Origin of the sequence: Segatella copri, assembly GCF_009495355.1 — a bacterium.
Taxonomy (GTDB): domain Bacteria; phylum Bacteroidota; class Bacteroidia; order Bacteroidales; family Bacteroidaceae; genus Prevotella.
This window is the reverse complement of sequence record NZ_VZAD01000091.1, coordinates 1-57,671: the sequence shown is the minus strand read 5'-3', so window position 1 is coordinate 57,671 and position 57,671 is coordinate 1. Positions and strand designations below refer to the sequence as shown.

Genomic DNA, 57,671 nt, shown 5'->3' with positions numbered 1-57,671 from the left:
CTGAAAGGGATAGCTAGAGATAATCAGATAGATACTTTTTTCTTAGGGGAAAACAAAAACCAGTCTATTCGGTTTACTGCTAAAGTATTCTCTCATTTAGGATATAAAATCGCATATTATGAGGAGGGATTGGCGCATTATATCAAGGAAGACTATAGGTCAAACAACTCTTTGGCTTTCAAACTGAAAGTGCTGTTGCGAGATTTGACATATTATCTTCCTTTGTATCATGTTAGTTTTGCCAAATGGCGTTATCAACCAGGGAAAGCACTTGATGAGAATTTTCCTATGGATGCAAGATATAGCATGTTGCCTGTCTTTCATGGTGAGAAAGAGCATATAGTCAAACCTCATATTGAATTTTCGGATAAGCTAAAGCGGTATATAGATTCATGTGTGGGTGATGCAAATGGATTGCACCAAGTGTTATTGTTGACTCAGCCTTTGGATGAGGCTTATTGGGAAATCGAAAATTTCGAGGAGATTTATATAAACGTTATAACCAATGCCTTAGAAGCACTACCTTCTGATGTGACAGTGTATGTGAAGTTTCATCCAAGAGATAACGCCGTGTTTAGGAAAAATCTGTTGGAAAAACTTAAAGCAACGAAAATCAAAACTGTCGTATTGTCGGAAGACATAAATTTACCAGTTGAGATTTATCTTCAATATATGACGTTTGAAAAGATATATTTCTTCTTCTCATCGACTTATGCTTACAATGGATATTTGTTCCCTAAGCAAGAGTTTGTCAGTCTTCTTCCTCTGTTGAATGAAGAATGTGTAAAAGCAGTTGGTCATGAATTTGATTTTTATAAGCGAATCATTTCACTTTTTGATTTAATCTCTAATCTTTCAGCAAACAAAGCATGAAAAGGATATTATTTATCATACAGGAATATACTCAGGGAGGCATAACAAAATGTTTGGAAAATTTGTTGGGCTTTTTTCCTCAGACCAATTATGAGATATTCATATATAGCTTATATGAGGATGGAGGAGATTATTACAAGAAAGTTTTTGCCGACCGTATCGTGAAAAAGAGCAAGTTGTACTGTCTTCTACATGACAATGTTTATACAAGAAAAATAATGGGTGCCTATAACAAACTGACGAATGCTTACAATTTCGGCTTCTTGTATCGTTATGAGGTTGCATATCTCCAAAAAAAATATAACTTTGATGTGGTGGTGGCTTATCATGAAGGGATGACTGTAGAGTTTGCTTCATATTTTTCTAATGCTAAAAGGATAACATGGTTTCATTGTGACCCAAAGATTTTGGGACGTGATATGATAAAAACATACGGTCGCTATTATGAGATGATGGATGTTGTGGTTGGCGTATCTTCTATCGTAAAGAAATCATTTTTGGAATTGATGCCACACTTTTCAGGTAAAGTGAAGGTCATCCATAATTTCCTTGATATGGATTTCATCAAAAAACAAGCAGGAAATGAAGTCTCTGATTACCCACAAACAAAAGAGAACATTTTTAGGATTATATCAATAGGGCGTTCCACAAAAGTAAAACAATTTGATAAGATACCAGAAATCATGCGTCAAGTTGTAGAACAAGGAGTGAAAAATGTATGTTGGTATATAATAGCTTCGGGTGCAGAATGCAATGATGAAATAAATAAAGCCATTATAGATAATGGGATGGAAAATTACGTGAAAATGTTGGGGGAAAAGGATAATCCTTATCCCTACATTAAACAATCTGATTTGTTAGTTTCAACATCTTATTCCGAGGCATATCCTACGGTTATTAACGAAGCACAGACTTTAGGTATTCCTGTGATGGCAAATGACTATCCTTCTGCAAGCGAGATTATTTCTGAGGGGTGTGGCTTTGTATGTCCTTTGGAGGATATGCCTTTGTTGATATGTAAATTAGCAAATGATGAAGAAGGGGTGTATGCTTCTGCAAAACAGTATGTGGCAAGGTTTGTCTATGATAATCAAGGAATAATTGCTCAATTAAATAATTTGTTCGACTAATGTTCTATAATATGAACCCATTGATTAGTGTTATAATACCAGTTTATAATGCAGAAAAAACTATCAAAAAGACCTTGGATAGCATACGAGAACAGACTTTCTTGAATTTTGAGGTCATAATGATTGATGATGGTAGTACAGATGCGAGTGGGGATATTTGTGATGAATACACTCGCTACGATAAACGATTTAAGGTAAAGCATAAGCAGAACCAGGGTGTTAGTGCCGCCCGTCAGGATGGAATTGATATGTCGAAAGGTGAATATACTATCCACATTGATCCTGATGATTGGGTTGAACAGCCAATGCTTAAAGAACTATATCTTAAAGCAGTGGAAAGTAATGCTGATATGGTAATATGTGATTTTTTTGAGAACATAGGTCAGCAACAAATATACCATAAACAACAACCGGGTAATATTGACTCTGCAACAGTTCTGCGAGAACTGTTCCAACAACTGCATGGCAGTTGTTGTAACAAACTCGTTAGACGCGTTTGTTACAACAACTTTGACATTTCATTTCCTTCTGGAATCTATTATTGTGAAGATTTGTATGTAAATGCAAAGATATTAATGCATTCTATTAAGGTAGCTTATCTTCCAAAAGCTTATTATCATTATGTTCAATATAATAATAAGGCAACATTAGTTAGATATTATGATGATAATACTTATAATCATGATATAAAATTGAAGGCACTATTCTTAAATTTGCTTAGTAAAAGTAATATTGTACAAGAAGAACAAATAATAGAGTTTTTTGATAAGACTATCATTTTTCGTGCTTTTGAAAATGGTTATAATTATTATTCATCAAGATTATTTAAGAAGCGATTCTCTGCTTTCTTGCCTCTTGTTCAGAAAAACTTTAATGGAAAAGAAAAGTTCTTTCTTATTCTTTCAATAAAGGGTTTTTATAGGCAGGCAAGATATATAAAAATGTTGTTGCAAAAAGTTAAAGAACTTATTAGGTGATAATTAAAAATTTTAAATCAGATGCTCATATCACTCTGATTAATAATCCAAATAACATAATATAAATATGTTCAATCTTAATAAATTCATAGGTCAGTATGTGACCCGGCGTGAAAAGAGTATGTTTGCTCAGGATATTGAGGCAAACAAGGAAAAACTTTCAGCTGAAATAAAAGGCAAGAAAGTTTGTGTGATTGGAGGTGCTGGTTCTATCGGTTCTTCATTCATCAAGGCAGTTCTTCGCTTTGAACCACAGAGCGTAGTTGTTGTAGACTTGAATGAGAACGGATTGGCAGAATTGGTTCGTGATGTGCGAAGCACAGAAGGACTTTATGTACCTGATGAGTTCCGTTGCTACACCCTCAATTTTGCAGATCCAATCTTCGAACGTATTTTCCGTGAGGAGAAGGGCTTTGACATTGTAGCCAATTTCTCTGCCCACAAGCATGTACGTTCAGAGAAAGATAAGTATAGTGTTCAAGCACTCATCGAAAACAACGACATCAAGGCAAAGAAACTGATGGATTTGCTTTGCGTGTACCCACCAAAGCATTTCTTCTGCGTATCTACAGATAAGGCTGCTAACCCAGTCAACATCATGGGAGCCAGCAAGCGCATTATGGAAGACTTGGTAATGGCTTATAATGAGCATTTCAAAGTAACAACAGCTCGTTTTGCCAATGTTGCTTTCTCTAATGGTTCTTTGCCAGATGGATGGATCCATCGTTTGCAGAAGAAGCAGCCTTTGGCAGCCCCATCAGATGTGAAGCGATACTTTGTATCTCCTGAGGAGTCTGGTCAGATTTGTATGTTGGCTTGTATCCTTGGTAATGGCGGTGAGGTGTTCTTCCCTAAGTTGGGTGAAGAGCAGATGCTTACCTTCTCATCTATCTGTGATGACTTCGTAAAGGCAGAAGGTTTTAAGAAGGTGGAGTGTAAGAACGATCCTGAGGCAAAGAAGTATGCTGCAGATATGGATTATGAGAGTGACAACTATCCTGTTGTTTACTTCAAGAGTGATACTACAGGCGAGAAAGCTTACGAGGAATTCTATGTTCCTGGTGAAAAAATCAACATGACTCGTTTCTCTGCACTCGGTGTAGTAGAGGAAACAACCCGTCGTCCGATGCCAGAGATTAACCAGTTCTTTGATGAGTTGGAAGGTATCTTTGCTGAACCAGGCTTCACCAAGGCAGAAATCGTGACATCAATCAAGAAGTTTATACCTAATTTCGAGCATGAGGAAAAAGGTAAGAATTTGGATCAAAAAATGTAATTCTCAATAAAATGGCAGATTTTAAGAAAACGATAGACTTTATCAAGTCTGTTTATGGCAACCAGGAGTTTACTCCTTTGGCTGTTCCTGTTTTTGCAGGTAATGAAAAGAAATACCTCAACGAGTGTATCGACACAACCTTCGTTTCATCCGTAGGTAAGTTTGTTGATCGCTTTGAGGAGGATATGGCAAAATACACAGGTGCCAAGAAGGCGGTGGTATGTGTAAGTGGTACCAATGCCCTTCACATGAGCTTGTTGCTTGTTGGTGTTAAGCAAGAAGATGAGGTTTTGACTCAGGCTCTTACTTTCATTGCAACCTGTAATGCGTTGAGTTATATTGGAGCTCATGCGGTATTCATTGATGTTGATCGTTCAACAATGGGTCTTTCTCCTGATTCTTTGAAGGCATGGCTTCAGAAAAATGCCGAGATACGCAAGAATACTCGTAAGGGAGAACTTCCAAAGAGTAGAGATTTTGCTTTTGAAGAGGATGACTTGGCTTGTTATAACAAGAATACTGGTCGCCGTGTTAAGGCTTGTGTTCCTATGCACTCATTCGGTCACCCTGTCCGCATTGATGAGATTGCTGCTATCTGTAAAGAGTGGCATATCGAACTTGTAGAGGATGCTGCAGAGAGTATTGGTTCAACTTTCAAGGGACAGCATACAGGTACATTTGGTAAGATTGGTGCAATAAGCTTCAATGGCAACAAGACCATCACTACTGGTGGTGGCGGTATGATGCTCTTCAATGATGAGGAGTTGGGAGCATACGCAAAGCATATCACCACACAGGCGAAGATTCCACATCGTTGGGAGTTCCGTCACGACCATGTAGGTTACAACTACCGTATGCCAAATATCAATGCTGCTATGGGATGCGCTCAGTTGGAGAACATTGATAAGTATGTAGCAAGCAAGCGTAAGGTTGCTGCAGAGTATGAGGAGTTCTTCAAGAATGTACCAGAAATAGAGTTCTTTGTGGATTCTCCAAATACAGTTTCTAACTATTGGCTCAATGCTGTTATCTTGAAAGATAAGGAGGCTCAGATTGATTTCCTTACCCAGACCAATGATAATGGCGTAATGACTCGCCCTATCTGGGAGTTGATGAATCGTTTGCCGATGTTTGAGAATTGTGAGAACGATGGTTTGGAGAACACTATCTGGTTTGCAGATAGAGTAGTGAATATTCCAAGTAGTGTAAGATTATGGCAAAAGTAGAATTAAACAAAACATTATATTCCGTAATGAGAGGGAATATATCAATTAAAACAAATACAATACAAAAAATGTCATTTTGTTCTATAAATAAATATAAAACAGAATCAATAACACAAGCGAAGGATTATGGCAAATTGGAGTGATATACTTGATGACGTGAACACGTATCAAGATTCAATCGGAAGATTGAATTCTATAAGACAGGAGAATTTAGACAAGATAAGCACCTTAACAGGCAGAAATGTTATATCATATTATTCAGGCTGGTTGAAAAATCCAGAAGCTCCAAATATACAAATTAATGATAATGACATTAATGCATTAATGAATGCTGTTTATAAGTTGGATTCTTCTAAAGGATTAGATATAATATTACATACGCCTGGAGGTGATATTGCTGCAACAGAGAGCATTGTAAATTATCTTCAAAGTGTCTTCCCTAATAATATAAGAGCAATAATACCGCAATTATCTATGTCTGCAGGAACAATGATAGCATTGTCTTGTAATTCTATTATTATGGGAAAACAATCATCGTTAGGTCCAATAGATCCTCAATTTGGTGGTATTGCATGTCAAGGAATACTTGATGAATATCAAAGAGCGATAACTGCAATATCTGCAAATCCTAATGTTTTAGGATTGTGGCAAACTATTATTTCGAAGTATCATCCTACTTTAATAGGAGATTGCGAAAATGCGGTTAAATGGTCTAAGGAATTAGCTACAAAATGGTTGCAGCATGTTAATGGCTCTATAGATATGAGAAATGTTGAAGATTTGTTTATAAGCCATGCAAATAGTTATTCTCATAGTAGACATATTTCAAGAGAAGAATGTAAAAATGTAGGATTAAAAATTGAAGATTTAGAATCTTCTCAAGATTTACAAGATGCTATTTTGAGCCTTCATCATTGTTATATGATATTGTTTGATAAGTGGCGTTATTCAAAAGTCATAGAAAATCATATCGGAGGGCATTATTTGCAAACATATGCAGAATCGTAAATTAATTCTCATCGGTGGCGGTGGTCATTGTAAATCAGTGATTGAAGTTGCTGAAAGTGCAGGCTATGAAATCAAGGGAATCCTTGATATGCCTGATGAAGTTGGCAAGGAGGTTCTACCTGGTCATAAGGTTATAGGAACCGATGATGAGATTCCTCAATATGTTGAGGAGTGTGATTTCGTTATAACTGTAGGCTTCATCAAAAATCCAACCCTCCGAATCAAACTATATAATAAGGTGAAGGCGGCTGGAGGCAGATTGGCAACAATCATTGCCTCTACCGCTCACGTTAGTAAATATTCAGAACTAGGCGAAGGTACTGTCATTATGCATCATGCTTTTGTCAATGCAGGTGCAAAGATTGGTGATAATTGCATCATCAATACTTTCGTAAATATAGAACATGACGCAGAGGTTGGTAATCAATGCCACATCTCGACAGGAACCATGGTAAATGGTGAATGTAAGATAGGAGAGAATTGTTTTATAGGTTCTCAATCCGTTTGTGCCAACTGTATCGGAATAGCTTCTGATATTATTATCGGTGCAGGTTCTGTAGTTCGTAAGTCTATATGTGTGAAGGGAATTTATGCAGGAAATCCTGTTATCCTTAAAATTAAAGCAAAATAGCATGATTAATCATACATTAATAATTGCAGAAGCTGGTGTCAATCATAATGGTTCCTTGGATATAGCCAAGCAACTTATAGATGCAGCAGTTGATGCAGGTGTTGATATAATTAAGTTTCAAACCTTCAAGGCTGATAAACTGGTATCAAAAGATGCCAAGAAAGCAGAATATCAGAAGGAAAATATAGGTGATGGTGATGATTCTCAGTATCAGATGCTCAAGAAATTAGAGCTGTCTGATGCTGATCATCAAGAACTTGTTGCCTATTGTCATCAAAAAGGTATCCGTTTTTGGTCAACAGCTTTTGATTTGGAAAGTATTGATTTCTTGCATTCTCTTGGTTTGGGACTTTGGAAAATTCCTTCTGGTGAAATTACTAACTATCCATTCATCAAGAAAATAGCTCTTCTTCATGAGCCGGTCATCATGTCCACCGGAATGTGCGATGAAGAAGATATCAGGAATGCGATGGAAGTATTGTTGAAGAACGGCTTGACTAAAAAGCAAATTACAATCTTGCATTGCAATACCCAATATCCTACACCAATGAAGGATGTCAACTTGAAGGCAATGCTAACCATCAAACAGGATTTTGGGACTATTGTTGGTTATTCAGATCATACCCAAGGGATAGAAGTACCTATAGCAGCTGTAGCTCTTGGCGCACAGGTCATTGAAAAGCATTTCACTCTTGATAGAAATATGGTTGGTCCTGATCATAAAGCCTCTTTGGAGCCACAAGAACTTAAGGCTATGGTTCAAGCCATCCGTAATATTGAGCAGGCTCTGGGAACCGGTATAAAACAGGTTTCTGATTCAGAACGTGCCAATATTGCTGTAGCTCGCAAGAGTATTGTAGCAAGTACCTCTATAAAAAAAGGTGAGACATTGTCTGATGACAACTTAGCTGTTAAGCGCCCTGGTACTGGCATAACACCTATGCGTTGGGAAGAAGTTGTAGGAACCAAAGCGATTAAAGATTATCAACCAGACGAACAAATACAATTATGAGAAAGATTTGTTTTGTAACAGGCACTCGTGCAGAATATGGTTTGTTAAGTCGTTTGATGAGATTAGTCAAAGAGGATAGAGATTTGCGTCTCCAAGTCATAGCCACCAATATGCATCTGATGCCCGAATATGGAGAAACCTATAAAGAAATAGAGAAAGATGGTTTTATTATAGATAAAAAGGTCTATATGCATAAACCTTCTGATGATGCTCATGGCATTATTTCATCAATGGTAGAAGAAATGCAAGGTATGAATGATGCCTTGTCAGAGCTAAAACCTGATATTCTAGTACTCTTGGGTGATAGATATGAGATACTTGTTGCTGCTCAGGTAGCGTTGATTCATCGTATTCCTATTGCTCATATTCATGGTGGGGAAGTTACTGAAGGCGCATTCGATGATGCCATCCGTCATTCCGTGACAAAGATGTCGTCTTTGCATTTTACATCTTGTGAAGAATATCGCCATCGAGTTATCCAGATGGGAGAACAACCATCTAGAGTTTTTGATGTAGGTTCTTTAGGGGTAGAAAATATCAAGGCGGTTCCTTTGATGACGAAGGATGAACTTGAAGCATCCTTGGATTTCAAGATTGATACACAAACAATTCTTGTTACTTATCATCCTGTGACCCTTGGTGGTGATCCTGCCAAAGACATTCGTGAGTTTTTGGAAGCTTTAGACCAGTTCAAAGATCTCAAAGTAATCTTCACTATGCCAAACTCAGATACAGGAAGGGATGCTATAGCTTTGGCTGTAGAGAAGTATGTACAGAATCATTCTAATCGTGCAAAGGCTTATACATCATTGGGATTAAAGCGTTATCTTTCAGCCCTTCAGTTTGTAAAGGCAGCAGTAGGCAACTCCTCTAGTGGAATCATTGAAGTTCCTTCATTTGGTATTCCAACCTTAAATATTGGAGATAGACAAAAGGGAAGACTTGCCTCTAAGAGTGTTGTTAATTGTGGTACTTCAAAGGATGAGGTAATAGCTGGACTTAAGCTTTGTTTATCCGAAGAGATGCAAAAGGCTGCAAAGACTTATGAAAATCCGTATGCCAAATCAAATACAGCTAACTTGATATATCAGGAACTTAAAAATGTTGAGTTGACAGGTTTGAATTTGAAAACTTTTTATGACTTATAGATATGGAAGATATTTTAGTAGTTATACCAGCTCGAGGTGGCAGTAAAGGACTTCCTGGTAAAAATATTAAGAATCTTTGTGGTAAGCCCCTAATAGCATATTCAATAGATGTTGCGCGAGCCATCACAATAGACGATAATATTTGTGTGTCAACTGACGATCAAAAGATTATTGATGTAGTAGAAAAATATGGCTTACATGTGCCATTTGTACGCCCGATAGAACTTGCTTCCGATACAGCGTCTACAAATGATGTCCTTTTGCATGCTGTCAAGTTTTATGAAGAAAAAGGCAAGAAGTTTAATAAGATTCTTCTTTTGCAGCCAACTTCACCTTTGCGTACTATAGAACAAGTAAAGGATGCAATTACTTTATATAGAGATGATATTGATATGGTCGTCTCTGTAACGAAGTCACATGCTCCTGCTGTGTTATGTAATGATAATGATGATGGCTTCGTTAATCTTATATATAATAAACATGCAGGTGGTCGGCAGTCCCTTCCTTCATTTTATGAGTTCAATGGCGCCATCTATGTCATTAATGTCGAAGCTCTTAAACAAAAAGGATTAGGTGGCTTTGATAAACGAATAAAATATGTAATGTCAAAAGAAACATCAATCGATATTGATGATATTTATGACTTCTTGTTTGTTGAGTCGATTATAAACAAAACTCAAAAGTAAATCACATTATAAAAATAAATAATATGTTTTCAAAATATTTGATTAAGTCGGATGTAACTTTGTTAAAAGCCTTAGAAGCCATTAATTCAATAGGCGGTATGGATGCATTGACCCTGTTTGTGGTAGATGAGAAAAATAGTGTAATCGGTTCTCTTACTGATGGTGATATTCGCCGCGGACTGATAAAGGGTGAAAGTTTGGAAAGTAACGTTATTAAAATTGCTAATAAATTATTTACATATATAAGAACTACAGAATGTGACGTTAAAACTATACACATTGCAAAAGAAAAAGGAATAGAACTTCTTCCTGTGCTTGATAACGATATGAAAATAGTTGATGTTGTTAATCTAAGGAAACAAAGAACCCGACTTCCTATTGATGCTGTACTTATGGCTGGAGGAAAGGGAGTCCGCCTTCGTCCTTTAACAGAAACTACTCCTAAACCATTGCTTCCTGTAGGGGGTAAACCTATTATTGATTATAATATAGACAGTTTGATGGAGAATGGTATTAAGCATATTTCTGTAACAGTCAATTATCTGCATGAACAATTGGAGGAGCATTTTGCTACCCCTGTAAATGGGGTACAAGTTGATTGTATAAAAGAACCACAGTTCTTAGGAACAATGGGTGCAACACAATTCGTTGCAAAGTTCTATAATGATGTGGTACTTGTGATGAATTCAGACCTCTTTACTAATATAGATTATGAGGATTTCTATCTTCATTTTATGGAGCATAATGCAGATATGTCTGTTGCTGCTGTTCCATATTCTATTTCTGTTCCTTATGGAATTTTTGAATTAGAAGGTAGAAATATAAAGGGAGTAAAAGAAAAGCCTGTCTACAATTATTTTGCCAATGCAGGCATCTATCTCATCAAACGTGAGCTATTAGAGAATATGCCAAAGAATACATTCTATAATGCTACCGACCTGATGAATGATGCTGTAGCAGCAGGTAAAACAGTTATTCGTTATCCGATAACTGGTTATTGGCTTGATATTGGCAGCCATGAAGAATATAAGAAAGCCAATGAATTAGTAAAACATATTAAAAAATAATTATATAAAATGGCATTATCTTTACGAGCTGAGCAAAAGAGTATAACTAATCTCTTTAATAGTGGGGAAGATATCTATGTTATCCCTGAATATCAACGTCCATATTCCTGGAATAAGGATACGTGTTATCAATTTTATTCTGACATTACAAATGCTTTCTTGAATGACAAAGATTACTTTGTAGGTAATATTATTATGGCACGGAGTAATATGGAAACGAGCAGACCTAATGTGGTAGATGGACAACAACGTTTAATTACATTATGGTTATTTACAAAAGTGTTGACTATCTTACATCCAGATAAATCGCGTCTTGTTCGATTGTTAGAGGTAGAGTCTGTGTTGTCTGATAATTCTTTACCTCGAATAGATTCAAAAGTATACGAACATGATGACCAAAAAAATATAGAATCTGTGTTAAGTTATTCTCTTGAAACATTTGAAAATTTGTGGTTAGAAATATCAAATGTAAAACACAAATTGGAGAATGAGAAAAAATATAGTAGTATAGAGATAAATGCACTTTATTTGTATAAGTGGATGTCTGAATTTTATGATAATTTACAACATCCAGAAAAGAAAACAGAGTTTTTGGTCTATTTCTTGGAACGTGTATACCTACTTCCGATTGAACTTGATGGAAAGGATATGGAAGAGGCAAGTGATAGAGCATTAACAATTTTTGAAACGATCAATAATCGTGGTCAAATATTGGAAGATTCTGATATATTTAAAGCTCGTTTATATAAAAGTGCAAAGGCGGAAGGAAGAGGAGATGAATTTATAGAGCAATGGCTTGAGTTTAATGCCATTTGTGCAGACTTAAAAATAAGTGTTGACGATTTGTTCCGTTATTATTACCATATATTGCGTGGAAAAGAAGGTGTTACAACTAATGAAGGTAGCTTACGTGAATATTTGACACGTGACAATAATTCGGCTCTTAGTGCAAAACCATATAAAGAGGTGATAGAGGACTTGTCGACTATAACTAATATTTTGCAATGGCTAAATGCGCCAGAAAAAATGTCAATTAAAGTTGCTCAAATGCTTCAACTGATATCTCAATATTCTAACCAATATCCAAGATACGCTCTGGTGAACTATTTATTTACTGAAGGTATAGAGCAAGATGAAAAACTGAAAAACTTCTTAAGAACGATAGTTAAGTATTATTATTATCGTGGTGCAACTATACAGGTAAAATATGAAACATATCGTATTAACAAATTTATTGCGAAGCATCAAAAAATAGAACCTTACGATTGCAGCGATATAGATGAAGATTATTTTGATCATTTGGGGTTGTTAAGAAATGGCTATGCTCTTTTAGCTCATTATCTCATGTTCCCGGATAAATATGAGAGTAATATATATTTTGATAAAATCATTTATAGACGTGATTTTGAAATGTTGCCTATAGAGTGGCATACAAAGAATTTCGATGAGATTAATAATAATATAGCAAATTTTGTCGTGTTAGACATCCCAAAGAAATCGTTGAGCTTAAAAGCTAAAATGCAGTATTATTTAACATCCAAACTCGATGATGTCTGCGATATTTTTAGCACTTCTAAAACTTTGTCTTTAGATTGTTTTATGAGACGTGAAAAAAAACTCAAGTCGGTTCTTTTGGATTATTTTAAAAAGTAGTTATAATGGATTCTCTTCTTCTGCATAACTTTAAGGCATTTAAAGATAATTTTACATTGAATCCCAATGGTGATAATGTTCTGATTTATGGTGAAAATGGATCAGGAAAATCGTCTTTGTTTGAAGGGATTAAATTATTTTATTTCAGAGAACGTTTATTGAGAGAAAGTATTGCTCCAAATATTGTTGGACAAGCAAGAATTGATGAAGAACGGCAGGTGCTTGATGAATATAAATATGATGATAATGAAAGTATTACGTTAAATGTAGATGGAGTTAATTTTGATTCTCATAGTATCGTAAGCGATAATGTTTTCTTGATTAATTATAAAAATATCGCTCAATTAGATGTTGTTTGTATAGAAGATTTGATAAATAACGCTTATTTTTCTCATATAGATAATTATGCAAATTGGATAAGTGAAGACTTTATAAATTTGATAATAGATTGCGTTAATGAGGATTTAGTAGAGTGCTTTTGGATGGCGGATGTTAAAGTTCATTCTGTTGACATTCATGGAAAATGTTCTGTTGAAAATTCTCAAAATAAGATACCGAAGTCAATAGAACTTTATAAGTTCTTCAATGAATCTATAATTCATGTCATTAAGTTTATTATCTTGATAGAGTCTATTGGCTATTTTCAGGAGTCGAATCACAATACAATATTGGTGTTAGATGATTGCTTTAATAGCTTAGATATGCCGAATAGGATATTTATGATGAAATTCTTGTTGAAAAAAACGAGTGGAATCCAAAAAATAGTACTCACGCATAACATTGGTTTTTATAATCTCTTTATCCATATCATTCAAAATGTAGCAAAGCAAGAAAATGATTGGAAGTTTTATCAATTAGCAAAAATTGTTGATGAAAGAAAGTTGCTGGATGGATCTGAAGAAACAACGAGTGATATAAAGCAAAACATTGGAAATGATTCTGCGGCAACTATTGGAAATAAATTGCGTAGGCGCTTTGAAATACTTGTTTATAAGTTGAGTAGTATGAATAATATTGGCGAATTACAGGAAACTAAGGATTTATTAGATAAAATGTGTTCACCAAATGCACATATACATTTATCTAAACAAGGTGATGTTGTGAAAGATATTTATACTTTAGTGGATGAAATATATTCTAACGTAACGAATGGCAATGAATTTAAGTTAGCTAAGAGACTAAAAGAGAAAATAGAAAATTTTAGAAATCATGACTTCTTGAGTCAACTTAAGCCTTCACTTGAGGAATTGAGATTGTTACAGAAAGTAGCTTTGCATCCTACATCACATGGATATCAAGGTTTGCCTCCAATTGCAGAAAATGAAATTGACATATCATTGGTTTTATTGGAAAAGTTGGAAAATGCAATAAAGTCAGTATCTTCGAGAGAGGATGTTAGTTCTATTTGAAAATTAAAAATAATGTTGAACAAGTTTATTTTATAGTATATGATACAACGTATAGATTATATTGATCGAATGAAAGGATTGGCTATATTTTTAGTAGTCTTAGGTCATGTCTATTATTATGCTTTTGAACGTTCAAATAGCATATTGTCTGCTTTTGTAGGTAGTTTTCATATGCCTTTATTTATGTTTTTATCTGGGCTTGTCGCTTGTTCTGGAGTTATCCCTCCATATTGGAGCTTGTCTAAAATAATAAGAAAAACAAGAGCTTTACTTTTACCCATGCTTGTGTTTGGTTTATTATTCTCAAATGTTTTTTCTTCAGATTTTTTTCAAAGAATTATTGGATTCCTTGAATCTCCAAGTAAATATGGATATTGGTATTTAATGACTTTAACTATCTTTTACCTATCCTTAAGTCTTTATCGATTTAATGTTAAGCAAAAATGGTATTTTGATGTAGTCTTAGCCATGTTCGTATGGGGGGGTATGTTTTTACTATGGAAATATACAGCACGAAATGCAGATTATTTTTGTCTGCTTAATTGTGGTAATTTTTATCCTTTTTTTATGTTAGGTGTTTTTACTACTAAATATAAATTATTGGATAAAGTTAAAAGATCAAATTGGTTGTTCTCTGTTTGTTTATTTAGCTATATAGTTTTGTTTAATATAGAGATACCATTTCATGCTTTTTTGAGTTTGAATAGGCATATTATTCTACCTTTCTGTATGCTATATGTTATTGTTACCTTATTTCTTGCACGAAATGGGAAAAACTCTCCTTTAGAAAAAATATTGGAATACGTAGGTAAAAGGACTTTAGATATTTATGTGATTCATTATTTTATTATTTGCCATCTCCATTTTGGTTTTTTAGACAAATGGATGGAAACTACTGATAATATATTGCTTTCATTATTTTTGTCTATCTTTATTGCAGTAATTGTCTTATGTCTATCTATGTTTGTTGGATCTGTTTTACATAAAGGCGTATTGATAGAAAAAATAGCTTTTGGAAAGTAAAAAAGTGTTTTATAGAAAATAATTTAGATATATGATACCGAAAATAATACATTATTGTTGGTTTGGACGAGGAGCATTGTCTGAACTTGCACAGAAGTGCATTGCTTCATGGAAGAAGTATTTACCAGATTATGAAATTAAGGAGTGGAATGAGGATAATTTTGATGTGAATATCATTCCTTATACTGCTGAGGCATATAAAGCAAAGAAATATGCCTTTGTGAGTGATTATGCTCGTTTCTGGATACTGTATCAATATGGTGGAATATACTTTGATACAGATGTCGAGGTGATTCGACCTATTGATGACATTATTTATAAGGGAAACTTTATGGGATTTGAAACTGATCCTAAGCCGCAGTTAAAGGCTGACGCGAGCGAAGCGAGCGTCAACCCAGGCCTCGGCATGGGGGTGGCCCCAGGCCTCGGCATTATCAAAAAAATGCTTGATTTTTATGAGGGTAAGCATTTTGTGCATGAGGCTGTGATGAAAAATCAAATAACCGTGGTGCATATCGCTACGCAGGTGTTTCGTGAAAATGGATTGAAGAATGTGGCTGGTATACAGGAAGTGGCCGGCTGCTTTATATATCCTTCAGAGTATTTTTGTCCGATCAATGTGACAACTGGTCGTATTCATGTGGAAAAGAATACTCGAACGATACACCATTATGCAGGAACTTGGGTTGACAAGAAGTTTTCTATGAAAGAAATTTTAAAACGATTTTTACCGGAATTTTTAGTTCTTGCTTTAATTAATATAAAGAATAAAATATAATATAATAAAATGAAAGGTATAGCAAAATTTTATACTTGGTTCTGGATTATTTATTTCCCAGTATGTATTGCATTTACTGTTACAATAAATTTTGATTGGAGTGATGAAATCCTAACAGTATTACTCCTGGGTTATGCCTTTGTTAAGTTGCGGTTTTTGGTTAAAGACAAAAGCAGAACGACAGAAATCAATATTTATATAGGGTTGATGATATTCTATTTGGTTTATTCACTCTTAATTCAAGTGACTACGTTCCGAGGAATATATCTTGATTTTTTGCAGCAGTTACGGCCTTATGCAGTGTTCTATTTGACATGGATGTTGGCTCCGCAATTTAACGATAGACAGAAAATGCAAATCAAAAAAGTTATGTTATTATCATTCTTTGGATATTTAATAGCTTTCAAGTTTAAACCCTCTCTTGTAACACCATATGGTGGAGAAGAGTCTGCTGCTTTAGGACAAATTGCTCTTTGCTGCGCTATGGTTTACTATCTTTTCTCTAAACAGACCAAACGGAATCGGAATATTGCTATTTTGATTATGCTCTTAGGATTGATATCAGGCAAGTCTAAGTATTTCGGTGAGTGCGTGGTGTTTATTGCCTTGGTGATATTCGTGAAAAGTAAAATCAATTTTACTTCGGTTTCTACTTTGTTGAAAGTTGCAGCTTTAGGTTGTGTCGTTATATTCTTCACGTGGACGAAGTTTAATGCTTACTATGTCGAGGGATTTCAAACCGATGCTGCAGAAATGGCGCGTCCGCTTACCTATGAAACGGGAGTAAAGATAATGTTTCAAGATTATATCCCCTTTGGTAGCGGATTAGGCTCTTTTGGAACGGCTGCAGCAGCTAAGGAGTATTCTCCTTTGTATTTTAAATATCAACTAAATAATATATGGGGATTGGATCCTTCTAATCCAATGTTCTTGGCGGATGCGTTCTATCCTACCTTGGCAGAGTTTGGTATTGTGGGACTCTTTTTCTTCCTTTGGTTCTGGAAGAGACGCTTATGGGAATGTAATAAGATTCCTAATATCGTATATTATCGAATGGCGCTGATGGCAATTTTGGCATTGGCTTTGGAAAGTACTGCTGATTCTTCTTATCTTTCGGGTAAGGGTATGGGGTACTTTATGGTTCTTGCCTTGTGTCTGAATTCTGGAAGGCAACAAATGAATTGCAGCAAAAGATCTCTAAGATAGAAAAATAATGATGAACATAATCATAACTTCTCCTTCGTTGAATCCGAAGGTGAATGTGAGTGGCATTTCTTCTGTAACGCAATTTATTATCAGTAATAATCGGAAGCAAAACTACTTGCATTTTGAACTTGGTAAGAAGGATAGGGAAAAGGGGGGATGGCATCGCATTCCTTCCTTGATAAAGAAATATAGGGAGTGGAAGAATGTGCTTGCTCTGCATCCTGATGCGATTGTGCACTATAACTTCCCGCTGTCAAAAGCTTCTTTGTTGCGTGACCCATGGTTTATGAGATATGCCTGGAAGAATGGCAGAAAGATGGTGGTACATGTGCATGGAGGTCTGTTCCTGACGGCTCCTCATATACCTGGTATTCTCATGCGTATCATGAAATGGGTGTTTGGGCAGGATCTGCCTTTCATCGTATTGAGTGATATGGAAAAGGATATCCTGACTGAGAGATTTGGGGCTAAGAAGGTTGCCGTGTTGCCTAACTGTGTGGATCTGAGTGATGCTGCTGCTTTTGAAAAAGAACAGGTCCTTCATGATGAATCAAAACCGCTACGTATCGGTTATCTGGGGCGTATAGAACCTAATAAGGGAATGACGGAACTCTTGGTGGCTTGCCAAAGACTGAAAAAGGAAAAATATCCTTTTAAACTCGTTATCGCTGGCAAGGAACAAACGGAAGGGGAGTATCTTCCGCAATTTGACCAGTGCTTGGGGGACAGCTTTGAATATGCTGGTTTGGTTTCGGGTAAATCAAAGTGTGATTTTCTCAGAAGTCTGGATGCTTTCATCCTTCCTACTTACTTTGAAGGATTGCCGATGTCGCTTTTGGAAACCATGAGCTATGGTGTGACTCCTGTTGTGACTCCTGTAGGCAGTATTCCGCAAGTGGTGAAAGATGGTGTGAATGGTATGTTTATCACTGACCATGACAGCGATTCTATTGTTTCTGCCATCAAACGACTGGATGAGGACAGAAGTATTTTGAGAAAGTTGGGCGTGGCTGCCAGAGAAACGATTTTCAATCAGTTCTGTCCGGAAAAGTATGTTGAGAAATTGAATTCGATTTATCATCTTGCCAATTAGGCTCTTTATTTCATTTTAGAAATCATGAACATTTTTCAGATATTACAAAAGATAAGTCTTGTCCCTTCTTATCTGTGGGACAAGATGTGGACTCCTGTATGGAAGCGGTGCATGAAGCAATGTGGTAAAGGGGTATATATTCGTCCGATGTCTTCGGATTTCAAGGGATTGTGGAACCTGTCGGTAGGGGATGGTACTTCGATTCCTAAAGGGAGTACTATCTATTGTACGGATGCACCGTGTACTATTGGCCAGAAGGTACTCTTCGGTCCTAAACCTACAATTATCACCGGTGATCATCGTATTGACCTCTTGGGCAAATATATCGCGGATGTTACCGTGGAGGATAAGTTTGTGGATGGTGTGAATGTATATGACCAGCCGGTCGTCATCGAGGATGATGTGTGGTGTGGTGCGAATGTGACTATCCTGAAAGGTGTGACTATCGGTCATGGCTCGGTAGTGGCTGCTGGTGCTGTGGTCACGAAGTCCTTTCCTCCATACAGTATCATCGGTGGTATTCCTGCCAAACTGCTCAAAATGAGATTCACGGAAGAGGAGATCAAGGAGCATGAAAGAATGTTGGATGTGAAATGACTTGGATATTTCGAAAACCCACCAGTCCTTCCTTTATTGATAAAGCGGGCTGCACTCGGCAATATGAAAGCGAGCTTGACTCTGCACTCATTTGCACAGCTCTCCCGTAAGGGGGCTGCGGATTTACACTCCGTAGTATAATAAGGTTCGACCTTATTTGCTGGGATTAGTTATGGAGGTATTGGCTTATGCGTCACCATGATACCGATTAATAAATACTGTTACATACAATAAATAACAAAAATGATGACTATGTATATTAAAATTTGGGTATTTGTATTATCAACATTGGCTGCCATGCTAGTGGGTGGATTGATAGGTTATCTATGTCATTTAGGCATTGGTAATCTGTGGAAATGTTTGAAATCTCTTGGAGTGAGCATTCGTAACCGCTTAGTGGATTACTGGTATGTCTTGGTCTTCCTTGTAACCACGATATATGTCTTGTCGAATTTCAAAGTTTGCATAGATTTGTCGTTTACAGAGGATTTTAATGGCAATAATCTGATTTTTCTATTCTGGCTGGTATTAATCATATTTCCAATGTTTGAGAGTTTCGAGGGCTTTGGTATCAGTATCAAGAAAAGAAAACAAAAGAAAACGGAGGACTTGTTGACCATGGAATACCACAATAGTCTGGTAGGTGCTCAAGAGAAAGGAGGTAATGATGAATAATGGTATATATAGGGTTATCAATGAGGGGACTTCTCTTATGGGTAACCCGAATCTGAATGAGGCTATGTTTAGAACATGGCTTGAATACTCATTGAAAATGCTCGATTTGCTTTGTGACAGTTCTTTTGTAAAATACCAATATTCTTCGTTTGCATTTCAAGTAAAGAATTCGACAAATACACCATTTGAGAAATTGAGCAAGTGTGTGGAATTCTTGATTAAATTAGCTTCAATGATTTAATCTTGTTCAATGTTGCAGCTCAATTACAAATAGAATCTTTAGTAAACTATTTTTTGAAAAATCATATTTATGGCAAATATAATTCCTTTTAAAGTTTCTGCACGTACTGCTCGTCTTATTGGTCGCGAGAACGTTGCTACATCCAAAGGTGCAATTATAGAACTTGTGAAAAATGGGTATGATGCAGATAGTCCGTTCTGTGTCGTACTTGTAGATAATAAGTATGGAGTATATCATAAGGAACTTAGTAAATTAGACTATAAAAAACTTCTGGAACTAGGGTGTGACCCTAACTTGCTTAGTTCTATATACCAATTAGATAAAGATATATATATCGAGAAATCTGACGTCAATATAGAGCAAATTGGAATCTTGAAACAACAGTTGCAAAAGAACTCTGTTCTTTATATTATTGACGCTGGAGAAGGTATGACAGGTGACATAATACGTAATTATTGGATGACAATTGGTACAGATAATAAGTCTAGTAATTTTTTATCTCATGGGGGAAGGGTAAAAGCTGGAGCTAAAGGTATTGGGCGTTTTGCTCTTGATAAGTTAGGTGAACACTGTGAAATGTTTACTTTCTTTAATTCTGAAGTTCATGTTGACAAAGATGAAGAAGGTAAGCTAACTCCGTATAAAGGTTATTATTGGAGTGTAAATTGGAATGATTTTGAGAAAGACGAAGTTACTATAGATAAGATAGGTGCAGAATTAGTAGGTATTAAAGGGAAAACTTATATGGATTGTTTTAACAATTTAGCCTTATCTGCTTCACTCAAGCAATTAGTCGCTTCCAATCTTATATGCCATGGTACAATATTAAAAATTTCGCAGTTAAGAGATATATGGGATGATGAGAATATTAGTCGTGTGTTCGATGATTTGGGAGTTTTGGTGCCACCGTCTGAAGGACAAGATTTCTCGATTTATCTTCAGTCTATAGATAATCCTGAAAAGTATGGAAAAGTTGAAAGTCTGTTCTGTGATGATTTTGATTATAAGGTAGTAGCACATGCAGATGGTAATCAAAATGTAAATATACGAATATATCGTCATGAATATAATATAGAAGCTATACCTCCTTCTTTCTTCGAACGTGAAAATCAGAAAAGATATCAATATTGTAGAGAAACTTTTTTACGTGGTTACTGGGATGTTACTCGTACTTTTTCACAATTGATTCCAGGTTTTCGTGATACAGATACAGATGGAATATTGGCAAGAATTGGTGCTTTTGATTTTTCTTTTTATTACTTGAAACGTTCTTCTTCAAAAAAAGAAGATGCTCGCTTCTTTTATCGCCAATGTCCATATAATCTTAGGAAAAGTTGGTTGGACAAATATGGTGGTATAAAAATATTTCGTGATAGTTTCAGGGTTCGACCTTATGGCGAGAAGGGTGATTCGGCATTCGATTGGTTAGGGCTTGGTATGCGCAAGAATAATAGTCCTGCTGGTATAGCAAAAAAGTCAGGTGGCTACCGAGTGGAAGCTGAGAATATAGCTGGCTCTATCCTTATATCACGAGTTTCGAATATTGATTTCGAGGATAAGTCAAGTCGAGAAGGTTTACAAGAGAATAAGACTTTTTCTATTTTCAAACAGTTGCTTGTTAGCATTATAAAGATATTTGAAGATGACCGTTCTTTGATAGCTCGTGAACTCGTGGCCGATGATGAGTTTCGTAATGGTGCTGCAAGGGATAGAGAACGTGCAGAAGAACTTGTTAACAAGATAATTGAAGATAGCAAAAGAGACCAAGGATATCAATCGGATGAAAATTCTACAGACTATAAACTACATCTGTTAGCTGTTGTTAACGAGCAGAAAACCGAGGAAATAAATAACTTGCGTGAAGAGCAAAAAATACTACGTGCCTTAGCAAGTAGTGGTTTAATGCTAGCTTCGTTTGCCCATGATTTAAGTAAACTCAACGATTCTCTCGATTATCGATATGATAAAATTATAAAACTTTTAAATGCCAAGGTTTGTAAAAAAGATTTTTCGCAGGAAAGAAGAAAGAATCCATTTATTTTGCTTGAACAAGCAAAGGAAAACGATATAAAGATGCAACGTTGGCTCAATTTCTCTACCGATATAGTCAAAAAGGATAAGCGTAGAAGAAAAACTGTTAGTTTTGCGCCTTATTTTAATAAACTTGATGATGTTTGGTCAGGACTCCTTGCTGAACGTAAAATTCGATTTGTTCATTCTAATGTAGATGATGCTTGTATGAGAGCTTTTGAAATAGATTTTGATAGTATATTCTATAATCTAATTTCTAATTCAATTGAGGCTTTTATTCGTTTGAGGGAAGAGCGTGAACGTGTTATCGAAATTTCGGTTAAAACAACAGAAAATAATATTGTATGTACTTATCGTGATAGTGGTCCTGGTCTTTCAGCAGATATTACCAATCCTTATGATATATTTCAGCCTTTTTTCACGACGAAACGCAGTGCTATTACTGGGGAAGAGATAGGTACAGGCTTAGGAATGTGGCTGGTAAAACTAATTGCAGAGGATAATGATGCTCGTGTGGTATTACTTACCCCAACGATAGGATTTGGTCTTCAAATTATATTTCCAATTAAATATAGAAAATAATTATGAGCTATAAAGTTTTGTTTATTGACGAAGAGTCTATTCAGCATGATGATTTCAAAGAACATTTTGAGGAGAATTGGCCCGAAGCCGAATGTGAATGTGTGTTTCCTGCTCGAACAATTGAGGAAATGTTGGAGTTGCTAGAAAAAACACATCCAGATGCGGTTATCGTAGATTATCAGCTAAATGATAAAAAAGTAGATATAAGTTACAACGTAGGTTATAATGGCGTTGAACTATTGAATGCTATACATAATCAATTGGCCGATTTTCCTTGTTTTGTTATCACATCGTACGATGGTGAAGCCGTCGTAGATTCGGATGATGTAAACTTGATATATGTTAAAAAGGTTTTGCGATTCTCTTCGGCCGATGGAGAAAAAGTTTCATTTGCACAAAGAGTTAAAAGTCAAATTGATAAATATCGTATGAGAATTGATAATGCACGTAAAGAGTTGTCAATTCTAATAGAAAAAAGGGAAAAAGGTAATGCTACAGTTCAAGATGAAGAACGAATAGTTGAATTGGATACTTTCTTAGAGAAAACTTATGGAAAGGAAGATGCAGTTCCCTCTGAGTTAAAGCATATGTCTAATCTTGAAAAATTGAATACGTTGATAGATAAAGTGGATTGCTTAATAAATAAATTGAGTTAGTATGACACAGCCCTTTCGACATATAGCCCCAAAACGTACATGTACAAAGAAAAGAGCTAATTATAATGCATATAAGACTTTTCTTGCAGAAGATTTTAATCATAGATGTGGTTATACAGATTGTTCTGATTATTGGTTTGGTGGTAAACGTTGCTTTCAAATAGATCACTTTAAGCCGGAAAGTAAATATCCAGAGTTGAAAAACGAATATAGTAACTTGGTATATTGTTGCTCTTATGTAAATAGAGCAAAATGGGATGATGATAATCCTAATTATTTGGATCCATGTGATGTGGATTTCAATTTACATTTTGAACGTGATGACTTGGGATTTATAAAGGCAAAGACGCCACAAGGTCAATATATGGTTGAGCACATGAATCTTGGCTTGACACGATATGCAATTTGTTGGAATCTTGATAGATTGGAAGAAAAAATAAAAATATTAGAAAGAAAAGTTGATCAGAACATAGCAACAATAGATGAAAAAGGACTACTCTTAAATGTTAATAAGGAATTTTATAAGTATTTAAGGTATCTTCGGTCTGAATTATAGTTCTTTTGTTGTTGAGAAAATGTGAAATAGAATTATGTTAAAACGTATATTCCCGTTTTTGAAACGAAATCTTACACAAGATCCATTATTGATTAATCGGATATTTGTGACACTCTATATTACATATAATAATGTTTCAACCTACAATAGTTTTGTTAGCAGATATATTATAAATAATGGTGATGAAGATTATAAGGTGCTGAGGCAAGTTCTGGATTTTTTAGAAAAGCAGAGCGTAAGTAAATTAGACTTGGAAGATATGATAAAACTTTTTGAGTTTGTTATATCTCCATTTGATAGAATTGTTACTGGTGCAATCTACACACCAAGTAAAATTCGAAAAAAGATCCTAGAAAATTGTTTAAGTAAGCAGCAAAATTTATCTTCTATCCGGGTTGCAGACATTGCTTGTGGATGTGGTGGATTCCTGATGGATGTAGCAAAATACATACATAAGAAAACAGGAAAAAGCTATCTTCTTGTTTACCAAGAAAATATATTTGGAATAGATATACAATCCTATTCCATTGAAAGATGCAAAATCTTGTTGAATCTGTTGGCAATATCTGAGGGAGAATGTTCTGAATTTGAGTTTAACTTACTGAATGCAGACACCTTAGATTTTCATTCGGAAGGATGGAATACTGCGTTTGATGACTTTGATGTAATTGTTGGTAATCCTCCTTATGTTTGTGGAAGAAATATGGAGGATGAAACCAAGGAAAAAACGAAAATGTATGAAGTCTGCAATGCTGGTTCCACGGATTTGTACATTCCTTTTTTTCAGATAGCTATTGAGATGATAAAGGAAAATGGCATGTTGGGTTACATCACGATGAATACTTTTCTCAAAAGTTTGAATGCCCGTGAACTCAGAAAGTATTTTATGGAAGGTAGCTATAATATCAGTATTGTTGATTTTCGTGGACATCAAGTTTTTTCGGGCAAAAGTACTTACACTTGCTTGTTTTTCTTGAAAAAAGAAAAGAGTGAGATGTTACATTACTATTGTGACGAGAATGCAGAACTAAGCAAATGCTTCGGTTATACGGATATTCCTTATTCTATACTTGATGCAGAAAAGGGGTGGAATTTGAATGAACATAAAGTCGCCTCTAAATTGGAGAGTGTAGGCATTCCCTTGGCAAAGTTTTGCCAATCTCGGCATGGTATAGCAACATTGAGTAATAAGACTTACATTTTCACACCTATAGATGAAAATGATAAGTTCTATTATTTGGAAAAGGAAACCCATATATATCAGGTAGAAAAAGATATATGTAAGGATATCGTAAATTCAAACAAGTTAAATTCTGATATTAGCTTGGATAAAATCAAGCATAAAGTGATTTTCCCTTATCAATTATGTGATGGAAAAGCGTTTTTGATAGATGAAAATGTCATGACGCATAAGTATCCTATGACATATAAATATTTAGAATCTCAAAGAGATGAATTAGCCAGACGTGACAAAGGTAAGGGGAAGGACTATCCTGTATGGTATGCTTATGGGAGAACTCAATCTTTAGTTATGCCCTCAATTAAATTGTTTTTCCCTAAAATCGCAAATAAGCCTTTGCACTGTGCTCTTGTTAATGCTCCGAATTTGTTGCTTTACAATGGTATGGCTTTTGTGGGTGAAGATGAAAGAAAGATGAGGATATTACAGAAGATTTTTGAATCAAATATCTTTTGGAACTATATCGTAGCGAATAGCAAGCCATATTCCTCTGGCTATTATTCATTGAATGGGTCCAATATCAAGAATTTTGGAATTCCTATATTTACAGAAAAGGAAGTGGAAGAATTACTATCTATCCAAAATAAAGATGATATAAACAATTGGTTGGCACGATATTATTCATAGGCATAGCCCAATCAATGGGCTATGCTAATAAGTTTGCTTCCCAAAGCCGTTTCTATGCGAGCTATGGTTTGAGTTGTAAAGTTATGTCTGCCTGTGAGCCATTTGGAGATTTCGGATTCTCGCTTGTTGAGCAATCGGGCAAAATCCTTTTGGGTGAGCCCCTTGGCTTTCAGAATCTCACTGATACGCTCGGCAATTCCGAAAGACAAATCGAACTCTGCCTTTTGCTCGGCAGGTATCGCTGCGAGGCAATCACGGAATAATTTGTTCTGTATCATAATGCTTAATAATGTTGCTTGTGGCATAGCTGTAATTCTTTATTATGCAATGCAAATATAATGTTTTTATAAATAGATTGTTCACTTTTAAGTGAATATTTAGTATGAATTAACTTTTTCGAAAATCCACCAGCCCTCCCTTGAACCTTAAGAGTTCTTTCGAAAACCTACCCGTCCTTCCTTACCGTTAAGGAAGGCTCCACCTCTCATCTCGGTCTTCTCCCCTCAGGGAAGAAGAGGAAACCGCTTCTCCTCGTCGCTCTAAACCATTTCATTCTATGGATGGCGGACCATCAGAGGTCTACGCCAGCAGCAGAGCTGCGGTTTTTTGTGCGGGGATGAACCCGCTTTGCTGAGTTTGCTGATTGCTCGCAACTTGCAGGAATTGCTGCTTATGGGAACGCAGGGATACGATGCTGGTTGCTCGCAACTTGCTGGGTTTGCTGCTGATGGGACCGCATTGCTGGGATTGCTGCTGATGGGACTGCAGACAAAGTGGATGGCGCATTGCGTAATTTGCTGATAACTTGCAGATTTTTTGCTATTAAATTGGTGGTCTCAATTAAAAAGCGTATTTTTGCAGCAGATATTTGAACTATATAAGACTATATTATGATGTTAGGTATTAATGCTCCAAAGCCATTGGCTAAAGGTGAATTTGCTAAGGCTGTTCGTAAAGCTGTTCATGATTCGATGGTTGCAAAGGAAAATTGGAAGGAACCTGCAACAAAAGGTCCTTGGAAGGTTAAATTTATTGTGCGTTAGTTATGAATCAAGATTCAAAACTAATATATAGCATAAAAGGCTTCTAATCAACTATTTCGAAGATAGAATTGCCCAGTTTAATTGTACAGTAGTGAAGAAGGGTATAGTACATAATTTATATTGATTCTGATGAAAGCTAATTAACATGAGATACGTAAAAACAGGTCACTGTATTTGGTGTGGGAAAACAGAGCCAGATGTCAGTTTTAGGGCTGCTCCTCATATCGTTCCACATAATCTGGGTAGCGATGATATAGGATTTGACGTTTGTGATGATTGTAACCATTATTTTGGTACTGCAACTCGTGGCGTTCCTTCATGCGACCTGGCGTTTAAGGAGATTTTCAATGCTTTTTGGATATTTGGTCATAATTTGGATGAGAATACTCATAAGAAATTTAGATCTGTATTCTTTAATTATTATCATTCCAAACGAACAGTTAAGATTAAAAGTAATTTTAATTCTGCAGTAATAACCAGACAATTCAAAAGATCTCTCTATGAAGTGTTCCTGCAAAAATACCATAAAGTAACAGGAAATGGTAATCATCCAATGTTTGAAATGGTACGCCAATTTGCTCGCTATAATATCGGTAATCCGCATGTATTTTATGTTTTCAATAATATAATATTGTGCCCTGGTGAAGAACAGCGACTTGAACTTCCGATGAACGAAAATGTAATTGATGGGATGATGCAGTCTGGATTATACAGTTTTTGGATGGGCAATCAGATCTTTTATATTGAGGTCTTACCAATTGCGTTTCAAGCAAAAGGCTATAGCTATTTACGAGAAGAAGCAAAAACAATATTACTGCCAGCATGTGGAAACGAGAGAATCTTTGAATTCACTGATGTGATGCAGTTGGATATCTTTATGCTGAGATTTAATGAATGTAGTTGATGAAGATTGTGTATTTTATTTTGGATAAAGCTTTATCCTCTTATTATAGCGCTATGGAAGAACAGGTTTCTATTATTATCACAATAATTGTTGCGTTGCTTACTGGTGGCTTTATTATATTATTTCTGGAAAATCAGCATGTTGGAGCTAATGTAATCGAAAGGTATCATTTTGTCATGCAACCTTTTATGCATAGGTTGAGTAACTATTTTAAGTTTTTGTCTTCTGCTAAGATTTATTTCTCCATTAATAAGGGAACAAAGAAAGATGATGCTGAATATGTTTTTCTTTTTAATGACTTAATGGATAGGCTTGGTCATTTTGCTTATCCATGCATTATGTCCGGACAGGATTATCCTGTGTCAAAATTCTCGGCAAAACAATTGCAGGAAATTTGTGAGGATATTAATAATGTATGGTACTATTGGGATAGGAAAAGGAACTATATGATTGAATATTGTTCTTATGATTCTTATAAGGCTGAATTGTTTGGCAAACTTGATCGTGAATATCTCAATGAAGTGTTTCCGCACAAATATGATGAGACAAATTTTTCACTTGGTTTGATAAGTGATGTTTCTGGAACGTTTTATACAAATGTATACGAACCCATTCAGCATGTACCTTTTGAGTATGAAAGATGGTGTAAAAAAGAGGATGAATTTAAAAGGTTGACGTTTGTTACTATTGGACTTTGTATGGGCACACTTGTTGTGATTCTACTCTTAAGATATATCACTCCATTGTGTATTATGAATTTTCTCACATTACTGAATATCGCTTTGCTTGCAAGTTGTTTATATAAGTTCTCAAAATTAGAATCATTAGCGAGGATAGTATTTAGATGAATAATCTCTACAGTCCAAAGAAAATACCCCATATGGTCAACTGTCCATCATCGGAGTCATTCGGAGGACGTTTGCGGGGTTATATACTTTCTTAGCTATGGCAAGCAGCAGATAGTCGCAATATGGTAAACCAAATTTGCGAAAAAACAGAATTATGGCTCGTTCCGTAGAATGACTTGATATGCAGTCATAGTTTGACCCATTTGAAGAAACTTTCCACCTGCCAGCACTCTATAGAGTCTGCTATAAATAACCTAAAAATGAGTATGTTTGAAAACTTGGATAAGATTAAATGTCTTATTACGGAAATTTTTACTCAAATATCTTTGAATAAATTGTCTAACTTCCATGACTTAAATGTCTTGGCAGAAAATGTGTTTATGTATGTGCTGAATGACTGCTTTGATTATCATTTGCAGAATGCTAATATATTGAATAATGTACCTAATCAAGTGGGGTTCGATCTGATTGACACTAAAAATAAAATTATCATTCAGGTTTCTTCTAACGATAGTATAAATAAGATTGCAGAAACCATTGAAAAGGTAAAAGATACTTCTAACCTCAAAGGATATCATCTGCAGTTCTTTATATTAGCAACAACAGCCAAGCACCATAAAAGTGGCAAAATTAAGAATCTCTCAGATCCTATAATCTTTGATAAAGACCATGATATACTGGATGGAAATTGGCTTTTTGCTCAATTCGCTTCACATTTGGATAGAATCACACTTATAGAGAAACATCTGGAATTATTATTTAATGGTAATCTTTCCTATGAAATGGTCTGTAGGCTCCTAAATGATTCTGAAAACATTTGCGATTATCTTTTACCTGAGCATTATTTGCCTCGTAAGTTTGCTCTGAAATCAGATCGTTCGGAGGCCTTTGATGTATTGTTCGCTCCAGAATCGAATGAATATTCTTTAGATAAAATAATTATAGAAGAGGTTAAGGAGCATGACTTGCGTAAGTTTGTTATCTTTAGTACAGCTCAAAATGGTAAAACAACAGAACTTCATAGGCTATATAACATTTTCTCTAAAGATATTGATAAAGGGGTGCAATTTATCGAGGCATCATCTTATAGTCAATACCGTCATGGTATATTCTTTCATATTTTGCCATGTAGATTAGAAGAAAATCAATATATTCTTCTTGATGGAATAGATGAACTTAATGATACAGATAGGAATTCCTTGATAGATGAACTAAGGGATTGCTTAAAAAAGTACTCAAAAATAAAGGTTGTAGTTACATGCCGATCAAACTATAACAATGGTAGGATGTTGAGTGATTTTACCCAACTTGAGATGTTACCATTATCTTATGATGAAATAGTATCTTACATAAGGAGTAGAATAGGTAATGGTACAACGGGGTTTATTAAATATATCGAACAGCACCAAAACATTTCAGAACTTCTTGATGTGCCATTCTATCTGTCTTCTGTTGTTGATTATTTTGGCGAAAAACATCAGATTCCTCAAACACAAAAGGAAATACTTGATTATGTATTTACCAAAAGTTTGAAAGTGAAAGAAAAAGAAGGGGATACCATTAATGGCTTAGAATATGGGGCTGAAAGTTTGTTTACAGTGATTGCGCTTACCATGCAATTTTCAGAAAAACAAGTATTGTCAGGGCAAGAATTTTATAAATATTTAAAGTTTTCCAAAGAAAAAATATCAGATCTAACTCTATATACTATATTTAAAAAAGATTCTTTTAAGGACGTTTATTCTTTCATTCATAATGGGTTTAAAGAGCATTTTGTAGCAAAATTTTTAAAGGAACAATCCTTTGAGTATATATTAAAGATTGTATGCTATGCAAATGGTGAAATTCCAATCATAAAGAAGAACTGGTATAATGTATTGGTCCTTGCTATCTCATATATGGATGAACATGATAAGAAAGATCAGATGATAGACTGGTTGTTAAAAAATGATGTGAAGGTTTTACAGAATATTGATTCTACCAGTATTAGTATGGTGGTTAAGCAGAGTGTCTTGAAGGGAATTTTAGGAGAATATAGAAAAGAGCAAATATATCCTGATGATTTTTACAGAATTGCCAAGTTTATAGCATGTTTGTGCAATACAAGAAATAATGCTGAATTCCTGTTAGAAGAGTATAGAAATGTTCATCAGATAACCCCATATTTGGCATTGTTGACAACATGTGTTTCTATGATGGATTTTTCCAGTCCTTCTGTTGGCGTGTTGTTGTCAGAATTCAAGAATGTAGTCTTCGATAAGATAATAGAACTGGGGAATAATGATGAGCAAGAAACCTATTCTTTGTATGTACCCTTCTATAGTAGTTATTTGAATACTGATGAAGACATTGATAGGCTTATCATACTTGATGTAAAGTCGAAAGATCATCATATCATACAAACAGCATTTCAGCTGATTGCTAACTTGAATCAAGCTGATAAATATGTGGAGTATATTATTGCGCAAGAGAAATGTATGCAGACCTATAGTCTAAAGGGTACAACTCATGTCGTTCACCATCATGATTTCTATAAATGTTTGGGAAAAGTTTATGGTAAAAATGAGTTAAAGAGATTATGGAAGTTCTTACCGATACTCTTTAATGAAGAAAAGGCTGATCATAATCAAGCAGACTTGATAGTTCCTATCCAAAAAATGCTTTACAATAGTAAAAAGTATGTGGATGATGATGTCTTCTGTCAAGTAGTTATAGATTCATGGATCAAAATTGCTAAGGATCATGATTATATTTCTTTGCGAGATACTATTGTTGAAATTTATAAAGCATTCTGTAAATTTTGTATAGAAAATGTATTAAAGCCTGACTTCATTAGTCTCATAAATGAAATTAGAGGTGTTGAAGATACTCAACAAGAAATAAGGCTTCTGCAAATTCTAAAAATAAAACTGTCTTTATTTGGTGATGAAACAGATTTGGAGAAATGTATAGATGTGCTGCAACCTGATTCGATAAATGATTTTGGTATTGCAACTTGGCTTACTAATAATTATGATGATGCGTGGAATCTTCTGCATTATGACTTGGTTCATAAGAAATTTCCCAAAAGAAGGTTTTACCATCCTAATGAGATGAAGTTGCGTGAAGAAAAAAGCATGGCATTGCTTTTGGATTATGAACAATTTAAAGAGACGGTTTTATATATTGTAAATCAGTATGCGCCGAAAGCTAGAAAGGAACTGTATGCAAAAGTAAAGGAATGCGAAGAAAACAAGTGGGACAGTTATGTCGGTTTGTTCTTGAGCTTATTCTATAATTATGAAACGCAGGAATATGACTTGCAGAAAATCAAATATAATATAGAAGATCAATGCCTTTATGAATTATTTGTATTGGATCAATTGGCAAATCAAGGCATAAAACAGTTTACGGGTGAGCAAAAGGAGTGTTTGAAAGTAATGCTTGAACATGTGTTGCCGAAGATAAAAGATAAACGTAAAGGACGGAGATATCTGGGGTTAGCATTAGATTATGAAATCACTTTAGATAAGGATGTTCAAGAAATATGTTTGAAATATGCTTCTGTAAGAGATAGCAGATGGGAACATGCTTTTAGCAATAGACCTTTTATTGATTATGCTGTTCAAGCGTTAGGTAAGGAACGAGTTGAGCATAGAATTGTTTCTTTGATAAAGAATCCGGAAGGCTTAGATGTTTATGACTACATAGAATTAGCTAAATACGCAATAAATGCGCACTTGTTGGAAGTGTATTCTTATATATTCGAATTCATTAAGCATGACGATGAAGGTTATTCTGGGAGTACCATAGAGTTGTATCTTAAAAGTGAGCCTGATGGGAAAGAACAAATTATGGCTATCTTCCAAGATATTCCAGATAAACATAAAGCATATATACTCAAACTATTGATGTATTATTCAAAGGATGATATGCAATGGGTAAAAGACACGCTAGTTCTATTTAAGGAAACACTATTGAAATATGACAAAAAGATATATTTGGAGTGTCAGGCATCATTAGGTGATCAAGAGGCTTTGGAAGAGATACTCAAGTGTATGACAGAAAATAAATATTATTTTGGTAATGTGTTTACTGCAATTAGATTCTGTAATTATACAATAGACTCTTTACCCGTTTTCGATAAACTATTAGATATTTCTTTTACGATGGATTCATCGTTCTGGACAAGTAGTATCATTGACGGGATAAAAGGGATGGTTGGAACCTCTTCTGATAATTTAGAAAGGGTGATAGAGGTTCTACGTTCGAAAATCACTGATGAACATACGTGGTTAAATAAAACCATTGATAGCATAAAATATAGTTATTATGAAGCAATTGAATCTCATATGACAATTGATAAGGTTGTAGAAAAGGTTTTTAAAATGAAAAAGTGCTCCAATTCTTTGTATATATAATGTTTTTTGTTTAGTTTTGCAGAAAAATAAGATTGACCAATGAGATTAGAGATACAAAATATCAATAAAATCAAGGAAGCAGATATTGCCTTGAATGGCTTGACTGTGATTGTGGGAGAGAATGATATGGGAAAAAGTACCATTGGTAGAGCATTCTTTTCTATTATCAAGGCGGTCTCTAATATGAGAAGCTTGAGTAATGAAAGTTCTGCCAACAAAGCTTCTAAGCATATAGATTCTTTGTATAAGCACTTCTATGGAAAAAAAATCATAGATGGTACTATGGATCTGTTGCCTCGTGTCAAATCGGATATGGAAAGAATATGTCAGGACGAAGCGGAACGAAATGCTTTTCTTGATCATCTGAATGCTAAAATCGAAGATATTGATTTGTCTCCTCGCCAAAAATCCTTGCTCAAGGAGGATATTGTGAATATTCGGATTTGCTTTGATCAAGTGAATAATCCTGCTGCTGTATTGAAAACGGAGTTGGCTTATCTCGTTGAATCTGAGTTTATGGGGCAGTTCTGTTCTTCTAAGTCAGAACTTACTAATGTTATGCTTGATACTGAAGAAGAGGGGAAGCTGTCGTTTAAGGCAAAGGATAATCAAGTGACAAACGTTTCCTTTTCAGAAAGAGGATTCTATGAGGATATCACTTATGTTGAGTCGCCACTGTACTTCCATCTTCTTGATAGCTTAAAATCTTCTGTTGCTTATCGGGAAATGAAGAGGACTTTGGGATATAAACCTATGGTTCCTGCCCACGTGAAAGACTTTGTTGACAAGGTCTTGAATTTCCAGAATTTTGATACTCAGCTAAGTTTGTTTGAGCCTCAATCGAAGGATTTTCATACAGCGGATATCATTCATGGTACGTTTGCATATGATAAGAGTTCACGTAGCATCGTATATCAAAAAGATGGTATGAAGATTAAGCCTATCAATGTGGCTTCTGGTATCAAAAGTTTTGGTGCCTTGCAGCTTCTGCTTGATGGTTATTGTATTTCCAATAATCGTCCTTTGATATGGGATGAACCTGAGAATCATCTGCATCCTCAGTGGCAGGTGGAGTTTGCTAAGGTTATCGTACAGATTGTTAATTCCGGTATTCCGGTGATGATCAGTACCCATAGTCCGTATTTCCTGCAAGCCGTGAGGTATTATTCTGCTATGTATAACATTGAGAAGTATGTGAACTACTACATGGCAGAGTGTGGTAATGATGATATGGTAACTATGAAAGAGGTTACTAATGACTTAAACCAGGTTTTTCTTACTTTGGCTGAGCCTTTGAATAAAATCATGAACGTGGATGAAGTAAGGGGAAGAATGAAATGAAAACTGCCAGTGAATTAATATCGTTTTTGGTGAAGGATAAGCATTTCTCTCTTTGTTCTGTTTGTGAGCTGCATAAGCCTTGTGCTACGACACCCAGGTGTTCTTGGGAGCCTGCTAAACGATTCGTGAATTTTGATGATGTAAAGACCGCCTACTGCAAGGAACATCAGGTGATTTCTTGTGCTTCGGTAGATGGATTGTCTGAAAAGAACGAAAAGCTATTGTTCGTAGAAATAAAGGGGTGGGTTGATTTTCTGCAGTATCAAAAGAAAAATGTAGAGAAAAAGATAGAAAAACAGGTGTCAGGCTATGATTTTATCAAAAAGTTGAAAGATAGTATTGATATATGTAATGATTATGCATCCAACCCAAAATTTTGTAATGCTGATCATCTTGCGTATATTATTGTAACTGATATTGATATCAAAGAGCAACCTCTACAGACTTTGCAGGGTAACCTGATGGCTTTGGCGCAAACATCTTCTTCGCTTGAAGTGTTATGCAATAAATACATGTTGTCAAAAATCAGTTCTATAAAGGGGATTCATACATATTATAAACAATGTAAGGAGTTAGATTCATTTATAGATAATGGCCTTTAGGATTTCACATAAACGTTAGTACTCTGCCAAACGTAAAAACGAATATAATGGATAAAACAAAGTTGACAAGGGAAGAGGCTTTACGCCGCTGGAAGGCTTCTAAGGAAATCAAGCGTAAAATGTTGGAGAAACTGGAGAACTTGGAGATAGAAACGCATGAAAAAGGACTATAGTATTTTCTTTCAACTGATAAGGTTGGGACTGGGGATTTCGGATGAGGCTGTGGTGATTCCTATGGAGGCCTGGAAGGGACTGTATAAGGAGGCTGAAAGGCAGTCGATGCTGGGAGTGGTTTTCGAGGGCGTCAACAGAAATGTGAACCTCGGTGGTACTAAACCGCCTACTGCCTTGGTACTGAAATGGATGGGTATCTCGCAGGTTATCAAGCGAAAGAATGTGAAGTTTGATGAGGAGGCGAAAAGGCTGACACAGCTGTTTGATGAGAATGGTATCTTTACCGTGATATTGAAAGGACAGGGCAATGAGCTGCTTTATCCTGTAAGGGGATGCAGAATTCCTGGTGATATCGACATCTTTGTGGATGGGGGTAAGAAATTTGTCGTGGACTGGATAGACCGACATGGACTGGCCGACAGGGCGGAGAAGGCTACATATCATCATGTGCATCTGTTGCCTGGGGCGAGTGGTATTGATATCGAAGTGCATTTCCTGCCTTCTTCGGGTCTTTTCTTCCCCACTCATCGTCATCGGTTGCAGAGGTTCTTGCAGAGTGAGGTGAGAAACTCGGTCATGTGTGACAGGGGATTCAGAATTCCTTCGGCGATGTTTAACTTGCTGATGCAACTTGCTCATATCCATTGTCATTTCTTTAGTGGGGGTATTGGTCTGCGACAGATGAACGACTTTTACTATGTGCTGATGTCTTCTTCGAAGGATGAGAGGGTAGAGGCTATGGCGCTTATCAGGAAAATGGGGATGAGGAATACGGCGGCTGCTCTAATGTGGGTGCTGAAGGAGGTGTTCCTCATGGATGCTGAATGGATGCTGTGTTCTCCTGACGAGAGTCTTGGTAAAGTATTGTTGGGTGAAGTGTTCAAGGGTGGTAATTTCGGGCATTATCTTTTTGATAATGAGGAGGCTTTCCTCTTGAAGGCTGTGCTGCGTCGCAAGAGATTTCTGAAACTCCTGAGATTCGGAGTGTTGGAAACGATTGGTCAAATGTGGTTTGATACAATGTATATTGTGAAGAAGCTAATATAATATATAATGTATGCACGTATGTGTGCTTACATTATATATTATATTAGTTTTTTTTGTTTATAATGAGGGATCTTCGAAAAGCTGCCTGTCGTCCCTTAGCATTAAGGGAGGCTTTCGAAAATCCACCCGTCCTTCTTTAGCATTAAGTTTTTTCTAAAATCAACCCGTCCTTCTTTACCATTAAAGAAGGCTCCACCTCTCATCTCGGTCTTCTCCCCTCAGGGGAAAAGAGGAAACCGCTCCTTCTCGTCGCTCTGAACCGCTACGCTATAAGGTTGGCGGACCATCAGAGGTCTACGCCAGCAGCGGAGCTGCGGTTTTTTGTGCGGGATGAACCGCATGGACACACTATTCAGGATGTTTGCTGCTTGCTCGATGCTGAAGGGATGCTTGCTCGATGCATGCTACTTGCTGGAATTGCTGTTTGAGGGGACTGCAGACAAGATGGATGGCGCATTGCGTAATTTGCTAATACTGTCATCTTATTCTCCATAGTCCAATATCTCCATCATTTGTGATGCAGTCACAACTTTTGGAGTCTTGGGGAAATGCTTCAAGTTACCAGTAACAATGAAAGAGTCTTCTTCGCTCAATGCAACTTCATAGAACACTCGGTCGTCTTCATCAGGCATGTCGCCATCGTAAGGAAAACGTGAGGAGTCAATGCCATTAATTTGGATAAAATACAGTAACCTTTGTATATCTTTGTCTGCCAAATGAAATTTTGAACGATGAAGCACCTCGGAATATTCTTCTATGATTTCATCATTGTATAAGGGCTTGATTTTTCCTGCAAAAAGGCTGTTGATAACTCGGCGTGTTGAGGCAGTGGCATTCTTTGTGATAAAAGCAGACACAAAAATGTTGGTATCAATAACTGCGTACACCATTGCGTTCTTTTCTTAATCGTCTGACTTCTTTTATCTCTGCATTGATTTCATCAAGGGACATTTCTATGTTGTTTTCTCTTGCCGTCTTGCACATGTTTTCAAAAGCTTCTATTGCCTCGTCTGTAACCTTGTCTTCTTTGCTTTCCTTTGCTTTGATGGCAAAAGGTATACTTCGTGTGCGGATTACCGCCTTGACAAATACATTGATTGCTGCATTTGCACTCATGCCAAACTGCTCACAGAGGCTGTCGAACATAGCTTTCTGTTGTGAGTCTATTCTGACTGTCATTGATGTCTGTGCCATAACGTTATCTGTTTTAATTAATATTGATTGCAAATATAGGGCGTTTTGATGTGAGTTGTATGACTTATGACTTCTTTTTATCAAAGTTTAACAGTAAATACTGAAGTTTCGCATGTGGTTTATGTACGGGCTTCTTGCCTTCAGGGCGTGCTGCTTGCTCGCAACTTGCAGGAATTGCTGTTTATGGGAACGCAGGGATACGATGCTGTTGGCTTTAACTTCTAACGAGCGGAGGGAGTGATAACTTCTTTAACTTCTATGACTTCTTTAACAGCTATAACTTCTATAACTTAACTTCTGTAACAGAAAAGATGTAAAGGTATGACAGATTTATATTTTCGATTTATTCAATTTAGTTTGGGACTTTATGAGGGCACAGAGTTTCTTGATGGAACGGAACTGAAGGGATTCGACTGGGGCGCTTTCTATGAGTTTGCTAAGGAACAGACTCTGATAGGGGTTGTGTTCGAGGGGGTTCAGAAACTGCCTAAGGAGACTGCGCCACATCTGCAATTGCTGATGAGCTGGTTTGCCTTCAGCCGAAAAATTCAGCAACGTAATGAGGTGCTGGACAGGGCTACTGTGGCGCTATACAATAAGGTGAGGGATAAGGGGTATTCTTGCTGTATTTTGAAAGGGCAGGGGAATGCCGTGATGTATCCTAATCCTTCGGCAAGGACGCCTGGCGATGTGGATATATGGGTGAATGCTGGGCGTGAGGAGATTCGGGCTCTCGCTCACTCGCTGGTGAAAAATACGAATGGACAGGTGGATGATGAGAGTTTCAACCATATTGGTCTTACCATCAATGGTGTGACCGTGGAACTGCATTCTACGCCTGGATTCATGGCTAACTTTGTTTTTAACAGGAGGCTGCAGAAGTGGCTGAAGAGGAATGTCGATGCTCAGTGTGGCAACATGGTGGAACTGGTGCATGGCGATGGTGCTGTCGCTGTTCCTACGCCTTCCTTTAATTGTGTTTATCAGCTTTATCATCTCTACCATCATTATTTCTATGAGGGTGTGGGATTGAGACAGGTGGTGGATTACTTCTTCGTGGTCAGAAAATGGAATGTGGATTGTGATAAGTTAAGTTTCTTGCAGAGGGAGTTGAAGCTTCTTGGATTGTGGCGGTTTGCTGGGGCTGTGATGTTTGTTCTGCATCAGGTGATGGGGCTGCCGGAGGAGATGATGATTGCTCCGATGGATGCAAAGAGGGGACGGATGCTTCTTGATGATATCTTGAATGGTGGCAACTTCGGGCATTATGACAAGCGGATGGATTTGGGACATAATCTTAATAGATTGTGCCGGGATTTCAGGTTGTTGAGGTTTTATCCTGCGGAGGCGCTGAGTGAACCGGTGTTTAGAGTGTGGCATTGGTGCTGGAGAAAAAATAATTTATAATGTTCGTTGTGAACATTATAAATTATTTTTTCTTTTTTTGATAAAGCTGGCTGCACTCGGTGCTTTTTTTCGAAAACCCACCAGTCCTCCCTTACCCTTAAGGGAGGGTCCACCTCTCATCTCGGTCTTCTCCCCTCAGGGAAGAAGAGGAAACCGCTCCTCCTCGTCGCTCTGAACCATTTCATTCTATGGTTGGCGGACCATCAGAGGTCTACGCCAGCAGCGGAGCTGCGGTTTTTTGTGCGGGATGGGACCGCCTTGCTGAACTTATTGCTTGCTCGCTACTGAAAGGCTGCTTGCTCGCTACTTGCTGAGAGGCTGCTGATACCCTGCAGAAAGGGTGGCTTTAGCCGCCCTATTCCTGTAAATCTCGTTTATTCAGAACAGCAGGAATGCTTCTCGAATTGCCTTTCCGTTCGGACGGACTTGATGGATGGGAAGGGGATAAAAAAAATCCGGGGCAGGAGCCTCGGATTTTTTTTATGGTGATTGGAAGAAGTTAGGGAAGGGATGAGGTTCGATAACTCCTTGAGAATTGCGCGGATTAAGCCTTGAAGTTGTCCAAGTCTTCGACCTGGAAGTTCTGGATGTATGCGGAATGACCGAGGACTTCTTCCTCTGCCATGCGGACATATACGTTGGCACTCTTCGCAAACAGCTCGGGTGACTTGGTGGCGTCGTCGAGGATGAGGAGAGACATCACGATGTCGCCAGTCATGTTGTAGAGACGGCGAGCCAGGAAGTCGTGAACTGCCTGATCGTTGGCCTCCTTCACCTTGTTGATGGCTGCCTCGTAGAGGTCTGCCAACTTGGCTACACGGGCCTTCAATGCCTTCAGCTCGTCACTGACCTCGCTCTCCAACATCTCCTTGATGATGTTGAGGTAGGTGCCGTTGGTGATGTAACGGATGGCTGCTACTACCTGCAACTGGGTGGTACCCTCGTAGATGGAGAAGATGCGGGCATCACGGAACAGGCGCTGGCACTTGTACTCCATGATGAAACCGGAACCTCCGTGGATGCTGATGGCATCGTAGGCGTTCTGGTTGGCATACTCTGAGTTCATACCCTTGGCCAATGGTGTGAAGGCATCGGCAAGACGGGTGTACTTCTTCATCTCCTGACGCTCCTCGGGAGTGAGCTTGCTGTCGCGGGCAATGTCTTCCAATGCCTTGTAGATGTCGACATAGCGGGCGCAGCAGTAGAGGAGTGAACGGCCTGCATCCAACTTGGCCTTCATTCTTGACAGCATGTCGTAAACGGCAGGGAAGTTGATGATCTTCTCGCCAAACTGAGCACGCTCCTTGGCATAGGCCAAGCCCTCGTTGTAAGCTTCCTGCTCTACACCTACACTCTGTGCGGCGATACCTAAGCGGGCGCCGTTCATCAAAGCCATCACGTACTTGATCAGACCGAGACGGGTGTTGCCGCAAAGTTCTGCCTTGGCATTCTTGTAAACCAACTCGCAGGTAGGTGAACCATGAATACCGAGCTTGTGCTCGATGTGACGAACGGTGACGCCACCATCACGCTTGTCGTAGATGAACATTGAAAGACCACGACCGTCCTTGGTGCCTTCCTCAGAACGTGCCAGTACCAAGTGGATGTCGGAGTCGCCATTGGTAATGAAACGCTTCACACCGTTGAGACGCCATGTGCCGTCCTCATCCTGTGTGGCCTTCAGCATCACGCGCTGCAAGTCGGAACCTGCATCTGGCTCTGTCAAGTCCATACTCATGGTCTCGCCTGCGCAAATGCGAGGGATGTACTTCTGACGCTGTTCCTCAGAACCGAACTCATAGAGGGTGTCGATACAGCTCTGGAGTGACCAGATGTTCTGGAAACCTGCATCGGCTGCTGCGATGATTTCTGAAGCCATAGAGAAAATGGCGTTAGGCAGGTTCAAGCCGCCGTAACGACGTGGCATGGACAAGCCCCAGAGGCCTGCCTTGCGGGTGGCATCGAGGTTCTCGAATGTCTTGCTGGCATAGATCATGCGGCCATTCTCCAAGTGTGGACCTTCGAGGTCGACATCTTCAGAGTTGGGTTCGATGATGTTGGCTGCCACATCGCCGGTAATATCCAGCAGTCGCTTGTAGTTCTCAATGGCATCCTCGTAGTTGACAGGTGCATCTTCGAACTGGTCTTTCTCTACGTAATTGCGTTCCTTCAAGTCCACAACACGCTTCATGAGGGGGTGATTGAGATGAAATTCAATCTCAGGGTGATTACTATAGTAATTAGCCATTTTGCTTTTCTTATTTAAATAAATGTGTAAATGGTGCTACTTGCAGCTTACTTTGAATTCTGCTTGTAGTACTTGATGAGCTTGGGGACGACGTCTTCGACATTGCCGTTGATGACGTAGTCGGCAATCTTGTTGATGGGGGCATCAGGATCGTTGTTTACGGAGATGATGATGCCGGAATCCTGCATACCGGCGATGTGCTGGATCTGACCGGAGATGCCGCAGGCGATATAAACCTTAGGATGAACGGTGACACCGGTCTGACCAATCTGACGGTCGTGGTCTACCCAACCTGCATCAACAGCTGCACGGGAAGCACCTACCTCGCCATGGAGGAGATGAGCCAACTCGAAGAGCTGGTCGAAACCTTCCTTGCTTCCTACACCATAACCGCCGGCTACAACGATGGCAGAACCCTTCAGGTTGTGCTTGGCTGCCTCTACATGGTGGTCGAGTACCTTTACGACGAAGTCCTCGGCAGGTACATACTTGCTTACCTCTGGGTAAACAACTTCCTTCTTGCACTCACCCTCGTAGATGCTCTTCTGCATCACACCTGAGCGTACGGTCGCCATCTGTGGACGATGCTCTGGGTTGACGATGGTTGCCACGATGTTGCCACCGAAGGCTGGACGAATCTGATAGAGCAAACCGTCGTAGTGCTTGCCGCTCTTCTTGTCGTCATATTCGCCAATCTCGAGCTCGGTACAGTCGGCTGTCAAACCGCTGGTCAGAGAAGAAGAGACACGAGGACCGAGGTCGCGACCGATAACGGTGGCACCCATCAGGGCTATCTGTGGATTCTCCTCCTTGAAGAGGTTGACGAGGATGTCGGTATGAGGAGCTGAGGTGTATGGGAACAATCCCTCGGCATCGAAAACAAATAACTTATCTACACCATAGGGCAGGATCTGGTCTTCCACCTTTCCCTTGATGCCTGTGCCAGCCACAATGGCATGGAGCTCCACGCCCTGCTGGTTGGCGAGCTTACGACCCTTGGTAAGCAATTCTTGAGATACTTCGGCTACGGTTGTGCCTTCTACCTCGCAATATACAAATACGTTGTTCATAAATTTTTGCAAAATTATCCGATAATACTTTCGTTCAACAATTCCTTCATCAAGTTGTCGATGTCCTCATCGCTGCTTGTCAAGGTCTTGCTCTCCTTAGCCTGGAACACGATGTTCTTTACTGCCTTCACCTTGGTAGGTGAACCGCTCAGACCACATTGTGAAGGATCGCCGTCAACATCGGCTACGCTCCACTGGTTGAGAGTGAGGTAAGGACGCTCCTCATAGAGGTTGGTCCAAGGCTCATCTCCCTTGCTCTCCATAGGGCAAGATGCGTATTTGTATTTCATTACGAGCTTCACGTTGCATGGGCGACATGGAGCTGCACTGCCGTTTACGGTTATCACGAGTGGCAATGGGGCCTCTACGGTCTCGACACCTCCATCGATGAGGCGACGGACTGTTGCCTTGCCGTCTTCCACCTTCAGAATCTCCTCGGCATAGGTGACCTGGTTCAAGCCCAACTTCTGAGCTACCTGTGGACCTACCTGTGCGGTATCACCATCGATAGCCTGGCGGCCACCGATCACGATGTCGACATCGCCTATCTTCTTGATGGCGGTGGCAAGGGCATAGGATGTGGCCAATGTGTCGGCACCGGCGAAGAGACGGTCGGTAAGCAGCCAACCTGTATCTGCACCACGGTAAAGACCCTGGCGAATTACCTCACCGGCACGTGGAGGACCCATTGTAAGAATACCAACTGTGGAACCTGGATTCTGCTCTTTCAATCGAAGAGCCTGCTCCAATGCGTTCAAATCTTCAGGATTGAAGATGGCGGGAAGGGCTGCGCGGTTGACTGTGCCTTCGGCTGTCATCGCATCCTTACCCACATTTCTTGTGTCTGGTACTTGCTTGGCAAGTACTACAATTTTTAAACTCATATTAATAAAATGGTTATTGTTATTATTTCTAAGTTTGTTAGTGTTTCGTAAGGAACACAGCCGCAAAAGTAGCATTTTTTTGTGTATTACACAAATAAATCGGCATTTTTTTGGAAAAGAAGGGGGTTAGAGGGAAGTTAAGAGGAGTTAGCACGCCTTGAAGGGGCATCGCCCTGGGTTGTTGCGGGCGTTAGCCTACGCCCTGTAAGGGCAAAAGCTTTAAGTTTTGTTACAACGATATTACAGTCTGTGGGTTGTGAGCCTATTTCATGATTGTCATTGTTTTGTAACGTCAGTGTCGTATGAAAGTAACTTTTTTTATATAACTTTGCAGCCGAGAAAAATCAGCAAATAAAATAATATAATATAATGAATAAGAAAACAACCACCATGCTGTTGCTGCTCTCGCTGCTTGCGATGACAGCCCAAGCACAGAAGTATGACAATGGCGAAGAAGATAAAGTGGACAGAATGCCTAAAATTCACGGCACCATTCGCTCGAAGTATGAATACCAAACCGAAGAGGGAGAGGGACGCTTCGAGGTTCGTACAGCCCGTGTCAGTGTGTCGGGAAATGTGACCAAGGAGGTGAGCTACAAGGCAGAGATTGACCTCTGCGATGAGGGAAAGATCAAGATGCTTGATGCCTACACACGCATCAAGCCCTGGAGCACCCTGCAGTTTACCATCGGTCAGGAGCGAGTGCCCTTCACCATTGATGCTCACCGTTCGCCCCATCAGCAGTATTTTGCCAACCGCTCGTTTATCGCCAAGCAGGTGGGCAATGTGCGTGACGTGGGTGCCGAGGTGGGTTATACATGGAATGTCGGTTTCCCCATCGTGGTGAATGCCGGTGTGTTCAACGGCTCAGGTCTTACCAATCAGAAGGACTACTGGACCAAGGGCGTCAACTATTCTGCCAAGGCACAGTTTCTCTTCCCCAATGTCAACCTGGTGCTGAGTACTCAGAAGATCAAGCCTTCTGACGTGACTGTGAATATGTATGATGCAGGTGTTACCTTCCACTATGGTGGTTTCATCGCCGAGGTGGAGTATCTCTACAAGCATTATTCTCATAACGTCTTCCACGATGTGCATGCCTTCGATGGTTTTGCCTGCTATGACATCCCTGTTCGCACACGACTGATCAAGAAGGTTTCGCCTTTGGTGCGTTATGATTTCATGAGCGATCACAGCGACGGCTCCCGTTACAATGCGACAGACGATGATCTGGGTGAGTTGATCATCAACGACTATAAGCGCCATCGTGTTACCGGTGGTGTTACGTTGAGTCTGTCGAAGCCATTTATCTCCGATATCCGCATCAACTATGAGAAGTATTTCTATCGTGAGGGCGGTATTGCCAAACCTTCTGAGAAAGACAAGATAGTAGTTGAGTTTATGACTCGTTTTTAGTAAATATGTGTTTTTCTGGTTAGTACGAAAATGTGCGTGTGCTTGTCCGTTGATGGTTGAGCACACGTTTTTTTATTCGGGTAAGTGATGCTTTTTGAAAGGAAATATTTGGGAGATAGAAAAGAATGTAGTACTTTTGTTGAGGGAAAGGATAGGGAATTATTTTGTGGGAGTTGATGGAGGTAAGGAAGGTAATACTTCTGTATCAAGTAAAAAAACGAAAATGAAAGAAAACAACAAGATAGCGGGGTCTGTCAAGGCCATAGCCTTTGATGCCGACGATACGTTGTGGGCATTGCAGAACTATTTTGAAGACGTAGAGGACGAATACTGTGACTTGCTTTCAGACTATGGAAGCAAGGAGGAGATATCTGCTTCGCTCTTCGAGACAGAGAGCGGTAATATGGAAGACCTGGGATATGGTGTGAAAGCCTTTACCATCTCGTTAGTGGAGAATGCCGTGAAGGTGAGTCAGGGCGAGGTGTCTGCCAAGCTGATAGGGCGAATCGTGGAGCTGGGAAAGACCTTGCTGAGGCTCGATGCCCGTCCTTTGGAGGGCGTGGAGGAGACGCTGGCAAGGCTCAGACAGGCGCGTCAATACAAGCTTGCGGTATTCACCAAGGGTGAGTTGCAAGACCAGGAGAACAAACTGTGGCGTTCGGGATTGCAACGTTACTTTGACGTGGTGAGCATCGTGAGCGACAAGACGCCCGAGGCTTATCGAAGACTCTGCCGTGAGTTGGAGGTAAAGCCCGAAGAGTTGGTTATGGTGGGCAACAGTTTCAAGAGCGACATTGTGCCTGCGTTGAAGATAGGTGCCTCGGCTGTTCATATACCTTTCCATACAACATGGGCGCATGAAAAAACGGAGGAGTTCGCTCACGAACGCCTCCGTCGTATTTCCCGTTTCGAGGAAATCATGGATATCTTGTAAGAAGGTTTAGTCTCGGTGAATCACGGTGCCACTGGCCTGATGGGTGGCGAGAACCAGCACCTCGGCTATTTGAACATGCTCGGGAGCGCAGGCGGCATAGAATGCCACGTCGGCAATGTCATCGCCAGTCAATGGCTCTATGCCACGGTAAACATTGTCGGCACGCTGGGTGTCGCCATGGAAACGGATGTTGGAGAAATTGGTCTCCACCAGTCCCGGCTTGATATTGGTAACGCGAACGCGGGTATGAGCCACGTCGATGCGCAGACCATCGGTGATGGCTTTTACTGCACTCTTGGTGGCACAGTACACATTTCCGCCCGCATAGGCAGCATCGCCAGCCACACTTCCGATGTTGATGACATGACCACGATTGCGTTCCACCATGCCGGGAACGATGAGTCGGGTCATGGTGAGCAGACCTTTAATGTTGGTATCTATCATCTGGTCCCAGTCGTCGAAGTCGCCTTCGTACTCTGGTTCCAGGCCTCGTGCCAGTCCTGCATTATTGATCAGGACATCGATGTTGCGCCATGTCTCAGGAATATAGTCAACAGCCTTGCGAGCCGCTTCTCTGTTGCGCACGTCGAAAGCCAGTGCCAGCACTTGGACACCTTCCTCTTCGAGTTCCTGTTTCAGAATTTCCAATTTGCCTGTGTTGCGGCCTGTGATGATGAGGTTGTAGCCTCCTTGTGCGAATCTTCGGGCGCATCCTTCGCCAATACCGCTTGTGGCGCCTGTGATAAGAGCTATTTTTCTTGCCATGATTATTATGTTTTTGGTTTAATGTTTTTAATTACAATATCAGGATTCTCACTTCGGCATTGCCCATTTTCTCAATCTCGTTCATCGGCCGGCGGAAGTAAACACTCTGCAGGGCTTTGTTGATGATGCCATGACCAACGGCAAGAATGGTCTTGCCGGGATAGGTGACGCGAAGCCAGGTGATGAAGTTTTGAGCCCTCGACTTCATGCTTTCTATCGACTCGATATCGTCGGGCCAGTCTTTGGGGTCTTGGGGCAGGGAAGGGATAAACTTGCCAGTGAAACTTCCCCAGTCGCGTTCGCGCAGCAGAGGTGTGGTAATCACTTCGGCATGATGGGGATGGGCTATGATCTCGCAAGTCTGAATGCTGCGCTTCAGGTCGCTCGATACGAATACGTCGATGGGATGGTCGGCCATGCGGGCTGCCACTTCTTCAGCCTGGGCAATACCTTTGTCATTGAGTTCGCCTGGTGTCTGTCCCTGCATGATGCGGGCTGCATTGTCGACAGTCTCGCCGTGACGAACCAAGTATAATGTTGTTGTCATGTAGATATCTATAGTTTTTGCTTACAAAAGTACTAAAAAAAATAGATTTACCTATCTATTAAACTGTTTTTTCCTTCGTTTTTCCGAAAAAAGTAGTAACTTTGCATCATTATATAGATAAATAAGGTAGTGATTGTAGTCGATAAGTCGAAAGCATTACCAAAAATAACAGTCAGAATGATGCATAGATACAAAACTTTCATACTCCTCGTCTTTGCCGTTGTCCTGCTTGCCGCCTGCAAGAAAGGACCACGTCCTAATATCAACCTGCCCATCAGTACGTCGAAGCCTGCCAAGGGCGACCATGCCATCTACGGACTTGCCTGCATGGGATGTACCGACAGTGTGGTGATGCTCTTGCCCAACAGCGGCGGAGACCCTGTGCGCTACAATATATTGGAGGCTACCCGACAGCATCAGGTGTTTGGCGATATAGAGATAGGCGACTGGATATGTGTGTTGTCGGTAGAGGGAGAGAAGAACCGTGCCAGAATGGTGGTGGATCTCGACAAGCTGAAGGCTACATGGACCTATCAGGTGATGCCCCATCTGCGTGACCTGAGTCATCTGTCACGCCGTCAGCAGGCACGCATCCTTGCCAATATGCCCGACAGCATCGTGGAAAACTATATGGTGCCACGCGAATATGGTTTCACACTCAAGCGGATGGGCGAGGCCCGATCGGTGGGCTTTGTCATGCAGAACAGTTCGGTGGAGGACGACAGTCCGGTGGAATATCCCGAAGTGCCACAGTATACAGAGTGGCATGCCTACAATGGCAAGCTGCTGCTTGTGAGGGGACGTTTCGAGATGCAGGGAGTCGTCTTCAACGAGAAGACTTCCATAGATACCCTCTCATTCGTCTATATGAAGAAAGACTCGCTGGTGCTCAGCGACTCGCAAGGCAAGACATACACTTATCACCGCAAGGCCAATGCCCATGAAGTGAATGCCGCAGCACGTGCCGCAGCACAGAAGCAGGCCAACAGAATGAAACAGGAACTGAAATAAAATGATAGACAAACCGACCATAGCCCGAATCATGGACGCCACCAACATCGTTGACGTGGTGTCGGAGTTCGTGTCGCTCAAAAAACGCGGCGTGAACTATATCGGTTTGTGCCCTTTCCATAATGATTCGCATCCTTCCTTCTCTGTCTCGCCCGCACGCGGCATCTGCCATTGTTTCACCTGTGGAAAGGGAGGCAACGCCATCAACTTCCTGATGGAGCTGGAGCAGATGACCTATCCCGATGCGCTGCGCTGGTTGGCCAACAAATATCACATCGAGATCAAGGAGCGGGAACTGACAAGCGAGGAGAAGGAGAAGGAGAGCGAGCGGGAGTCGATGTTCATTGTCAACGAATGGGCATCGCAATACTTCGAGGACATCCTGCAGAACGATGTGGACGGACGAGCCATCGGTATGCAGTACTTTCGCAGCCGTGGATTCCGTGATGACATCATCCGAAAGTTCAGGCTGGGGTTTGATCCCAACAGCAGGACGGCCTTGTATGACGAGGCTATCAAGAAAGGCTATAACCCCAAGTATCTGGTGGCAACGGGCCTCTGCTTCAAGGTGGACAAGGACGAGGCCTCCAACAAGAGCGGAGAAGACAAGTATCTCGACCGATTCTCAGGACGAGCCATCTTCCCCTGGTTCAGCGTGAGCGGCAAGGTGGTGGCTTTCGGAGGTCGTGTGCTCGACAGCCGTACGAAAGGAGTCAACCAGAAGTATGTCAACTCGCCCGACAGCGATATCTATCATAAAGAACGGGAGCTCTACGGACTCTATCAGGCCAAGAAAGCCATTGCCAAGGAAAACTGTGTGTACATGGTGGAGGGCTACACCGACGTCATCTCCATGCACCAATGCGGTATAGAGAATGTGGTGGCCAACTCGGGAACGGCACTCAGTGTGCACCAGATAAGGCTCCTGCACCGTTTCACCAACAATATCGTGTTGCTCTATGATGGCGATGCGGCAGGTGTGCATGCTGCCCTGAGAGGTACCGACATGCTTTTGGAGGAAGAGATGAACGTGAAGGTGCTCCTGCTGCCCGACGGCAATGACCCCGACAGTTTTGCACGCAGTCATACGGCGAGCGATTTCAGAAAGTATATCGAGGAAAACCAGACAGACTTCATACAATTCAAGACCCATCTGATGCTCAAGGGCGTTACCGACCCTGTGAAGCGAAGCGAGGCCATCAACTCGATCGTGGAGAGCATCTCGAAGATAAAGAACCAGATAACGCGTGCCTCCTACATCACCGACTGCTCGCACCGACTGGGCGTGAGCGAGGCCATCATCGTGAATGCGCTCAACAACTTTGTGCGCAACGGTCTCAGCGAACAGGTGAAGGAAGAAAGACGGGCGGCAGGTCTGCGCGACCAGGTGGTGCAGCAGGCGGCGCAGACGGGACAGCAGATGGGAGGAACGACTCCCGAGGCCAAACTGCGCGAGGTGGAAGACCTCATCATACAGATCGTGATTCATCATGGCGAGGAACTCATCACCGTGAAAGACTCTGAGCAGCAGGATGTGGAGTTGCCCGTGGCACAATACATCATGCTCGATATGCAGGGCGATGGTTTCGAGTTTCACAACCCTATATATAATAAGGTGTTGCACGAGGCCGTGGAACATATAGGTGACGAGGACTTCAAGGCAGAAACCTACTTTGCCAATCATCCCGACCCTGCCGTGAGCCGACTGGCGGGCATGATGACGGGCGAACAGGAGGTGTCGACGGCCAGTCTGCAACTCAAGTTGAACCCTGAAAAGCTCAGGCAGATGGTGTTTAAGGACATGCTGAGTTTCCGTACTCATTACATCGCCCAGCGATTGATAGAGGTGAGACAGCAGTTTGTGCAGAATCCCAACAACATGGAACTGATAGCAGAGTTCACCAAGTTGAAGCAGATGAATAGTCTGCTGGCGGCGCAAGCCAACTTCATCTTCAACTAAGCGGAGAGCGAAAAGGTGAAGGTGTAACCAACGGAGCATAGCGAAAGGGCAACACTCAGCATTCAAGATAGAAGATATGATATATTTCCACTGGATATATTTGTTAGTGTATGCGCTGCTTACCATCCCCACCGTCGTGGCGGTACTGATGGACAATAAACAGCCAGCGAAGACCATAGCCTGGATTATGGTGCTGCTCTTTATGCCCTTTCTCGGCATCGTGCTCTATGTGTTCTTCGGGCAGGACATCCGTAAGCAGCGACTCATCAGCAACCGTTCCATGGACCAGCTCACTAAGCGCTCGATGCTGGAGTTTGCTGAGCAGGAGAACCTGCATCTGCCTGCCGACAGCCAGCCCCTGATGCGCCTCTTTGCCAACCAGAACTGGGCGCTCCCTTTCAAAGACAATCAGGTGGAGATTTATACCGATGGCTATGGTTTCGTGTTCAGTCTGCTGCAAGCCATCGGCAGGGCGGAGAAGCACATCCATATAGATACCTATATCATAGAGGACGATCCCTTGGGAAATCTGATAGCCGATGCTTTGACAGACAAGGCCAGACAGGGTGTGGAGGTACGTCTGATATATGATGATGTGGGCTGTTGGCGCGTCAGCGATTCCTTCTTTGAGCGTATGCGCGATGCCGGAATAGATGTTCATGCCTTTATGCCGGTACGGTTTCCTGCCTTTACCAGCAAGGTGAACTATCGCAACCACCGCAAGTTGTGTGTGGTAGACGGCAAGGTGGGATTCATAGGAGGTATGAACTTGGCCCTTCGCTATGTGAAGGGAAGAGGCGGAAGAGTCTGGCGCGACACGCATCTGCGCATAGAGGGAGGTGGCGTTTATGCCATACAGAGAGCATTCTTAGTAGACTGGTATTTCGTAGACCGCACGCTGATTACCGACCGTCGTTACTATCCTCCTGTCGATGCGGCTATCCGCAACAACTGTCTGGTGCAGGTGGTGACCAGCAGTCCTATCAGTCCGTGGCCCGACATCATGCAGGGCTATGTGCGCATCCTGTTGCAGGCGCAGCACTATGTATATCTCGAAACCCCTTATTTTCTTCCTACCGAACCCGTGCTCTTTGCCATGCGAACGGCGGCTTTGGCTGGCGTGGACGTCAGACTCATGGTGCCACGTCACAGCGATGCACGGCTGGTGGAGTGGGCTTCGCGGTCATACATGATGGAAGCCATAGAGGCAGGAGTGAAAGTGTATTTGTATGAGGCGGGATTCAACCACAGCAAGCTGTTGGTGAGCGACGACAAGATATGCTCGTGTGGAAGTACGAATGTCGACTTCCGCAGTTTTGAGAACAACTTTGAGGCCAATGCCTTCTTCTTCGACACAGACATGGCCTTGCGAATCAAGAACATTTTTCTGGAAGATGAGGCGCACTGTCAGTTGACAGACGATGTGACTTATTACATCAAGCGTCCCTTCCTGAAGCGCCTCTTCGAGTCGACAGTAAGGCTCTTGTCACCACTGCTTTAGATGATTATCTGAAGATAGAGAAGTTGACACTGCCATAGCTTCTGTGCTCTAAGAAGCGGGGATGGTCGGAGAAGTCGTAGTTCTTGCCATGTTCGAAGACGAAGATGCCTCCCTCGTTGAGCAGGTCGCCTTCGAGGATGAGCCGGGGTATCTCGGGCAGTTCCTTGAGTGCATAAGGAGGGTCGGCAAAGATGAAGTCGAACTTCTGATGACAGCTCTTCAGGAAGCGGAACACATCGCCACGGATGAGCAGGTCGCTCTCATCGCCCAACTTCTTGAAGCACTGGCGTATGAAGTTGGCATGGTCTCTGTCGGCCTCGACGCTTACCACATGGCTGCATCCTCGTGAAACCAGTTCGAGCGAAATGCTGCCTGTGCCTGCGAAGAGGTCGAGGGCGACAGCATCCTCAAAGTCGATGTATCCTTGCAGTACATTGAAGATATTCTCTTTGGCAAAATCGGTGGTAGGACGTGCCTTGAAGGTACGTGGAATATCAAAATGTCTTCCTTTATATTGTCCTGTTATGATGCGCATTCTTTTGTTGAGTGTGATGTTGGTTGTGATGTATTGTGTTGAGTGAGGCACCCGCAAGGGTGGCTTCCTACTTGCTGAGGTAGAGCGCCTGCAGATCGAAAGGTATGTTCTTGATTTCGGTAAGCGGTGCCCGGTTGAATTCGGCAGCAGGGTTGAGAAGGTAAGTCTTCTGAATGTAGAGCTTGGTGTTGTGGATGAACCAGTCCTTGTCCGGCACATCGCCCACAACGTGCAGCTCGTCTTTCTTCTGGTCCATGCCGAGCAGTTTCCATACATATAGGATGAAGTAGATGGCGTCCTTGGCATGTGTGGTGGCATAGGAGTTGAAGAACTTGAAGCGGTTCTTGTCGAAGCAGAAGATGTCGAGTTTGCCGTCGTGGAAATAGGCGAACAGCTTCTTCTGTATGCCCACGAAGCTGCGCTGGTGCAGATGGTTCCATACGGGTTGCAGCACAGGAGTGAAGCGCACGTCGGCAAAGTTGTCCTCCATCACCGTTCTCAAGTCTTTGTTGAGAGGGAAGAGCGCCACGGCGTTGAGCTGAGGCTGTACTCTGTGCATGATGATGTCGCTCTCGTGCTCCTCGAAGCTGTACTGATAGAAAGTATCTTTCTGTTTCTCGTCGAACTCGTCGACAGGGACGAGCAAGACAGGGGTGTCGATGAAGAGGCGTGCCTTTCTGTAACCACGCAACAGCAGTTCGCTTTCCTTGAAAGCCTGTCTTAGGTTGGCTGCCATTGATACGCCACTCTTCATGGCATAGGGCTCGTATGTCACTTGGCGTTCGCCTTCTGCTACCGAGAAGCTGAGGCTGTTCTTGCCGGCACGGATGGTGAGCCGTGTCTGCAGAAGTTTCGTTGTGTTGTTGTTACCAGTTGCCTGCATTGTCGTTGTTTGTTGTGATGTCTCCAATTTTTAGTCCTGGAAACCTTCCTTCCATGTTGGCATTGTCGGTTTCCTGCTGTATGGCATCTTCGTTGAGGCCATCCAAGTATTCCTCGTAGGTGGCTCCACATTCCATGAGCGGTATCTGTTTGCCGTTCTTGGTCACGATGGTGGTTGCCGAGAGCGAGAATCTCTTGTTGTCAGAGAAGGGAATGTACTGCATTTCCCTGTCGAGCCATTTCCCCTTGATAAGCGTGGCGAAGTCGCCGGTGTAGGTTCCGTGCCGCCTCTTGTAGTTCTCCTCGGCAGTTCTTATCTTCATGAGCCTTTGCTTGACGGTCGTCTCCCTTTGTTCCTTTTCCTTCTGGAAGTGGATGGGTTGCCATACACTCAGCAGGCAGAGCGTCAAAACCACGAGCACACAGGCTGCCAGGATAGAATTGTTGCTTATTTTCTTTCTCATTTCAAAAAGTATTGTTACTTTTGCATGGTGCAAAGATACAATTTTTTTTTGAGTTATGGTCATCGAATCCCTAAAATATAAGATATTGCAACAGTTTGGCTTTGCTCCTACGCAGGAGCAAGGGCAGGCACTCGATACTTTTGTCAGTTTTCTGACCGACCGCGACCCTCAGGCAGTGATGATATTGCGAGGCAGTGCCGGTACGGGAAAGACCTCGCTTTCGGGAGCCATCGTTCGTACCCTGCTGCAGATACGCCAGAAGGTGATGCTCCTTGCCCCTACGGGCAGGGCTGCCAAGGTGTTCTCGCTGGGCAGCGGGGCTCCTGCCTATACCATCCATCGCCGCATCTACAGAGAGAAGGCTTTTGCCGGTGTTGACGGGCAGTTCAGTCTGAACGACAATCTTTACACCGACACGCTCTTCATGGTGGACGAGGCTTCGATGATAGCCAATATGGGGCTGGGAGGAACAACTTTCGGCAGTGGCTGTCTGCTCGACGACCTGGTGAAGTTTGTGTATCAGGGACATAATGACCGCCTGTTGCTCATAGGCGACAAGGCACAGTTGCCCCCTGTGGGCGAGGAGGAGTCGCCTGCCCTCAGCGCATCGGTGATGGAGGGATACGGTCTGAAGGTTTACGAGTGCGACCTCAATGAGGTGTTGCGACAGAGTCAGTCGTCGGGCATCCTCTATAATGCCACCCTCATCAGACAGATGATAACCCATGATGCTGTGACAGGACTTCCGCTGATACGCTTCAAGGGCTTTGCCGATATCGTGATGATGCCGGGAGCAGAGCTGGTGGAGAGTCTTGGCGACAGTTATCATCATGTGGGGATGGACGAGACGATGGTCATCACCCGAAGCAACAAGCGCGCCAATATATATAATAATGGTATCAGGAACATGGTGCTCGACCGTGAGGAGGAACTCTCGTCGGGCGATATGCTCATGATCGTGAAGAACAACTACTTCTGGACGGAGAAGGAGAAGAAGGAGAGCGGGGAGGGAAGTGCCGGCGCTGTTCCTGCCTTTCTTGCCAATGGCGACAGGGCTAAGGTGTTGAGGGTGAGCAACTATATCGAGCTGTATGGGTTCCGCTTTGCCACATTGCTGTTGCAGTTGCCCGACTATGATGATTACGAGATGCAGGTGACGGGTATGCTCGACACCTTGCAGAGCGAGGCGCCGGCCCTTACCCACGAGCAGCAGGAGGAGCTCTTCAGGCAAGTGGAGGAAGACTATCAGCACTTTGTGCCATTGAAGGCCGACCGCATGAAGTCTATTCGCCAGGATGCTTATTTCAATGCCCTGCAAATCAAGTACGCCTATGCCGTGACCTGCCATAAGGCACAGGGCGGACAATGGGCGCATGTATATGTGGACCAGGGATATATGACCGACGATATGCTTACTCCCGACTATATTCACTGGCTCTATACAGCCTTCACGCGTGCCACAGACAAGCTGTTTCTGGTCAACTGGCCCAAGGAGCAAACCTGCGAACCAACAGACCTGTAGGCGAATAAAGTAGATTTTCGGGCTCAAAAACTTGATTATTTGCATAAAAAGTCGTACTTTTGCAGCATTATAGATATGTACTGTGTTTTTTTAAAAACCGAAACTTAAATAAAAGAAATAAATGGAACAGAAGAAAGTAGCCCTTATCACGGGTATCACAGGCCAGGACGGTTCTTACCTGGCAGAGTTGTTGTTGGAGAAAGGTTATGATGTTCATGGCACGATCCGCCGTTCGTCAGTCGACTATCGTGAGCGTATCGCCCACTTGGAAGGCAAGCCCAACTTCCATCTTCACTATGCCGATCTCGGCGACTCTATGAGTATCATCCAGGTGATGAACAAGGTGAAACCTACCGAGGTTTACAACCTGGCTGCTCAGAGCCACGTACAGGTAAGCTTCGACTCTCCTGAGTTTACTGCCGATGTAGATGCCACAGGTGTGCTTCGCATCCTTGAGGCCATCCGCCAGTGCGGACTGACAGATACCTGCCGTATGTATCAGGCTTCCACTTCCGAGCTCTATGGCAAGGTGGAGGAGGTTCCTCAGAACGAGAATACTCCATTCCATCCTTATTCGCCATATGCTGTTGCCAAGCAGTATGGTTTCTGGATTGTGAAGGAGTATCGTGAGGCTTACAATATGTTCTGCTGTTCGGGTATCCTCTTCAATCATGAGAGTGAGCGCCGTGGCGAGACTTTCGTGACACGTAAGATCACTCTTGCCGCAGCCCGCATCAAGCAGGGTAAGCAGGAGAAACTCTATCTGGGCAACCTGGATTCATTGCGCGACTGGGGTTATGCCAAGGACTATGTGGAGTGTATGTGGCTCATCCTCCAGGCAGAGAAGCCTGAGGACTTCGTCATTGCCACCGGCAAGCAGCACTCTGTTCGTGAGTTCGCCCAGTTGGCTTTCCATTATGTAGGTATCGAGCTGAAGTGGGAAGGCAAGGAAGAGAACGAGAAGGGTATCTGCGTGGAAGGTCCTGAGGAGTTGATCGGCAAGACTCTCGTCGAGGTGTCTCCCGATTTCTACCGTCCTACCGATGTTGTCAATCTCTGGGGCGATCCTACCAAGGCAAAGGCCAAGCTCAACTGGAATCCCAACACCACTTCTTTCGAAGACCTTGTCAAGATCATGGTAGAGAGCGATATGGCCAAGGTTGCTGCTGAGGATGCCGGCCAGAAGGTTCGTTGCAACCTGGCTGAGTACTTGGAGAAGGGTATCGTGAAATAATCAAGAGTTTTATTTTTCAAGAATTAGAGAATTACAGAGTTCTATTTGGTATCTCTTTTTGAAGATAAATAACTGAACTTTCGCAAGTGGTTTAAGTACGGGCTGAAGGCCCAAAAGCTCCTAGCCCAGGGCATCGCCCTGGGTATAATAGCAATCAGCAATGCGCCCTGTAAGGGCAACAGCTTTATATATTGCCTGGAGTTTTAAAGCTTTTGCCCTTACAGGGCGACAGGTTTGCGCCCAAAATAACCCAGGGCGCTGCCCTGGGCTAAGAGCTTCTGCCCCTTCAGGGCGTGTGGGGCACAAAACTTGCGAAACTTCAATAAATAAGAATTTTCTTTGTTAATGCAGGTTTAAATATGGATATTTGTATATCTCTAATTCCTGTAATTCTTGACTAAATAAAAAATAGAGATAAGAAAATTCTTGATAAAAATAGAAATATGTCATTAAGCAAAGATTCTAAGATTTATATTGCAGGACACCACGGACTGGTGGGTTCTGCAATCTGGAACAACCTCGAGAAGAGAGGTTATCACAATCTTGTAGGCCGTTCGCACAAGGAACTCGACCTGACAGACCAGTATGCCGTACAGAAGTTCTTCGATGAGGAGAAGCCCGATGCAGTGGTCTTGGCAGCAGCCTTCGTGGGAGGTATCATGGCCAACTCGCTCTATCGTGCCGACTTCATCATGCAGAACATGAAGATGCAGTGCAATGTGATCAGCAATGCCTATTCGCACGGCGTGAAGAAGCTGCTCTTCCTGGGTTCTACCTGCATCTATCCTAAGGATGCACCACAGCCCATGAAGGAAGACGTGCTCCTCACCTCTCCACTCGAGTATACCAACGAGGAATATGCCATTGCCAAGATAGCAGGTCTGAAGATGTGCGAGAGCTACAACCTGCAGTATGGCACCAACTATATCGCCGTGATGCCTACCAACCTCTATGGTCCCAATGACAACTTCCACTTGGAGAACAGTCATGTGATGCCAGCCATGATGCGCAAGATATATCTTGCCAAGCTCATCCACGACGGCGACTGGCACAGTATCGAGGTGGATATGAACAAGCGCCCCATTAACCCTACCGACAAGCTCCGTGCCCTCATAGGCGAGGGAAACGTGGACGGCAACAACTCGCATGAGCGAATACTCAAGGCTCTGGAGTTCTATGGCATCTACGACAACAAGGTGGTGCTCTGGGGAACAGGAACACCTCTGCGTGAGTTCTTGTGGAGCGAGGATATGGCTGATGCCAGCGTGCACGTGCTGCTCAATGTAGACTTCAGTGATATTATCGGAATAGAGAAGTATTCTTCGGTATTCTATGGTGCCAAGGTGGATGGAGCTGTAGACCGCAACAACTCTGAGGGACGTGGTGGAGCCATTCCTTCTTTGGGTGAGATACGTAATTGCCATATCAATGTGGGCACAGGCAAGGAACTTACCATCCGCGAGTTGTCCGAGCTGGTGGTCAAGGCCGTAGGATTCGAGGGAACCATAGAGTTTGATGCCAGCAAGCCTGATGGAACTCCCCGTAAGCTCATTGATGTAGAGAAGCTGCACTCCCTGGGTTGGACCCACAAGGTGGAGATAGAAGACGGTGTGGAGAAACTCTACAAATGGTATCGTGACAGTTTGAAGTAAACCGATAGCCCCCGTATCTTTTCTGAACGGGGGCTGTTTGTTTAATGTTGGTTTGGTATAAGTGACGTATAAACAAAAAAAATCCAGATTTCGTAGGAAATCCGGACTCTTTTATCACGAGTTATGTTGGGAAAAAGTGGGTGGTGATGGATTCGAACCACCGAAGGCATAGCCAGCAGATTTACAGTCTGCCCCATTTGGCCACTCTGGTAACCACCCTTGCTTTTCAAAAGCGATTGCAAAGGTACTGCTTTTATTTTGTTCCACCAAATATTTTGGCATTTATTTTTATATTTCCCTTTGTTTTTCTTCTGTTTGGTAGTTTTTTCTTGTCTATAGGTGGGTTTTGTAGGCCTTTTCTCTCAAAAAGCGTTTTTTTTTGATGAGCAACCATTTCGGGTGTGCTTTTGTATTTTTTTGTAGAAACGATTCTTTTAGGCTTCGGTTCGTATAAATGCAGAAAAAGTAGTATCTTTGTGCCGACATTTCGGACATAGTAACAAGGAATAAAGTAATAAAGTAACTGAAGTTTCGCATGTGGTTCAAGTACGGGCTGAAGGCCCAAAAGCTCTTAGCCCAGGGCATCGCCCTGGGTATAATGGCAATCAGCAAGGCGCCCTGTAAGGTAGAGTGTTCAAAATTCGAATCAAAAATCCGGTATAAAAAATGGTGTTATTTCGGTGCA

The 57,671-nt window shown here is 40.9% G+C and carries 52 protein-coding genes and 1 tRNA gene (1 of these 53 running past the window's edge); 40 read left to right on the top strand and 13 right to left on the bottom strand.

All coding sequences use genetic code 11. The features are described from left to right. The 23 genes from F7D20_RS11930 to F7D20_RS11820 form a co-directional block, all read left to right on the top strand. Window positions 1-873, top strand: partial view of a polysialyltransferase family glycosyltransferase gene (locus F7D20_RS11930; RefSeq protein ID WP_158464235.1) — the 3' portion only. Its footprint begins 261 nt before the window's first position; only the last 873 of its 1,134 coding nucleotides appear in the window; its start codon lies off the left edge, out of view; the stop codon is at window positions 871-873. Next, entirely contained in the window at window positions 870-2,003 is a 1,134-nt protein-coding gene (locus F7D20_RS11925) for a glycosyltransferase (protein WP_158464234.1), read from the top strand. Before F7D20_RS11930 ends, F7D20_RS11925 begins: the two co-directional genes overlap by 4 nt. 11 nt (window positions 2,004-2,014) lie before the next feature. After that, complete coding sequence (locus F7D20_RS11920; RefSeq protein ID WP_158464233.1) at window positions 2,015-2,980, top strand: glycosyltransferase family 2 protein; 966 nt, start codon at window positions 2,015-2,017, stop codon at window positions 2,978-2,980. Window positions 2,981-3,047: 67 nt separating this feature from the next. Next, window positions 3,048-4,256, top strand: coding sequence for a UDP-N-acetylglucosamine 4,6-dehydratase (locus F7D20_RS11915; RefSeq protein ID WP_158464232.1), 1,209 nt, complete (start codon window positions 3,048-3,050; stop codon window positions 4,254-4,256). Window positions 4,257-4,267: 11 nt separating this feature from the next. Next, on the top strand, window positions 4,268-5,482 hold the full coding sequence (locus F7D20_RS11910; RefSeq protein ID WP_158464231.1) for a LegC family aminotransferase: 1,215 nt from the start codon (window positions 4,268-4,270) through the stop codon (window positions 5,480-5,482). A 126-nt stretch (window positions 5,483-5,608) separates the two neighbouring features. After that, window positions 5,609-6,490: an SDH family Clp fold serine proteinase gene (locus F7D20_RS11905; protein ID WP_158464230.1), complete on the top strand. Its 882-nt coding sequence runs from the start codon at window positions 5,609-5,611 to the stop codon at window positions 6,488-6,490. Further along, window positions 6,477-7,121, top strand: a complete 645-nt coding sequence (locus tag F7D20_RS11900) for an acetyltransferase (RefSeq protein WP_158464229.1) — start codon at window positions 6,477-6,479, stop codon at window positions 7,119-7,121. Before F7D20_RS11905 ends, F7D20_RS11900 begins: the two co-directional genes overlap by 14 nt. Window positions 7,122-7,125: 4 nt before the next feature. Further along, complete coding sequence (neuB, locus tag F7D20_RS11895; RefSeq protein WP_367383933.1) at window positions 7,126-8,133, top strand: N-acetylneuraminate synthase; 1,008 nt, start codon at window positions 7,126-7,128, stop codon at window positions 8,131-8,133. After that, complete coding sequence (gene neuC / locus F7D20_RS11890; protein WP_158464227.1) at window positions 8,130-9,281, top strand: UDP-N-acetylglucosamine 2-epimerase; 1,152 nt, start codon at window positions 8,130-8,132, stop codon at window positions 9,279-9,281. The genes neuB and neuC overlap by 4 nt, the downstream gene beginning before the upstream one ends. Window positions 9,282-9,283: 2 nt before the next feature. Then, a complete protein-coding gene (locus tag F7D20_RS11885; RefSeq protein WP_158464226.1) occupies window positions 9,284-9,967 on the top strand; it encodes an acylneuraminate cytidylyltransferase family protein in 684 nt (227 codons plus the stop codon). A 23-nt stretch (window positions 9,968-9,990) separates the two neighbouring features. Next, a complete protein-coding gene (locus F7D20_RS11880) occupies window positions 9,991-11,034 on the top strand; it encodes a nucleotidyltransferase family protein (protein WP_158464225.1) in 1,044 nt (347 codons plus the stop codon). 9 nt (window positions 11,035-11,043) lie between these two features. Beyond that, entirely contained in the window at window positions 11,044-12,687 is a 1,644-nt protein-coding gene (locus tag F7D20_RS11875; protein WP_158464224.1) for a DUF262 domain-containing protein, read from the top strand. Between the two features lie 5 nt (window positions 12,688-12,692). Beyond that, a complete protein-coding gene (locus F7D20_RS11870; RefSeq protein ID WP_158464223.1) occupies window positions 12,693-14,096 on the top strand; it encodes an ATP-binding protein in 1,404 nt (467 codons plus the stop codon). Between the two features lie 39 nt (window positions 14,097-14,135). Then, complete coding sequence (locus F7D20_RS11865) at window positions 14,136-15,119, top strand: acyltransferase family protein (RefSeq protein WP_158464222.1); 984 nt, start codon at window positions 14,136-14,138, stop codon at window positions 15,117-15,119. Between the two features lie 31 nt (window positions 15,120-15,150). Beyond that, on the top strand, window positions 15,151-15,897 hold the full coding sequence (locus F7D20_RS11860; protein ID WP_158464221.1) for a glycosyltransferase family 32 protein: 747 nt from the start codon (window positions 15,151-15,153) through the stop codon (window positions 15,895-15,897). A 9-nt stretch (window positions 15,898-15,906) separates the two neighbouring features. Next, window positions 15,907-17,103: a hypothetical protein gene (locus F7D20_RS11855; RefSeq protein ID WP_158464220.1), complete on the top strand. Its 1,197-nt coding sequence runs from the start codon at window positions 15,907-15,909 to the stop codon at window positions 17,101-17,103. Between the two features lie 7 nt (window positions 17,104-17,110). Further along, the gene (locus F7D20_RS11850; protein ID WP_228114186.1) at window positions 17,111-18,196 is read left to right on the top strand and encodes a glycosyltransferase family 4 protein; all 1,086 of its coding nucleotides are present in this window, start codon (window positions 17,111-17,113) and stop codon (window positions 18,194-18,196) included. A 24-nt stretch (window positions 18,197-18,220) separates the two neighbouring features. Then, window positions 18,221-18,793, top strand: a complete 573-nt coding sequence (locus tag F7D20_RS11845) for an acyltransferase (protein ID WP_158464219.1) — start codon at window positions 18,221-18,223, stop codon at window positions 18,791-18,793. Window positions 18,794-19,036: 243 nt separating this feature from the next. Next, complete coding sequence (locus F7D20_RS11840) at window positions 19,037-19,468, top strand: hypothetical protein (RefSeq protein WP_158464218.1); 432 nt, start codon at window positions 19,037-19,039, stop codon at window positions 19,466-19,468. 310 nt (window positions 19,469-19,778) lie between these two features. Next, window positions 19,779-22,322, top strand: a complete 2,544-nt coding sequence (locus tag F7D20_RS11835; RefSeq protein ID WP_158464217.1) for a sensor histidine kinase — start codon at window positions 19,779-19,781, stop codon at window positions 22,320-22,322. A 2-nt stretch (window positions 22,323-22,324) separates the two neighbouring features. Further along, window positions 22,325-22,978, top strand: a complete 654-nt coding sequence (locus F7D20_RS11830) for a response regulator (protein ID WP_158464216.1) — start codon at window positions 22,325-22,327, stop codon at window positions 22,976-22,978. Window position 22,979: 1 nt separating this feature from the next. Then, the gene (locus tag F7D20_RS11825) at window positions 22,980-23,534 is read left to right on the top strand and encodes an HNH endonuclease domain-containing protein (RefSeq protein WP_158464215.1); all 555 of its coding nucleotides are present in this window, start codon (window positions 22,980-22,982) and stop codon (window positions 23,532-23,534) included. Between the two features lie 34 nt (window positions 23,535-23,568). Further along, the gene (locus tag F7D20_RS11820) at window positions 23,569-25,401 is read left to right on the top strand and encodes an HsdM family class I SAM-dependent methyltransferase (RefSeq protein WP_158464214.1); all 1,833 of its coding nucleotides are present in this window, start codon (window positions 23,569-23,571) and stop codon (window positions 25,399-25,401) included. Between the two features lie 11 nt (window positions 25,402-25,412). Here F7D20_RS11820 and F7D20_RS11815 read toward each other — a convergent pair whose 3' ends face one another. Further along, window positions 25,413-25,679, bottom strand: coding sequence for a helix-turn-helix domain-containing protein (locus F7D20_RS11815; RefSeq protein ID WP_158464213.1), 267 nt, complete (start codon window positions 25,677-25,679; stop codon window positions 25,413-25,415). A gap of 612 nt (window positions 25,680-26,291) precedes the next feature. Here F7D20_RS11815 and F7D20_RS11810 point away from each other — a divergent pair. The 8 genes from F7D20_RS11810 (at window position 26,292) to F7D20_RS11780 (ending at window position 35,760) form a co-directional block, all read left to right on the top strand. After that, a complete protein-coding gene (locus tag F7D20_RS11810; protein WP_158464212.1) occupies window positions 26,292-26,444 on the top strand; it encodes a hypothetical protein in 153 nt (50 codons plus the stop codon). Between the two features lie 145 nt (window positions 26,445-26,589). Continuing rightward, window positions 26,590-27,348, top strand: a complete 759-nt coding sequence (locus F7D20_RS11805) for a hypothetical protein (RefSeq protein WP_158464211.1) — start codon at window positions 26,590-26,592, stop codon at window positions 27,346-27,348. Continuing rightward, complete coding sequence (locus tag F7D20_RS11800) at window positions 27,348-28,196, top strand: hypothetical protein (RefSeq protein WP_158464210.1); 849 nt, start codon at window positions 27,348-27,350, stop codon at window positions 28,194-28,196. Before F7D20_RS11805 ends, F7D20_RS11800 begins: the two co-directional genes overlap by 1 nt. A 260-nt stretch (window positions 28,197-28,456) precedes the next feature. Then, window positions 28,457-32,596, top strand: coding sequence for an SMEK domain-containing protein (locus tag F7D20_RS11795; RefSeq protein WP_158464209.1), 4,140 nt, complete (start codon window positions 28,457-28,459; stop codon window positions 32,594-32,596). Window positions 32,597-32,635: 39 nt separating this feature from the next. Then, window positions 32,636-33,937 (top strand): AAA family ATPase, encoded by a 1,302-nt coding sequence (locus tag F7D20_RS11790; RefSeq protein ID WP_158464208.1) that lies wholly within the window; start codon window positions 32,636-32,638, stop codon window positions 33,935-33,937. Further along, on the top strand, window positions 33,934-34,539 hold the full coding sequence (locus F7D20_RS11785; RefSeq protein ID WP_158464207.1) for a hypothetical protein: 606 nt from the start codon (window positions 33,934-33,936) through the stop codon (window positions 34,537-34,539). Before F7D20_RS11790 ends, F7D20_RS11785 begins: the two co-directional genes overlap by 4 nt. 47 nt (window positions 34,540-34,586) lie before the next feature. Continuing rightward, window positions 34,587-34,712 (top strand): hypothetical protein, encoded by a 126-nt coding sequence (locus tag F7D20_RS13160; protein ID WP_262884596.1) that lies wholly within the window; start codon window positions 34,587-34,589, stop codon window positions 34,710-34,712. Further along, window positions 34,696-35,760 carry a nucleotidyltransferase family protein gene (locus F7D20_RS11780; protein ID WP_158464206.1) on the top strand — a complete coding sequence of 355 codons (1,065 nt, stop codon included), beginning with the start codon at window positions 34,696-34,698 and terminating at the stop codon, window positions 35,758-35,760. Before F7D20_RS13160 ends, F7D20_RS11780 begins: the two co-directional genes overlap by 17 nt. A gap of 482 nt (window positions 35,761-36,242) precedes the next feature. On the opposite strand, the gene F7D20_RS11770 is transcribed toward F7D20_RS11780, so the two are convergent. Together F7D20_RS11770 and F7D20_RS11765 are read right to left on the bottom strand one after the other, a co-directional pair. Continuing rightward, window positions 36,243-36,650 (bottom strand): putative toxin-antitoxin system toxin component, PIN family, encoded by a 408-nt coding sequence (locus F7D20_RS11770; RefSeq protein ID WP_158464204.1) that lies wholly within the window; start codon window positions 36,648-36,650, stop codon window positions 36,243-36,245. Then, a complete protein-coding gene (locus F7D20_RS11765; RefSeq protein WP_022251782.1) occupies window positions 36,631-36,954 on the bottom strand; it encodes a type II toxin-antitoxin system RelB/DinJ family antitoxin in 324 nt (107 codons plus the stop codon). The genes F7D20_RS11770 and F7D20_RS11765 overlap by 20 nt, the downstream gene beginning before the upstream one ends. Before the next feature lie 321 nt (window positions 36,955-37,275). On the opposite strand from F7D20_RS11765, the gene F7D20_RS11760 reads away from it, so the two are divergent. Then, window positions 37,276-38,361, top strand: a complete 1,086-nt coding sequence (locus F7D20_RS11760) for a nucleotidyltransferase family protein (protein ID WP_158464203.1) — start codon at window positions 37,276-37,278, stop codon at window positions 38,359-38,361. A gap of 544 nt (window positions 38,362-38,905) precedes the next feature. Here the strand turns inward: F7D20_RS11760 and F7D20_RS11755 are convergent. From F7D20_RS11755 to F7D20_RS11745, 3 genes are read right to left on the bottom strand one after another with little or no spacing between them, the layout of a single operon-like run. After that, window positions 38,906-40,609 carry an acyl-CoA dehydrogenase family protein gene (locus F7D20_RS11755; RefSeq protein WP_158464202.1) on the bottom strand — a complete coding sequence of 568 codons (1,704 nt, stop codon included), beginning with the start codon at window positions 40,607-40,609 and terminating at the stop codon, window positions 38,906-38,908. Between the two features lie 47 nt (window positions 40,610-40,656). Further along, a complete protein-coding gene (locus tag F7D20_RS11750; protein WP_158464201.1) occupies window positions 40,657-41,679 on the bottom strand; it encodes an electron transfer flavoprotein subunit alpha/FixB family protein in 1,023 nt (340 codons plus the stop codon). A 14-nt stretch (window positions 41,680-41,693) separates the two neighbouring features. Continuing rightward, on the bottom strand, window positions 41,694-42,563 hold the full coding sequence (locus tag F7D20_RS11745) for an electron transfer flavoprotein subunit beta/FixA family protein (RefSeq protein WP_158464200.1): 870 nt from the start codon (window positions 42,561-42,563) through the stop codon (window positions 41,694-41,696). Between the two features lie 369 nt (window positions 42,564-42,932). Here F7D20_RS11745 and F7D20_RS11740 point away from each other — a divergent pair, with 369 nt between their 5' ends. Both F7D20_RS11740 and F7D20_RS11735 read left to right on the top strand, forming a co-directional pair. Then, on the top strand, window positions 42,933-43,979 hold the full coding sequence (locus tag F7D20_RS11740) for a porin (RefSeq protein WP_158464199.1): 1,047 nt from the start codon (window positions 42,933-42,935) through the stop codon (window positions 43,977-43,979). A 223-nt stretch (window positions 43,980-44,202) separates the two neighbouring features. Next, on the top strand, window positions 44,203-44,913 hold the full coding sequence (locus F7D20_RS11735; protein WP_158464198.1) for an HAD family hydrolase: 711 nt from the start codon (window positions 44,203-44,205) through the stop codon (window positions 44,911-44,913). Between the two features lie 6 nt (window positions 44,914-44,919). On the opposite strand, the gene F7D20_RS11730 is transcribed toward F7D20_RS11735, so the two are convergent. Both F7D20_RS11730 and F7D20_RS11725 read right to left on the bottom strand, forming a co-directional pair. Continuing rightward, window positions 44,920-45,678, bottom strand: a complete 759-nt coding sequence (locus tag F7D20_RS11730) for an SDR family oxidoreductase (protein ID WP_158464197.1) — start codon at window positions 45,676-45,678, stop codon at window positions 44,920-44,922. Between the two features lie 31 nt (window positions 45,679-45,709). Next, window positions 45,710-46,225, bottom strand: coding sequence for a histidine phosphatase family protein (locus F7D20_RS11725; RefSeq protein WP_158464196.1), 516 nt, complete (start codon window positions 46,223-46,225; stop codon window positions 45,710-45,712). A gap of 177 nt (window positions 46,226-46,402) precedes the next feature. Between F7D20_RS11725 and F7D20_RS11720 the strand changes: the two genes are divergently transcribed. The 3 genes from F7D20_RS11720 (at window position 46,403) to cls (ending at window position 50,697) form a co-directional block, all read left to right on the top strand. Continuing rightward, window positions 46,403-47,236: a lipocalin family protein gene (locus tag F7D20_RS11720; RefSeq protein WP_228114185.1), complete on the top strand. Its 834-nt coding sequence runs from the start codon at window positions 46,403-46,405 to the stop codon at window positions 47,234-47,236. Window position 47,237: 1 nt separating this feature from the next. After that, window positions 47,238-49,196 carry a DNA primase gene (gene dnaG / locus F7D20_RS11715; RefSeq protein WP_158464195.1) on the top strand — a complete coding sequence of 653 codons (1,959 nt, stop codon included), beginning with the start codon at window positions 47,238-47,240 and terminating at the stop codon, window positions 49,194-49,196. A gap of 76 nt (window positions 49,197-49,272) precedes the next feature. Next, window positions 49,273-50,697 (top strand): cardiolipin synthase, encoded by a 1,425-nt coding sequence (gene cls, locus F7D20_RS11710; RefSeq protein WP_158464194.1) that lies wholly within the window; start codon window positions 49,273-49,275, stop codon window positions 50,695-50,697. Between the two features lie 4 nt (window positions 50,698-50,701). Here the strand turns inward: cls and F7D20_RS11705 are convergent, their stop codons facing one another. The 3 genes from F7D20_RS11705 to F7D20_RS11695 all read right to left on the bottom strand — a co-directional run bounded on the left by F7D20_RS11705 (window position 50,702) and on the right by F7D20_RS11695 (window position 52,578). Then, window positions 50,702-51,232 (bottom strand): RsmD family RNA methyltransferase, encoded by a 531-nt coding sequence (locus tag F7D20_RS11705; protein WP_158464193.1) that lies wholly within the window; start codon window positions 51,230-51,232, stop codon window positions 50,702-50,704. 67 nt (window positions 51,233-51,299) lie between these two features. After that, complete coding sequence (locus F7D20_RS11700) at window positions 51,300-52,115, bottom strand: DUF3822 family protein (protein ID WP_022253156.1); 816 nt, start codon at window positions 52,113-52,115, stop codon at window positions 51,300-51,302. Beyond that, the gene (locus F7D20_RS11695) at window positions 52,099-52,578 is read right to left on the bottom strand and encodes a hypothetical protein (RefSeq protein WP_158464192.1); all 480 of its coding nucleotides are present in this window, start codon (window positions 52,576-52,578) and stop codon (window positions 52,099-52,101) included. Before F7D20_RS11695 ends, F7D20_RS11700 begins: the two co-directional genes overlap by 17 nt. A 55-nt stretch (window positions 52,579-52,633) precedes the next feature. On the opposite strand from F7D20_RS11695, the gene F7D20_RS11690 reads away from it, so the two are divergent. The 3 genes from F7D20_RS11690 to F7D20_RS11680 all read left to right on the top strand — a co-directional run bounded on the left by F7D20_RS11690 (window position 52,634) and on the right by F7D20_RS11680 (window position 56,986). After that, entirely contained in the window at window positions 52,634-54,100 is a 1,467-nt protein-coding gene (locus F7D20_RS11690) for an ATP-dependent DNA helicase (protein WP_158464191.1), read from the top strand. 121 nt (window positions 54,101-54,221) lie between these two features. Beyond that, window positions 54,222-55,334: a GDP-mannose 4,6-dehydratase gene (gmd, locus tag F7D20_RS11685; RefSeq protein WP_158464190.1), complete on the top strand. Its 1,113-nt coding sequence runs from the start codon at window positions 54,222-54,224 to the stop codon at window positions 55,332-55,334. Between the two features lie 443 nt (window positions 55,335-55,777). Beyond that, a complete protein-coding gene (locus F7D20_RS11680) occupies window positions 55,778-56,986 on the top strand; it encodes a GDP-L-fucose synthase family protein (protein ID WP_158464189.1) in 1,209 nt (402 codons plus the stop codon). A gap of 137 nt (window positions 56,987-57,123) precedes the next feature. On the opposite strand, the gene F7D20_RS11675 is transcribed toward F7D20_RS11680, so the two are convergent. Beyond that, window positions 57,124-57,205: transfer RNA gene (locus tag F7D20_RS11675), tRNA-Tyr, on the bottom strand. A 34-nt stretch (window positions 57,206-57,239) separates the two neighbouring features. Then, window positions 57,240-57,380 (bottom strand): hypothetical protein, encoded by a 141-nt coding sequence (locus tag F7D20_RS11670; protein ID WP_158464188.1) that lies wholly within the window; start codon window positions 57,378-57,380, stop codon window positions 57,240-57,242. Window positions 57,381-57,671 lie beyond the last annotated feature (291 nt).

What these genes read in the sequence shown, in the direction of transcription:
- F7D20_RS11780 (WP_158464206.1), top strand. Translation starts at nt 34,696, where the DNA reads ATGAAAAAGGACTATAGTATTTTCTTTCAACTGATAAGGTTGGGACTG.
- F7D20_RS11885 (WP_158464226.1), top strand. Translation starts at nt 9,284, where the DNA reads ATGGAAGATATTTTAGTAGTTATACCAGCTCGAGGTGGCAGTAAAGGA.
- F7D20_RS11680 (WP_158464189.1), top strand. Translation starts at nt 55,778, where the DNA reads ATGTCATTAAGCAAAGATTCTAAGATTTATATTGCAGGACACCACGGA.
- F7D20_RS11830 (WP_158464216.1), top strand. Translation starts at nt 22,325, where the DNA reads ATGAGCTATAAAGTTTTGTTTATTGACGAAGAGTCTATTCAGCATGAT.
- F7D20_RS11805 (WP_158464211.1), top strand. Translation starts at nt 26,590, where the DNA reads ATGAGATACGTAAAAACAGGTCACTGTATTTGGTGTGGGAAAACAGAG.
- F7D20_RS11860 (WP_158464221.1), top strand. Translation starts at nt 15,151, where the DNA reads ATGATACCGAAAATAATACATTATTGTTGGTTTGGACGAGGAGCATTG.
- F7D20_RS11740 (WP_158464199.1), top strand. Translation starts at nt 42,933, where the DNA reads ATGAATAAGAAAACAACCACCATGCTGTTGCTGCTCTCGCTGCTTGCG.
- F7D20_RS11850 (WP_228114186.1), top strand. Translation starts at nt 17,111, where the DNA reads ATGATGAACATAATCATAACTTCTCCTTCGTTGAATCCGAAGGTGAAT.
- F7D20_RS11820 (WP_158464214.1), top strand. Translation starts at nt 23,569, where the DNA reads ATGTTAAAACGTATATTCCCGTTTTTGAAACGAAATCTTACACAAGAT.
- F7D20_RS11880 (WP_158464225.1), top strand. Translation starts at nt 9,991, where the DNA reads ATGTTTTCAAAATATTTGATTAAGTCGGATGTAACTTTGTTAAAAGCC.
- F7D20_RS11690 (WP_158464191.1), top strand. Translation starts at nt 52,634, where the DNA reads ATGGTCATCGAATCCCTAAAATATAAGATATTGCAACAGTTTGGCTTT.
- gmd (WP_158464190.1), top strand. Translation starts at nt 54,222, where the DNA reads ATGGAACAGAAGAAAGTAGCCCTTATCACGGGTATCACAGGCCAGGAC.
- F7D20_RS11900 (WP_158464229.1), top strand. Translation starts at nt 6,477, where the DNA reads ATGCAGAATCGTAAATTAATTCTCATCGGTGGCGGTGGTCATTGTAAA.
- F7D20_RS11755 (WP_158464202.1), bottom strand. Translation starts at nt 40,609, where the DNA reads ATGGCTAATTACTATAGTAATCACCCTGAGATTGAATTTCATCTCAAT.
- F7D20_RS11705 (WP_158464193.1), bottom strand. Translation starts at nt 51,232, where the DNA reads ATGCGCATCATAACAGGACAATATAAAGGAAGACATTTTGATATTCCA.
- cls (WP_158464194.1), top strand. Translation starts at nt 49,273, where the DNA reads ATGATATATTTCCACTGGATATATTTGTTAGTGTATGCGCTGCTTACC.
- F7D20_RS11745 (WP_158464200.1), bottom strand. Translation starts at nt 42,563, where the DNA reads ATGAGTTTAAAAATTGTAGTACTTGCCAAGCAAGTACCAGACACAAGA.
- F7D20_RS11795 (WP_158464209.1), top strand. Translation starts at nt 28,457, where the DNA reads ATGAGTATGTTTGAAAACTTGGATAAGATTAAATGTCTTATTACGGAA.
- F7D20_RS11670 (WP_158464188.1), bottom strand. Translation starts at nt 57,380, where the DNA reads ATGGTTGCTCATCAAAAAAAAACGCTTTTTGAGAGAAAAGGCCTACAA.
- F7D20_RS11855 (WP_158464220.1), top strand. Translation starts at nt 15,907, where the DNA reads ATGAAAGGTATAGCAAAATTTTATACTTGGTTCTGGATTATTTATTTC.
- F7D20_RS11840 (WP_158464218.1), top strand. Translation starts at nt 19,037, where the DNA reads ATGATGACTATGTATATTAAAATTTGGGTATTTGTATTATCAACATTG.
- F7D20_RS13160 (WP_262884596.1), top strand. Translation starts at nt 34,587, where the DNA reads ATGGATAAAACAAAGTTGACAAGGGAAGAGGCTTTACGCCGCTGGAAG.
- F7D20_RS11810 (WP_158464212.1), top strand. Translation starts at nt 26,292, where the DNA reads ATGATGTTAGGTATTAATGCTCCAAAGCCATTGGCTAAAGGTGAATTT.
- F7D20_RS11865 (WP_158464222.1), top strand. Translation starts at nt 14,136, where the DNA reads ATGATACAACGTATAGATTATATTGATCGAATGAAAGGATTGGCTATA.
- F7D20_RS11845 (WP_158464219.1), top strand. Translation starts at nt 18,221, where the DNA reads ATGAACATTTTTCAGATATTACAAAAGATAAGTCTTGTCCCTTCTTAT.
- dnaG (WP_158464195.1), top strand. Translation starts at nt 47,238, where the DNA reads ATGATAGACAAACCGACCATAGCCCGAATCATGGACGCCACCAACATC.
- F7D20_RS11790 (WP_158464208.1), top strand. Translation starts at nt 32,636, where the DNA reads ATGAGATTAGAGATACAAAATATCAATAAAATCAAGGAAGCAGATATT.
- F7D20_RS11700 (WP_022253156.1), bottom strand. Translation starts at nt 52,115, where the DNA reads ATGCAGGCAACTGGTAACAACAACACAACGAAACTTCTGCAGACACGG.
- F7D20_RS11770 (WP_158464204.1), bottom strand. Translation starts at nt 36,650, where the DNA reads ATGGTGTACGCAGTTATTGATACCAACATTTTTGTGTCTGCTTTTATC.
- F7D20_RS11720 (WP_228114185.1), top strand. Translation starts at nt 46,403, where the DNA reads ATGATGCATAGATACAAAACTTTCATACTCCTCGTCTTTGCCGTTGTC.
- F7D20_RS11920 (WP_158464233.1), top strand. Translation starts at nt 2,015, where the DNA reads ATGAACCCATTGATTAGTGTTATAATACCAGTTTATAATGCAGAAAAA.
- F7D20_RS11910 (WP_158464231.1), top strand. Translation starts at nt 4,268, where the DNA reads ATGGCAGATTTTAAGAAAACGATAGACTTTATCAAGTCTGTTTATGGC.
- F7D20_RS11870 (WP_158464223.1), top strand. Translation starts at nt 12,693, where the DNA reads ATGGATTCTCTTCTTCTGCATAACTTTAAGGCATTTAAAGATAATTTT.
- F7D20_RS11785 (WP_158464207.1), top strand. Translation starts at nt 33,934, where the DNA reads ATGAAAACTGCCAGTGAATTAATATCGTTTTTGGTGAAGGATAAGCAT.
- F7D20_RS11835 (WP_158464217.1), top strand. Translation starts at nt 19,779, where the DNA reads ATGGCAAATATAATTCCTTTTAAAGTTTCTGCACGTACTGCTCGTCTT.
- F7D20_RS11800 (WP_158464210.1), top strand. Translation starts at nt 27,348, where the DNA reads ATGAAGATTGTGTATTTTATTTTGGATAAAGCTTTATCCTCTTATTAT.
- F7D20_RS11925 (WP_158464234.1), top strand. Translation starts at nt 870, where the DNA reads ATGAAAAGGATATTATTTATCATACAGGAATATACTCAGGGAGGCATA.
- F7D20_RS11825 (WP_158464215.1), top strand. Translation starts at nt 22,980, where the DNA reads ATGACACAGCCCTTTCGACATATAGCCCCAAAACGTACATGTACAAAG.
- F7D20_RS11875 (WP_158464224.1), top strand. Translation starts at nt 11,044, where the DNA reads ATGGCATTATCTTTACGAGCTGAGCAAAAGAGTATAACTAATCTCTTT.
- neuC (WP_158464227.1), top strand. Translation starts at nt 8,130, where the DNA reads ATGAGAAAGATTTGTTTTGTAACAGGCACTCGTGCAGAATATGGTTTG.
- F7D20_RS11725 (WP_158464196.1), bottom strand. Translation starts at nt 46,225, where the DNA reads ATGACAACAACATTATACTTGGTTCGTCACGGCGAGACTGTCGACAAT.
- F7D20_RS11765 (WP_022251782.1), bottom strand. Translation starts at nt 36,954, where the DNA reads ATGGCACAGACATCAATGACAGTCAGAATAGACTCACAACAGAAAGCT.
- F7D20_RS11905 (WP_158464230.1), top strand. Translation starts at nt 5,609, where the DNA reads ATGGCAAATTGGAGTGATATACTTGATGACGTGAACACGTATCAAGAT.
- F7D20_RS11750 (WP_158464201.1), bottom strand. Translation starts at nt 41,679, where the DNA reads ATGAACAACGTATTTGTATATTGCGAGGTAGAAGGCACAACCGTAGCC.
- F7D20_RS11760 (WP_158464203.1), top strand. Translation starts at nt 37,276, where the DNA reads ATGACAGATTTATATTTTCGATTTATTCAATTTAGTTTGGGACTTTAT.
- F7D20_RS11815 (WP_158464213.1), bottom strand. Translation starts at nt 25,679, where the DNA reads ATGATACAGAACAAATTATTCCGTGATTGCCTCGCAGCGATACCTGCC.
- F7D20_RS11915 (WP_158464232.1), top strand. Translation starts at nt 3,048, where the DNA reads ATGTTCAATCTTAATAAATTCATAGGTCAGTATGTGACCCGGCGTGAA.
- F7D20_RS11735 (WP_158464198.1), top strand. Translation starts at nt 44,203, where the DNA reads ATGAAAGAAAACAACAAGATAGCGGGGTCTGTCAAGGCCATAGCCTTT.
- F7D20_RS11695 (WP_158464192.1), bottom strand. Translation starts at nt 52,578, where the DNA reads ATGAGAAAGAAAATAAGCAACAATTCTATCCTGGCAGCCTGTGTGCTC.
- F7D20_RS11730 (WP_158464197.1), bottom strand. Translation starts at nt 45,678, where the DNA reads ATGGCAAGAAAAATAGCTCTTATCACAGGCGCCACAAGCGGTATTGGC.